Here is a 57,671-nt window from a genome sequence, read left to right as displayed (position 1 = left end):
TAGAGCAAAAAATATGATGGTTTTCTCGCAAATCACTTACCAATGCTGTAGCTTCTTCTATGGTTCCATTTAAATATACCGGAGTAACTGGTGAGTTTGTATTACCTATATCAAAGCCTGCATCAGTTAATCCATTTTGTAAAGCTTCTGTGATTTGCCATAATTTCTCTCTTAATTCTGGTCGGGTTCGCATCAACTCAAGTCGCTTTAAAGCTCCAAAAACCATAGGCATGGGTAGTGCTTTTGCAAAAATTTGAGACCGCATATTGTATTTGAAGAACATAATTGCTTCTTTGGTACTTGCGATAAATGCACCTATTCCAGCAAATGACTTTGCAAAGGTGCCAAAGTAAAAATCAATGCCATCTTGAATTCCTTGCTCTTCACCTGTTCCAGAACCTGTTTTACCCATGCAGCCAATGCCGTGTGCATCATCTACCAATAATGAAAAGCTATATTTTTCTTTTAAAGCAACAATTTCTCTAAGTTTCCCTTGGTCACCACGCATACCAAAAACTCCTTCGGTAATCAATAAGATTGCGCCTTTGGTTTTTTTTGTTATTTTTTGAGCACGGAGTAATTGTTTTTCACAATCTTCGATATCATTATGCTTAAAAACATAACGTTGTCCCATATGTAATCTTGCCCCGTCAAGAATACAAGCATGAGACTCGGCATCGTAAACAACAACATCATTTCTGTCCACCAAGCTATCAATTATAGATAGCATTCCTTGATAACCATAGTTTAATAGAAAAGCATCTTCTTTACATACATAATCTGCAATTTCGACTTCAAACTTTTCGTGGAGCTTTGTATTGCCGCTCATCATTCTCGCTCCCATAGGATATGCAAGGCCGTACCGTCTTGTTCCTTCACTATCAGCCTCTCTAACTTCTGGATGATTTGCTAATCCTAGGTAATTATTTAGGCTCCATACTAATTTCTCTTTCCCATTGAAAATCATTTTATTGCTGATCTCCCCTTCAAGTCTTGGATAGGAATAATACCCATGGGCATAGTGTGCGTGGTCACCCAATGGGCCTAGGCGTGTTTGTAGTTTATCAAGTATATTCATAAATTATCTTTAAAAATTAATTGTAATGCTGTTGCCTTTTTTAAATTTTAAGTAGTTTGGTAATAAGTGTTTTAGATCTTTTATTGCAATAATCTCATCTTCGTTTTTATAATTAGATATCTTATTTAGAAAACTTAAAAAGTATTGAAGATAAATTTTATCGATCAAAATATTATGAATAGTAACATTGGTAAACACAAAGATTTTTAATTTTTCAACACCTAGTGATACTATTGATTCTATTTTAATAAAGTCCAAATTTTAATTCATAGCAATCAAAATTTCTTCTCCAAAAAATTCAGTTTTCCATTATAGGCTGTAAATTCTAAATCAAATCCTTCTATATTATCAACCCCCATACTCCAATACGTCACAAGGAGAGTTCCAACAGGTGTTTTTTTTAATTGATTTTCTACATATTCTGAATATGTAAAATATAATTTTTCGTCTATAACGATTTTGTTGTCTATTAAAAGTGAATTATCTAGGTTTTCATAAAATGGATTATAAAAATAAAAGGCATCGTAATCTGAAAAAGCAATTTCTGTAATATTGGAGTGAAAGAATTCTACATTATTAAGATTATGCGTTTTTGCTATTCTTTGAGATAACTTTACAAGCCCTTCTCGTTGCTCAACACCATAAAAATGACCTTTTGTTGAAGCAGCTCCTATCAAACAAAACTTTCCTGCCCCAGAGCCAATATCCAAAACTTTGCAGTTTGGTTTAGCCACTAAATAATCGGCAGCTAATTTGGCTACTTCCACAGGTGTCCAATGGAATTCAGAGAGCTTTTTAATACGCAAAGGATAAAGTGTATTAAAAAAATCGTCTTCAACGTCAATATTTAATTGTAAATTTTTAAAAATCATTGTGTGAATTATGAATAATCTTGAAAAGTTAATAAGGAAGCAGTATCTATTTTTGCTATTAAAATAGCTTGCCAATATTTGTATGGAGCAGTATTTACATACGCAGTATGGCTATGTTAGAGTCTATTTTTCTATAGTTTTGCAATCAAAAATTGCTATTAAATGAAAAGTGTTATTGGTTCCATAATCTATTCCTCAAATAGATCCTTATTTTATTAGCTTCCTTTAATGGTTAGTTTGATCAAATCGATTACATCTATTTCCTTTTGATCAAAATCTGATATTCCTAAACAAAAGTCATACAGGCCTACTTACTGCTTCCATAAATTTTTTTAGGAATCATTATTATTTTGGTTTATTTTTTTCAATAAAAAAAACTACTAGAAAGTAATGCAAAACGTGAATTTAAGACTGAAAGCCACTAATAACATCATTCTTCTAACAAATCGTAATACCATTCTTTTGCGCTTTTTATAGCTTGCTCTAATGATTCCCCTTCTATATATTTTCCTGTGATCATTAAAGATTCTACAATTTCGAATACTTTTTCTTTAATAATCGGATCCAGGGAGTCTAATTCTTTTGTTAAGTGTTTATACATCTAAAGCTCTATTTAGGATACATTTATTCTTAATAAATTTATTTAATTTTAAATTAAAATCTTTTCAGGTTTACAATTCTTCTTTTAAAAGAAATTGAGCCCTTTCCATAGCTAATTTGATATTGTCTGTAATATTATGCTTACCAAGCAAAGAATATACATTTGCTTTTAAAAGTTCTTTCTTCACCTTTCGGTTTGCGCCAGATATTATTATTTGTGTTCTTTTTCCCTTGAATTGTAGACAAATTTCTTTTAACCTGTTTACTCCTGTAGCATCTATAAATGGAACATTTCTCATTCTTAAAATGAGCACTTCGGTTTTGAAATTTAAATCGGTAACTACTTCCTGAAATTTTTGGGAAGCTCCAAAAAACAATGGACCATTAATCTCATACATTAAAATTCCTTTTGGAATTTCTGGAATTTCTTCTTCAAATAATTGATCCTTATAGTCCTCATTGGATTTTAACAATTGTGCAGTATTTTCAATGGTCGTTTCTTCACTCATTCGTTTCATAAATATGAAGCTGGAAAGGATCATTCCAATTTCAATGGCCAGTATCAAATCAAAGAATACTGTGAGAAAAAAAGTGGTAAGTAGAACAACCACATCCATTCTATTGCTTTTCATAAGGGAAAAAAAATGATGCCATTCTCCCATATGCCAGGCCACCACCACTAAAATTCCGGCTAAACAGGACAGCGGAATCAGTTTGGCTATAGGAGCAAATAAAAGCATGATCAATAATAGAACTACGGCGTGAATAATTCCTGAAATTGGGGTTCTACCTCCATTTTTAATGTTTGTTGCTGTCCTTGCAATTGCACCTGTTGCAGGAATACCACCAAATAATCCAGAAAAAATATTTGCCGTTCCCTGGGCTATCAACTCCATATTTGAACGGTGGCGGCCCCCGGTCATACCGTCGGCCACCACAGCCGAAAGCAATGATTCAATACTTCCCAGAAGGGCAATAGCAATCGCAGGTTGAATTAATTGTTGAATTATGGAGAAATTAATGGTAGGTATTTCAGGAAGAGAAATACTGTTAGGAATTTCTCCAAACCTACTTTCTATTGTTTCTAAAGGTAAATTGAAATAATATACTGCGGCCGTACTTATTACTATGGCAACAATAGATCCTGGAATTTTTGAGCTAATTTTGCTAAAATTTAATGAAATAAGTACCGTTATTATCGCGATGCTGAATGCCTGCCAGTTTACCTGCAAAAAATTACTTCCATAGGCTTTCCATTTTTCAATAAAATCTGGTGGAACTTCTCCCATATTCAACCCAAAGAAATCTTTCATTTGTGATGAAAAGATAATAATTGCAATTCCGCTGGTGAATCCCACAATAAGAGGGTAGGGAATAAACTTCAAGTAATTTCCCATCCGGGCTAAACCAAGACCAATAATTAAAAAACCAGCCATAAAGGTTGCAATGGTTAAACCCCCAATTCCGTGTTCCTGAACAATTCCATAAATAATTATAATAAATGCACCTGTAGGACCTCCAATTTGTACGCGGCTACCACTAAGTAAAGAAATAGTGATACCTGCAATTACCGCTGTTATTAATCCCTTTTCAGGTGATACCCCAGATGCAATGGCAAAAGCAATGGCCAGAGGTAATGCTACAATACCAACAATGATTCCTGCTAAAATATCTTTGGATAGCTGTTTTCTTGTAATACCTTCTTTAAGTAGCGTAAAAAGCTTTGGGGTAAATTCTGTTTTCATTTTATACTACAATTAGTATTATAAGTTCTTTAAAATTTTTAAAGGATTTCATTTATTGTTTTGGATTGTACAAATGCTGATCAAAATCTACATTCATGTTTATTAAAATTGCCCTGGTAAAACGCATTAAAGGAATTTGAAATAGAAAACATAAAATGACGATCCCTGGATATAGAATAGTGAAAAACATAGAGAGATTCTTTAAGGAAAATCCTAGAAATATTAGTGGAATAAAAACAATGAGCACTATTGGATAACTTATCCATAAAGCAGCGGTGTAATAACCCGGTTCTATTCTATAGCTTTGGCTACAACTAGGACATTTTTTAGGCATATCGAGCATTTGTTTAAAAACGATCCAACCCTTATTTATAAACAAATCTCCTTCCTGGCAGCGAGGGCATTTTAGGTTTAGAATACTATATAGCTTAGTGCCTTTCTTCATAATTTTATTAATAAAATCTACCGCTTAGGGAGAAATATTGCAACTGCTAAAATGCAGGAGGTGCTGGGTTTTTTACAATAAATTAAATTTTATCTTTTAGACTTATGATTCAATTTATTCACAAAACATTCATTTTTTAAATTACATGTTTTTTATAATTGCCTTTCCAAATTGTGAGCATTTAATTAGTGTTGCCCCTTCCATTAATCTCGCAAAATCATAGGTAACAGTCTTTTGGGCAATGGCGCCCTCAACTCCTTTCAAAATTAAATTGGCGGCTTCAAACCAGCCCATATATTCCAACATCATTACCCCTGAAAGAATTTCCGAAGAAGGGTTTACTTTATCCTGACCTGTATATTTGGGAGCTGTTCCATGGGTAGCTTCAAATATGGCAATACCTGTATTATAATTAATATTGGCACCCGGAGCAATACCAATCCCTCCAACAAGAGCCGCTAAAGCATCTGAGATATAATCCCCATTAAGATTTAGCGTTGCTATAACATCATATTGTGATGGCCTTAAAATAATTTGTTGCAGAAAAGCATCGGCAAGAACATCTTTAATTATTAATTGATGATTATTTTTTTTTATCACCAACCAGGGGCCACCATTATATTCTGTTGCACCAAATTCTTCTTTTGCTAACTCATATCCCCAATCTTTAAATTTCCCTTCAGTGAATTTCATAATATTTCCCTTATGAACTATAGTTACAGAATCTCTTTTATGCTCAATAGCATAATCGATTGCTGCTCTCATCAACCTTTTCGTTCCTTCTTCGGAGACTGGTTTTACTCCTAATGAAACAGTATCAGGAAATCGTATACTCTTCACACCCATCTCTTCTATAAGAAACTTTTTTACTTTATCCACTTCCGGCGTACCACTTAACCATTCGATCCCAACATAAATATCCTCAGTATTTTCACGAAATATCACCATATCTACCAGCTCAGGACTCTTAACAGGTGAGGGTACTCCCTTATAATATTTTACGGGTCTAACACAGGCAAAAAGATCAAGTTCTTGTCTTAGAGCTACGTTAAGAGACCTTATCCCTCCACCTACAGGTGTGGTTAATGGGCCTTTAAGGGCCACTAGGTGTTCCCTAATATTTTCCAAGGTTTTTGTTGGTAACCATTCTCCTTCTTTTGAAAAGGCTTTCTCACCTGCATAAACTTGTTTCCAAAAGATTTTTCTTTCCCCTCCGTAAGCTATTTCAATAGCCGTATCAATTACTTCTTTAGTTGCTTTCCAAATATCCGGGCCAACGCCGTCGCCTTCTATATAGGGAATTATTGGAAACGCAGGGACTTTTAACTTTTTATTTTTGAAGACGATTTTTTCTCTAATCATATTTTATACTCTTAATTTCCTTAAGTTATTTTTTTTCTTATTTATAAATCGATGCAAAATCAATTAGAATTCCATTTAAATTTCGCATTGCAAAAGCTTACAACATAATCTGCATAGTCTATAAGGATAGCCCTGTTTCATCAATTTTTTTTAAGATTGTTTCTATCGTCCTTTGCCAATTACTTTTTCTATTTGAAATATCTTTAAGCATTTTCACATAATAGCTTCGGTATACCTCATCTTCAAGAAGCGTATGGATATCTACATTTGTAAACCCAAGACGTTTTAATTTTTCGATCGCCAAATTGTTTAATTTATTTTCTCTGTATGAATTGCTCATAAGAATCTATCATATTATAGATTGTAATTCCGTCTTTAATTTTAAAGGATAGGACTTTTAATGCTAGGCCCACCTTTCAGAATTTCGACATTTGCAAATTCAGAATATTTCTTAAAGTTGTCTTTAAACATCGATGCCAGATTTTCTGCTATTGCATCATATCTATATTTGTCAATCCATGTATTTCTTGGGTCTAAAATTTCTGTGGGTACATTTGGACAAGAAGTTGGAATGGCAAGGCCAAAAAAATTATCCTCATTAAATTCCACCCCCTCTAGATGTCCCTCTAGTACAGAACTTATCATAGCCCGGGTATATTTCAAATTAATTCTTTCTCCAACAATATATTCTCCACCAGACCATCCTGTATTAATTAGCCAAACTTTTACATTATGCTTTTTAATCTTATCACCCAATATTTCAGCATATTGAGTAGGGTGAAGCGGTAAAAATGGTTCGCCAAAACAGGCAGAAAAAGTGGCTTGGGGTTCATTTACACCTGCTTCTGTTCCAGCTACTTTTGCGGTATAACCTGAAATGAAATGATACATGGCCTGACCTGGGGTTAATTTTGAAATGGGGGGTAAAATTCCAAAAGCATCACAGGTAAGAAAGAATATATTTTTGGGTAAACTTCCAACTGATGGTTCTACTGCATTTTCAATGAAGTGCAGAGGATAAGCTGCCCTCGTGTTTTCTGTAATACTTGTATTGGTATAATCAACTTTATTTGTTCCTGGATAAAACTTTATATTCTCAAGTAAGGTCCCCTTTTTTATTGCATTGAATATTTGGGGTTCTTTTTCTTTGGTTAAGTTTACACATTTTGCATAACACCCTCCTTCAAAATTAAAAATTTTGGTTTCGTCCCACCCGTGTTCATCATCTCCAATAAGTTCTCTGTCCGGATCTGCAGAAAGCGTAGTTTTTCCGGTACCGGAAAGTCCAAAAAATATGGCTGTATCATTTTTAGCACCAATATTAGCAGAACAGTGCATAGGGAGAACTTTTCTCTCTTTTGGTAGAATAAAATTTAAAATTGTAAAAACACTTTTTTTAATTTCCCCTGTATAAGCACTTCCGCCAATTAGGATTTTTTTACGTTTAAAGTTAATAATTGTAAAATTGGACTGTCGGGTTCCATCTATTTCAGGATTGGCATAAAACCCAGATGCAACTATTATTTCCCAATGTGGTACAAAATTTTCAAGTTCTACTTTTGTAGGCCTTAGAAAAAGATTATTAGCAAAAAGGTTTTGCCAAGGAGTTTCCGTAATTATTTTGACATTTAATCTGTATTCACTTGATGCACACACATAGGAATCCCGGATATAAACATCTTTATTTTCCAAATAAGAAATGACCTTTTTATAAAGATTCTCAAAAATTTCAGGCTGGAGAGGTTGGTTAACTTCACCCCACCAAATCGAATCTTTAGTTATCTCGTCTTCAACAATAAATTTATCCTTTGGAGAACGACCAGTATAGGTGCCTGTATTAACGGCTAAGGCTCCAGTATCTGTCAACATTCCTTGATTTAATTGGATAGTCTTTTCTATTAAATCATCGGTGGGTAGGTTCCAGAATATATTTTTATCTCTAAGAGATTTTAAATCATCGCTTTTTATAGGTTTTTCTGAAATGCTCATATTATATTTTTTTTACAGGACAAAAGTAGGGCTAGGTACATTCTTAATTCTTGATACAGATTTGTATAAAAATTGATATTGATCAAGTTTTATATAGATAGCGGAGATCCTTTATTTATCTTTGGTAAGTATAAAATTTATTAAAAATGTCAGAAAGTATAGGTTTTCCTATAGATGATTATCATTTTAAAAGTCATTCTATTTTTGAAGAATTGCCAAAGGAGGACCAGGATTTTGTAAAGACGGTAATGCTACTGAAAAAGTATCGGAAAGGTGAAATGATTTTTATTGAAGGATCTTATCCCTCCGGAATATTTTATTTGATTGAAGGAAAAATAAAAAAGTATAAAGTAGACAAAGATGGCCGGGAACATATTATTTATATATGTAACCAGGGAGAACTTTTAGGCTATCCTGCATTGTTAAGTGAAGAAACATTTTCAGATTCAGCAATGGCTTTAGAAAATATTACCGTTGGATTTATTCCAGGAAAAAAATTTCTAGAATTGCTTGAAAAATCTACGGTACTTTCCAGTAAACTTTTGAAAAATTTGAGCCATGAATTTGCTGTACTTGAAAACAATATCCTCTCTATAGCCCATAAAACAGTGAGAGAAAGACTCGCGCTTACATTACTTATTTTAAGAGATAAATTTAAAGCAGGCGATAAGCCCAATGAAATTGTAGAAATAACCCTCACCCGGGAGGATTTAGCAAATATTCTTGGAACCGCAGTGGAAACGCTGGTTCGCTTTTTAAGGGAGTTCAAAGACGATGATATAATTGAAACCAAGGGCAGGACTATTCGCATTTTGAAAGCCCACAAACTAGTTGAAATTGCAAATCTTTAATAAGAGTTTAATTATCCAAAAGTAATATTAGAATTATTTCGAAAGTGAAATGAATTTCAAAAAGGCTGAATTATAAAGGAATCATATTGGGGTTCCCAATTTTTAAATTTATAGGTCTCAATGATGTTGATTAATTTGTCCACAATATACTAGAACCTCACGGGAACAGCTTTGGCATAAGTCTAAAATACAATTTTACCTAGATCTCTTCAATTACGAATATGCGATGTTAACATTAGTTTATTTTGCATAATCATTGTATTTTTCAATTATATAAAGAATGTTTTTTTGACTTCCTTTCATAGAATTAAATTCTTCTAGGATAATTGGATTATCTTCAATTAATGGTCTTATTCTATTGAGCCCATTCTCTCTGGCATTCAATCCACCAAAATCAGTTGATTTGATTTCTGAATCATCTTTTGAAGTGAAAAAGAGAACACCATCTACCAATTGATAAACATTGATTCTACCATTAATAATTCTTTTCAAAAACCATTTGTCATATATTGTTGCTATGAAGCAGTCACCATCTACGCCATCCATAGATCTAATTATTTTTACTTCACTAGGATTGATCAAATCATTATTTCCATTTTCATCCTTAATTTTATATCTTATTTCTGATGTGTTTAAATAATTTATAGCTCTTGTTATCTTTCCATAAATGGTATCGTTCCTATTTGTGACTATATATTCTTTTTCCTGAGCTATAGTTGTTGTGATAATTAAGAAAAAGAGTGCTGTAAAAATTTTTAGTGATCTCAATAAGTTTTCTTGTTTGTGAATGATTTTTTGCCAACTTGAAGCCATAAGATCATGATTTAGGGTATTTTCCAATTGTATCTACATCTTTTTTATAAGCGTTTCTTTTAGCCAGTTAAAAGCTGCTTCCTGATCATAGTGAGTTTCTGGACGTAATAGACCTTCCGTATCTCCTGTAAAGCTTAAATCTTTTTCTTTAGCCTCTATATTCTGAAGAAATTCCTTTTGTGAAGGAGCTTTTCCTACTGAAAACTATATATGCATGGAAGCATTTTATAATTTCATCTATGTCCAGTTCTATATTCCTTCTGGAATAATCAAGATCGAAGAGATATCTTCCTTTACTTCGCTGATATAATGCCCTAAGCTTAGTTCCCAAAAGTTCATTTATACTGTAGGTGGTAATAGCTGTTTTCCCGCTGAACCATGGATTATTAATCTCAAAAGGAAATTCTACCCAGTCCAGCACATTAAAATGTTCCTTACAGTTAATTTCCAGTTTAAGCCTGCGAGGTTCCTCCTCATATTCTGAAGTAAAACGATATAAAGCCTTTGCTCAATGCCCTCTTACCTGGATGCGCCTATCTTCTTCAAAAAAAGTGACCACCTCCCCTATCCGCTTCATAATAGGTTTAATGGGCCCTTCTTTAATTTGTACCAGATCTATATCTTCGGAAAAACTTGGCGCAGAATGCAGATATAATTTATGTAAAGCTGTAACACCTCTAAAAGCCAGGTTTTCACGAAGGAAATCGTCAGAAAAAATTTCCACCAATGCCCTGATAATCAAAAGCATCGGGACAAGCTCACGAGTTATAAATTGGTAAACCCTTTAGAAATTTAAGGCAAGTCTCGGGGAATTAAACCCTCAATGAGGGATTAGATCCTGTTCTACCTGTGCGAATTCTTTCCATGGTGCAGTTTTCTGCCATTGAGCTAAATTAGGTTTTGGAATCATAAATCACTTTCTAATTGTAGGTTAATATCCACTTTCCATCTGTTATCCACTGCTCCAGGCCTTTGTTTAGTGCTAGGCTGCAAAAGTACGGGATGATATTTATTTCTGTTCAGCTTTTCAAAAATGAGATCAGCTAATAAACTTTCTGGCTCTACTTCTGAAATCAAATATCCCAAACGCTGCGAAGTGGCTTTGTGGTCATACCAGTCAAGTAAATCCTCAAGGTCATTTTGGGTAACTTCTTCCAATAATTCCTCTACAGTGGAAAGCATTCGGTTGATGCCACCCAACTTATTCTGATAACGCACAAGATCTGCGAGAGTGAGTGCGGGACTAGAAATATAATAAATCCCGGCATCTGATTTTTGAGTTAAAACATTATTTTTAGGCCAAACCGAACTTGTTAAAAATCGAATGTCGATTGCGGATTTTTGAATATCCAATAACTTAGGCGCCTGAGTCATTACATAATCCCGCTGTGACTGCTGATGACTGGCGCCATATACTTTGGCAGCGCTATAAAATCCTAAGTAATAATTACGGCCTAAATAATCAAACAGTTTATGTAAATAAAGGTTAATGGGCAACTTACCAAAACTGGAATATCTTGGAGTGAGTATTAGGTAGTAACCCTGACGGAGATTTATTACTTCGTTCTTTTCAATTAAACGGTCAAGTTCTCTTACAAGTGCAGTTTTACCTTTTCCGGTTTGGTTTAAAAGTTCATTGAGTGAAAAGGAATATTCCTCTACACCTAATAGCTTGTGAATATATTCGGACACTGACATTTTAGTATTTATTCGATAAATATACCGAAAAAAGGTATATAACTAAAATAAATACTATTATTTAGAATTTTTAATTCCATTGGTTCGCTGTAAAGTCTGGTTACTCTGTCATTTTCATACGTAACTGTTTAGAATTATGTAGCCCTTATTCAGGACCAGTCCCTATTGCTTACAACGGCGGTTCACAATAAGAGAAGTAGCGAGTAGGAATGTAGATTTTGAATTCACGAACAACAAAACCAATATTGAATTCTTGAGAAATAGCAAATGTATCTGAGTTTTGACATTCGCTTATATTAAAAAAATCATTGTACGAAAGACTATTTTTAGAAAGTATCCTTAAACAACAATTTATAAAAAAATGGCTGTGTATATTCACACAGCCATTTCTCAAACTAATCAGGGTTTTATTATTAAAATTATCGTTTACCAATTACTAACTGATACACACAAGGAATTACAACCAAATTTAAAATAGTAGCTGATAACAAACCACCCAAAATTACAACAGCCATTGGGCTTTGTATTTCACTTCCGGGTTCGTCTCCTTTTAAGGCTAAAGGTATCAATGCTAATCCTGTTGTAAAAGCTGTCATAAGAATAGGATTCAATCTATCTAATGCTCCTGTTTTTATTAATTGAAAGCCTTTCATACCTTCTTTTCTCAAATCCTCATATCGAGACACCAATAAGATACCGTTACGAGTGGCTATTCCAAACAAACTGATAAAACCAATAGTAGCTGCAATACTTATAATGCCTGAGGTGAAATACACAATTAAGATTCCCCCAATTAATGCTAAAGGCAGATTGATTAATACTACAAATGCCAATTTCACATCTTTAAATTCATAATACAGTAACAGAAAAATAATAGCTATGGCAATGATTGCGGTTACCAAAAGCAATTTCGACGCTTTTGATTCGCTTTCAAACTGACCGCCATATTGCACACGGTAACCTTCTGGCATTTTCACATTCGTGGCAACAACTTCCTTTATTTCGTTTACTGCACCACGTAAATCTCTACCTTGAACGTTGGCAGCTACAACGATTTTGCGTTGTACATCTTCGCGATTAATGGTATTTGGACTGCTTACCGAAGCAATCGTTGCCAATTCGCCCAAAGTGGTTTGACCCCCATTAGGCAGACTAATTAAGGTGTTTCCTATATTTTCTATGTCATCCCTAAAGGATTTTTCGTAGCGTACTACCAAATCAAAATACTTCTGTCCTTCATAAATCTCGCCAGCTTCTTCACCTGCAAAGGCAATATCTACTTGTTCCATTAAATTACCTACCGTCATTCCATAAGCCGAAAGAATTTGGCGTTTTGGTTGGATGCGTATTTGCGGCACTTCAACTTGTTGATCAACTGCTACATCTACTAAACCATCGATTTCTTTGATATTTTGTTCCACGCTTTTCCCAACTTCAAAAAGCTGCTGCAAATCTGAACCAAATATTTTAATGGCAATATTGGCTCGCGTACCTGAGAGCATATGGTCTATACGATGTGCAATAGGCTGTCCCAATGTTATATTGACACCTGGGGCAATACTCAATTTATTTCGAACTTCCTCAAAAAACTCTTCTTTGGTCTTGTCCTTCAAAATAAAGGGAACGTCAATTTCAGAAGCATTTACACCTTGCGCGTGTTCGTCTAATTCAGCTCTTCCTTGTCTTCGTGTTACAACTTCTACTTCGGGTAAGTCCATTAAAATGGTCTCTATTAATTTCCCCGTTTTATTGCTTTCTTCTAACGACATTCCGGGTGGGCCAACGACACTAATTACCATAGAGCCTTCATTAAATTCGGGTAAAAAACTTCTTCCCAATTGTGTTAATACCAACATACTACAGATGAAAGCAATAACTGTTACACCAATAATAGTTTTAGGTATTTTAGTGGCACGTTCCAAGAGATTGCCATAGTGTTTTTGCAACCAACGTTCCACTTTTGTACCATCTGCCTGCTTTTTCAAAAGCTTTTCATTATCTAGTAAATAGGAACATAAAATTGGTGTGACAGTTACTGCAACAATCAATGATGTTAAAACTGAAGTTACAAATGCAATTCCAAGAGGTTGTAACAAACGTCCTTCCATGCCACTCAAAAAGAATAATGGAATAAATGATACGATAATAATCAAGGTTGCAATAATGATAGAACTTCTTATTTCTACGGAAGCATCACGAACGACTGTTAAGGTAGATTCACGTTCTTCTTTTGGTTTTCTAATGTTTTCCCGCAAGCGTTTATATACATTTTCCACATCAATAATAGCATCATCTACCAAAGCTCCAATTGCAATTGCCATTCCCCCTAAACTCATTGTATTAATAGTATAACCCAACCATTTGAGAATGATGATAGACACTAACAATGAAATTGGAATCGCTAATAATGAAATAAGAGTCGTTCGCCAATTCATCAAAAAGATAAACAGGATGATCATTACAAAGAATGCGCCTTCCATCAAGGTTTGATTCAAATTGCTAATTGATGCATCAATAAAGTCGGACTGTCTAAAAATTTGACTTTTGATGTTGACGCCTTTAGGCAAGGTTTTTTGTAAATCGGCAATGGCTTCATCCAATCGGTCTGTCAGTTCCAAGGTATTTACATCGGGTTGTTTCGAAATGGTCAAAATAACTGCTGGTTTTGCATTTAAAGAACCGTCGCCAATTTTATCGGCAGCACCAATTTGTACAGTTGCGACATCTTTTATTTTGACGGTTTGCCCATTCACTTCTTTTAAAACAGCTTCTTGCAAATCTTCCAAAGCATAAGCTCTACCGCTACCTTTTATGATGTATTGATTCCCATATTGATTGATAACGCCTCCAGGTGCATTGGTGTTAGCTTCCTTAACGTGCTCTACCAATTCAGAAAGGCTTACGTTGTAATACTTCATCTTTTCAGGATTGGCAAAGACCTGGTATTGTTTATAATCACCTCCAATTACCACTACATTGGCGATACCACCAATGGCTTTTAAACGTGGTCTAATTGACCAATCTGATAAGGTTCTTAACTCCATTGGAGACAGACTATCGGATGTTACTCCTAAGAGCATTATTTCTCCCATAATAGATGAAATAGGCGCCATCGTGGGTGCACCTATACCTTCTGGAAGGTTTTCACGAACCATCGGAATCCGTTCACTTACGATTTGACGTGCTCGATAAATGTCGGTTCCCCATTCAAATTCTACCCAAACAATGGAGACTCCTGCTGCCGATGAGGAACGGATTCTTCTCACATTAGGCGAACCGTTTAGAGCGGTTTCCAATTGATAGGTAACTAATTTTTCTACTTCTTCAGATTCCATTCCGTGAGCTTCAGTAAGAATGGTTACCGTTGGTGCTGTAAGGTCTGGGAATACATCTACGTTCATTGTTTGGGTATAGTAAATACCCAACACGCTCAACGCAACCGCTCCCAACAGAATGAGTAGTCTGTTATGAAGTGAAATTGATAATATTTTGTTTAACACTTGTTCTAAGTTTTAATTGTGAATTATTAATGCTGAATTTTATTTCAAACTACCTTGTGAGGTCTTTACTATGGAAGTCAAAATACGGATCAGTTCTTCAGATTTTTCTAGTAAACCTGAAACATCAATTTTTACGATCTGACTTTTCTCTATAAGTTTTAGCCAATACAAAGTTTCTCTTGCTTCCTTGGCTGAAATTGACATTTTAGAAATAAAATCTTTTTTACTTATTGCAGCACTGGCTTCTTCGACATTGGCGCCAATACTGGTACCACTCCGCAAAAGCTGTTTTGACAGGACATATTCTTTTTGATTTAGCATTTGCTTGTATAATTCAATGATTTGCAGTGCAAAATCAAATGACTTTACATGGATTATATTCTCTTTAGTCCCCATCACGATACTTTTTAATTAAAAATTCATAATTCATCAATGTTCATGACCGTGAGCAGGTGTAGAACCCGACATTGAAGCCATTTTAACTTGGTATGCACCAGTTATCACAACCACTTCACCTACTTCTAGACCTTGTAGTATTTCTACATTTTCTCCATTTCTTTTTCCGATTTTCACAGGTCGTCTTTCAAAACTTTCACCTGAAAGTTGAACAATAACCGAATAACTCCCATAGTCTTCCAATAAGGCATTAACAGGAATCATTGTGTTTTGGGTAGCACTTCCCATCGCTATTTGAACTGGCGTTAAGCTTCCTTCTGGCATATCGATCTCTACATTTACTTGAGCAAAAACTGAAATCAATGGATTTTCCCGCTCTACATCTTTGCCAATAGATAGTATTGAGCCTTCGGCATCTGATACGTTTGCCCATTCCCCCTCTTTAGTTTGATACCAAATACCTTGTACATTCTCCATTGTAAGTCCATAATTAGGTGCTAATTGTGTTTTTAGTACTTTGGATTGGTGTGTACCAATAGATAATAATCCTTTGCCTTGTTCTACATAATCGCCATTGGAAACCGTAATTGATTTGATAAAACCGTCGAAAGGTGCACGGATTTGTTTGCTTCCGCCTGAAACTCCTGATGCTAAAGATTGATAATTGGATTTAGCTATTAAAAAATTGCTTTCCACTTTTTCAAATTCAGCTTTTGGGACAATTTTAGATTCGTACAATTCCTTTTTACGTTCGTATTCAGATTTTGCCTGTTCAAAATTGGCACGTGCATTGGCAATTTCATTACTCAAATTATTAGATGCCAGGCCTTGACTGTTTAAACTCATTAAGAGTTGACCTTGTTTTACAGCTGTACCTTCCGTGAGATTCTTTACTTTGAAATCCACCACGCCATTAGATTTTGCTGCCAAGGATTTTACAGAACCTGGTGATGGCATCCAAACGCCAGAAGTATTGATGACATCGTAAATTTTACCCGAAACTACAGGTGCGGTTTGAAAATCGATTTTCCAAGCTTGCTCTTTTAAGAACGAAATGCTCCCATCTTCTTCTGCAGCACCTAATGCTTTTATAGCATCGTCGGCATTGGCATAAACAATTACATCATCAATCGTAATTTTATCTGAATATTCAGGTGTTTTCAATTCAAAAACAAGTTGGTAAGTCCCTGCTTCTTTAGGTTGAATTGTAGGCGAAAATATCCCTGGTGAGGATGGTGCATCAACAGTATTCCGTAATCCTTTATCGCCTTTTATCAGACTAACCGTAACCGAACCTTCACGCACGGGTTGGTGCTTATCCAATACCGTAAAGTGGGCTGCAAATCTGCTAGAATTACCAACAATTAATGCAGGAAATTCTATAAATAATTCAGTTTTCTCTGTCCAAATGGTATGGTCCAATCGTGGAATATCTTCTCCAAGATGACTACCATCTTCATTATGTGTGTGTGCGTCTTCTGTCTTGTTATTACAAGCCAGTGCCAAAAAGGCGAGCACTATTAGTATATATTTCATGTGTAAATATTTATTGTTTTTCAATCGGTCACATTTAACATCCATAAAATCATTACTTCATGCGATAATGGTTTTAGTCATGGATGCTTCATCTTTTATATTTTTTTTAGTGGTCCTGGTGATCAGCGCCATCATCGTGTTTGTGAGTTTCAGTTTTCATCTCCATAGAATCTTTTCCTACTTGAAATTCTTCCTGTTCCACAGCTTCTTCATCCATATGACCACCATCTGCATCGTGCTCATGACCGTGTTCTTCTGTAGTTTCTTTCTTTGTATCTCTACAGGAGGTTAGTGTGACAGTTGAAACTATAGCTATTGCGAATATTATTTTTGAAATTTTCATAATTGTATATTTTAAAATTTATAATTGATGTTTTAATAATTGTGCTTGAAGCAGTTGTAATTCCCTTTCCATTTTCAGCATTTTGTCGGATGCATTTCGGTAAAACTGAAGCTCCACATAATAATCCATAAACGAATATTCGCCCAACATATAGGCTTTTAAAAGCAATTGCTCACTATTTAAATTGCCCATTGCGGATTGATACTCATTGTATTTTTCGAGCATCAACTCGTATCGATTATAGATTTCCTGAAATTGTGCGTAAAGCGAGGTAGTGATTACTTCGGTATTAAATTGCTGATATTCATAATTTGCTTCGGCAGCTTTTACTTTGTTCTTGCTATTCCAAAGCGGAATAGAAATACCACCATAAAATCCAGAATTATTGTTACCACTAAAACCTTGATAATTATAGCCAAGGGCTAAATTTGGCAATACTTTGTTTTTCTCCAATTTTACTTTTTGAATTGAAGCAGCTTCAATAGCCTTCAATTCCTGCAATCGAGGTTCATTCGACAATTTTTCTTGCCAAAGATTTTCTATTGTACGAATTTCAAAAGACAAAACTAATTGTGAGGAAATGCCGTCAATAGGATTTCCACCATTCAATGTTTTTAGTTTGGACATTAAAATTTGAATGTCGCTTTCAATCTGCTCAACTACGAATTGCTCTTGAATCCAAGCAATTTTTGCTTTATTTAAATCTAAAATGCCTACTTGCTCTTTATTATAGAGCTCCTGAATTTGGTCGAAAACCTGCTTGCTTTGGATTTGTCTTTCGGATTCAATAGCTTTTTGCTTTTTTAAGAAAGCGAGTTCTATTAAAAGTTCCTTGGCATTGAGCAATACTTCCTGTTTTCTTTTTTGATACCCGGATTCTAGCAGTTGTGATTTAGAGTCATTCCATTTACCCCGTGCAGCATATACCGAAGGAAATTCAAAAGACTGAGATATTTGATATTCGGTATAATTTCCAGTTGCATTATCGCCAAAAGGCAAATAAAAGCCAGAAAGCTGTGGGTCGGGCAAATTGTTAGTGCTCTTGTGTTCGAATTGTTGGCTTTCAATATACGATTGATAGCCCTTTAACTCTATATTATTCTGCTCTATCTCATTAAGCAGTTTCTCTATATTTTTATTTTGTGAGAAACCATTAATAAAGAACAGGCATCCGCAAATTGCGAATACGATGTGTTTATTCATTGCTTGAAATTTTAGGTTTAATCTTAATTTATATATGGAATAATACCGTAGATGTAAAATATTCCTAAATGATTAACCTAAAGTTGGTGGGCCTCGCGAATCGAGGGAAGAGCGATATTGGTCAAAATAGATATTGGGTGGAATATACACCCTAGCCTTTTCAGCATCAACATAATTTAAAGAAATGCTATATTGATTTATCGAAATAGGAGCATTTATATGCTTTTTAACGTTTAATTGCTTGACACTACTTTCGTGTGTCACTAATATCTCATTAGAAACAACTGAATGTATGTGAACCTCCAAAAACAAATTTAAAAGTCCATTTTTAGAATTTTCCTTTTCAGGAACTTCTTGATTATGACTATGACTTTCGTGATGTGCAACAATTTTATGCGAGTGCTCAACTTCGTGCTGATGATGGCTATGAGGTAGAACCTGATGCAAAAACAATAGGCAAAATATGCCTAAAAAGAAAAGTGCTTTTATGTGATTGTATTTCTGCATCAGTTACAAATGTAATTATTTAAAATTGGTTTTCGAATTTCATTTTTTTCAATAGAAGCTATTTCCGTGTGCAAAGTCAATAAAAAGCTCTTTTATTTTTTTTTGAGTTGGCGTTTTGGGTTGGGAAAAATAAATGTGTTGTTTGTGGGGAGTACTTTTTTTGGTTAGGATTTTAATTGAAGTTGGTTTTATTTTCTTCTTGGGCCTTGGAATACTCCCTATTTGCTGTTAACCAATGTCGGACGTTCGTATTTTATATCTGTGATTTATTCCTTTTTCACTCCTGTTTGGTCTAAAGCTTTCCTCAGACCTTTGGCTAATTTTTCTGCTTGCCCTACTCCCCAATAATGAAGGAAGAAAATTCTTGGATCTTCGTGTACCATATGATTATGAAGGGCAACTACTTCAATGTCATTTTCAATTAAAGCCTCGATTACTGGTGCCACTTCATCAGCAGTCATCGTAAAATCTCCTGCAACGACTGCATTTTCAGGGGTGCCCTGCCAACTTGCCCAAGTGTTAAATCCTAAAAATGAACTTACCTGTGCACCGTGTTCTTTTAGCATCACATCAGGTCTTCCAATAGTAAATTTATAGACTCCGTTATTCATAGTTCCACTAAAACCTAAAATGCTATCAAGCAATTTTGTGTTAAGAGTGTTTACTACTGTTGATATTTTTGCGCTTGACGGATTTACTCCCCTTATTTCCGTGACCTTATCTAAAATGGCTTTGACGCTTTTAGCTAATTTTTTTTCACTACCCATACCACCAATATGCATATACATTACATCAGGTTCATTCCTTACAAAATGATTGTGAATCGCAGTAATCGTTAATCCTTGTTTGATTACTTCTTGCTGTACTGGCTTTAAATCTTTTTCTGTAACAACAATATCGCCCATAATCATAGGTTCCCCAGATGTTGGTGCAAATGCTACCCAACTACCTAATCCCATAGGGGGAATAATTTTAAATCCATCGACCATTACATTTAGGTCATTTTGCGGAACGGTAATTTTAAATTGTCCATTTTCCACTTTTCCTTCCATCCCCAGTTCCGATTTTAACACCTCAATATCAATCGCCTTTAATTCATTGTTGTTTTTCAGAGGTTTTTCGGTCGATTCCTTTAAACTATCTTTCTTTGTAGTTTGGTCGCAACCAAAAGTTATTATGGAGATTGCTATCATTAAATAAATCACTTCTTTTTTCATAATTCAGTTTCTTGTTGAAATTTCAGTTCTTTTTATATAACTCCCAACGGACTTAGTTAAAACATTTAGCGAGAGTAGGAACACGTCCCGCTAGCCATCGGGATTGTCGAATATGGCGATTGTTAATGGGGCTCTAAAATATCACTTTATAGTCGATTGCCCGCTATGTGCGATAACCGAGTTTGTTGGTAGCATTTATTTTAGTTCAGTTGCATATTTAAAAATAGCCGGTAATCCACCTGTATGCCAAAACAATACATTAGAATTAGCAGGGATTCTTTTTTCTTTAAGGAAATCTAACATTCCATAAAAAGCTCTTCCTGTATAAACAGGATCTAATAGAATACCTTCATTTTTTGCTAATTCATGTATGGCACTAATTTCATTGTTCGTGACAACACCATAGCCATCTTTATCAAAATCTCTATTTATTTGAATATCTGAAAGTTGAATGTTTTTGTTGATATTTAATTTTTGTATTCCTTCTTTTATAATATTAAAAACAACCTCTTCCAGAGAAAGACCATTTGTTTCATCTTTATCAATACTGATTGGTATTAACTCCGAATTTAATTCATAGATTTCTTTTCCAAGGATAAGTCCAGCTTGCATACCACCAGAACTAGACGCAAAAAAGATATAATCGATTTTTAATTTTTGTTCAATCAATTGCTCCTTTAGTTCCTTAACAGCATTAACGAACCCTAAAGCACCTGTAAAATTTGAACCTCCGTATGGGATTATAAAACATTTGTTTCCTTCATTTTCAAGCTTATTTTTTATTATTTCGCTGTCCTCTCCTTTTCGGTTCTTACCCGTAAAATGTATGTTAGCTCCTAGAATTGACGAAAGCAATAAGTTTCCATCATAAACTTCTGGTTTTTCGCCTCCTAAAAGCAAATGACATTTTAGTCCGGCTATAGAGCAAGCTGCTGCAGTTTGTCTACAATGATTTGATTGTTGTGCTCCTGCTGTAATAATTGTATCGCAACCTTCATCAAGAGCTTGTTTAATAAGATATTCTAATTTTCTGGTTTTATTTCCACCAGAGGCTAGTCCAGTATTATCATCTCTTTTAATGAAAATAGTATAATCAGGATATTTTTTTGATAAATTTTTTAATTCTTGAAGTGGAGTAGGAAAAAACCCTAAATTAAATTTATTATCAATCATATTGTCATTTTGAGAGTATTGCTAATAGTCTTGGTCAAGGCAAGTAGCGTGGAATAAGGACGCGTCCCGATAGATTCTGTGTTAACTAACAAAAGGTTTTCTCTTTTATTTTATTATTTTTGTTACTCAAGACGGCTATAAGCTAGTCTGTAAAAGGATACTTTCTGCATTTGCATCTAGTGTCCTTTTTTGTTGATGATCATTGTCAAACCTAGTTTTATTCTTATCTACTACAAATATAAGTTCTAACATTTTTCTCTGAACAGCTATCAGTGCTTTCATTTTAATCCCGCTTTTGGCAACTATTCTCGCATATAGATCTCTATGAGATTTATTATACTTAACGGATGATAGAGAAGGTAGATGTAATGATTTTCTAAGATGCCTATTTCCTTTTTTCGATATCCGCGGTTTACCCTTTACAGATGTACCTGATTGTTTTTCCCTAACATCTAGACCCGCATAACCAGTCAACTGTTTTTTATTTCTTATTAGCTCGAACCCATTAGTCTCAGCTAATACTATGACCGCCGTCAGCTCTCCCACGCCAGGTATAGTGCATATATTCTTTACTCTCTCCATAATATCAGGATAATCCTTTAGCAACGTTGCTATATCCATTTTGATTTCTTTCTCTTGTCCGTTGAGAAATTTGATTCTCTCTGCAATGCGTTTTAGACTTCTTTCGTTTGGCACAGCTTCTGCTTTTTCTGCGTGTAGCTGATTTTTGACCATTGATCTCTGATCTACTATTTGATCACGCTCTCGGGTTAATTGCTTGAGCTGTCTATAAGCCTCTTTTGGACGATTCCAGTTATCTAGCTTACGTTCAAGACCGAACCTCATTATAGCTTGAGATGCTGTCTTATCAGTAATAGTGTTTATGTCCAATGTCCTAAAAAAATTACTAATCTTATTAGGCAATACAATACTTAAATCAAAACCACTTTCATCAAGGGCATAGGCGAGTTTTTCATGATAAACTCCGGTAGCTTCCATGACATATCTAACGCTATTTGCATTATTACTGTTGCTAGCTACCCAATCGATAAAATATTTTATACCATTTTCAGTATTTTTAAACACTTTGTATGATATGATTTCAATGTCCAAATTCTCATAGAGCCTTCCTAGAGATACAACTAATTCCTTTTGAGCTACATCAATACCTGCAACTTCCTTTAAAACTTTTTTCACGTGTTCAAATTTTTTAAATTAAAAGTGAAAAATCTCTGTTCGTCTTTTCTCCTGGTTGGATATTCTGGATACCGTTAAGGTTCCTTACATTCTGTTCAAACTCTACGAGATATAAAAGGATAAGGTCCTATCTATCGGTCGATATATCTTATGATTATCTAGCCATCGGTTGACTCTTACCCTCTTTCACTTATATCTGTAAAACTAGAAATTTATTCCAAATGCAAACATAGGAGCCATCGGGATTGTTGGCTTTGTTCTTTTTTACTTGGTCTCTAAAATAACATTTTTCACTCAATTGCCAGCTATTTGTGCTTAACCGATCTTACCCACTGGCTTTCTCCGTCTTGTTTTTTTTGTCAGCCTTGGAAATGACATACTTTTTTGAAATTTTTGGTGGCGTTGTAGCTGCCGCGAACTATGAAGTAATTACGAACACAAAAAAAAATATTAAAGCCGTGAGTAATTGCAAATGTGTATGGCTTTTAGCGTTGGATTTTTAACAGCAATTCTTATTTTCTTGAATTGGTGGACAAGGTATGGTTCCATAAGAGCAATAAACACAACAATCTCCTTCGTTTGGTTTCATAACCGTTTTACAATTCTCACACTCGTAAAAGAATTGGCAAGCGTTTGTTGGCATATCTTCTACTTTTTTATGTCCGCAGTTTGGACAGGTGATTTCTGAATTTAATATAGTTTCCATTTAATTTTTTTTTAAAGCATATGTGGTATGTCTGAAGCCAATGTTGGATATGAGAAAATCATTGTTCTAATATCATGAACCTTCATCTTTGTTTTTATGGCCATCGCAAAGAGATTTATTGTTTCTTCTGTATGCGGTCCTATTAGATGCGCTCCTAAAACTGTTTGAGTTTCTTCGTCAATTATAGTTTTGTATGCGTATTCGGCTACGTTCAATCGTTTGGCATTAAACCAAGCGCCAACCTCTTTATAATTTACCCGAATATTGTAATCCAACTCTCTTGCTCTAGATTCGGTATAACCTACAGAAGCCATAGTAGGCAATGTGAAAACCACCGTTGGCATTGGCGGATAACTTATTTTTTTATGATTGCCTTTGATGATATTTGACGCAACTGTATGACCTTCTAAAACTGCAACTGGGGTTAGCGGCAAACCTTCTGAATCTGCTGCATCTCCCGCAGCATATATAATTGGGTTTGATGTGTTTTGCAGGTATTCGTTCACTGAAACACCTTTTTTTGTAAAAGCTATGTCCGCTTTTTCTAAATCAAAATCAAATATTGCAGGTGGTCTACCGGCAGAATTAAAAACAGCTTCGGCTTCAAAATATTCTGTTTTCTCCGCAGTTTCACCTTTCACTCGATACTTGTTATCCGCTTTTTCAATGGCCGTTACCTCTGTATTAAGAATGAGTTTTACACCTAATTCTTTTGTTGCAGAAACAAGGTGTTTTACAATATCTTGTTCAAAATTTTCCAAGGGATTATTTCCGCGATGTACAATAGTTACATCTGCTCCACATCTGGCTGCAATATGTGCGAATTCAAACGCAATATATCCACCACCGATGAATAATAAAGATTTGGGTAATACTTCTAAATTCAAGAAATCAGTACTGGATTTGGCAAAATGACCACCTTCAAATTCTAAAACCCTTGGCTTTGAACCCGATGCGATAACAATTTTTTTGGCCTTTATCTTCTCATTTCCTAACTGTAATGTGTTTTGTGAAAGAAATTTTGCTGAACTATGAAAGGTGTCAATTCCGTTTTTTTTATACCCTTTTTCGATTTTTGGTGGCATTTCATCCACAAAGGATTGTTTAAAGGCCATTATGTCTTTCCAATTGACTTTGGGTATCGTATCGATACCGACACCTTTAAGCCTTTTAGCAAATTCTCGAACTTCAGTAGCACCAATAATTACTTTTTTTGGGTCGCAACCTCTCAATGCACAAGTACCACCGTAAGGTAATTCGTCTGTAATCCCAACTATTAGTCCTTTTGAGGCACATTTATTGGCAATGGTCATTCCTGCCATTCCTGAACCAATTATAAAAACATCGTATTCTTTCATTTTACTTGATTTCTTTTTTGTCGGTTACTTTATAGCCTGTGGAATTTATGACTTTCTCAATTTCCATTTCATTGGATTTGGTTCTGTCAAATTCTATGATTGCGTTTCCATTTTCGTAGGAAGCTTTTGAGCTTACAATTCCTTTGAGTTTATTTACTTCGTGGTTAATGTGTTCTTCACAACCCGCACAAGTAATTCCCGAAATTTTAAACTTAACCGTTTTTGTTGTTTGTAGATTGTTTATTGTTCCAGTTTTTTCGCTTTTTGAAGTAGCACAACATTGTGCATTAACCTGAAATGACGTTAATGATAAAGCTAGAACAGTTATTACTAATAGATTTTTCATAATATATTTTTTTAAGTTTATTTATTGATTATTGATATTGAATTACCCCCATAATTCGAAACATATAATTTGTTTCCAACAGGCATTACACCAATTGGTTTTTTGCCTGTTTTATAGGTAACAGATTGCTTTTCTAAAGTGGATGCATCATATACACTTAACTCTCCTAAATCAAAACTTACAACATATAACAATTTTTCATCCTTAGACAACACTGCTTCTTCAGGAGTGACTACATTGTTGATTTCGTTTACAATTTCTCCTTTTTCAGTATCAATAATATGAATTTTGTTTTTTAAAAAGTTACTAATGTATAATAGTGAATGGTCTTTGTTACTGTGTATGAGTTCTGGTTTTCCACCCGTTTTAAGAATAGATTGTTGTCCTGTTTCTATATCAATAACAGAAATACTTCCATCTTCCGTATTGGTAACAAATAGCTTCGAATCATTACCCGAGATGCCAATTCCATCCGGTCCTTTTCCTGTAGGGAATGTTTTTAATATATTGAGAGTATTAGCATCTAGCTGCAACACTTTATTATCATCTATGCTTATAGTATAGATTAAATTCCCTTTTTTATTTGCAGTAATTCCACCAATATGTGTGTCAAATAGTTTCTCCTTTAGAATAGTATGATTGTTGAAATCGATGATTGCAACTTGTTTATCATAGCCACTCACAGCAACCAAATTGCTTTCGGCTAAATATACAAATCCCCAAGGATACCTTATGCCATCTATATTTTTTAGTACTTTATCTGTTCGGGTATCAATAACCGAAATTAAGGTATCTTCCACATTTGCAACATATAAGAAAGACTTATCAGGTGTTAAAAATAAGGCATCTGGGCCTTTACCAACCTTTATGCTTGGATAATTGGTTTTATTCTCGATAGTGTTATTTTCAACACTAGTAGTTTCAATTTCTTTTTTATTTTCCTTACAAGAAACCAATAAAGCAGCCAATAAATAAATGAATATTTTTTTTTTCACAATTAGAGTTTTTAATTATTTATGACCTTATATCCAGTGGAATTAATAGCCTTTTCAATATCTTCTTTAGAAGTTTTTGAATTGTCAAATTTTACTTCTGCACTCTCGTTTTCATAGGAGGCTTTCACATTTACGATACCTTCCAATTCATTCACAGTATGCTTTACGTGTTCTTCACAAGACGTACAGGTCATCCCTTTAACATTAAAGTTTACTGTTTGAATATCTGATTGACTCACAATCACAATATCCTTTTTATTATCTGGATAAAAGATTTTTGAATAGTAGGGGAAAGCCAACATGAAAACTGAAAATATTGTAACTATACCAAGAAATATTTTTGATTTAAAAAAAGAAGGTTTTTCGTCTTCGTCACAAGCGCAGTCTATCTCTTCTTGAGTTTTTGGTTTTAATTTTTGATACCAAGCAAATCCAAGAACTAAAAGTGTCAGTCCAATTAAATAAGGTCTAAATGGCTCAATCAACGAGAATGTTGAAGCAATCCCACTTGTTCCTGCAATTAGAGCCAAAACAGGTGTAATACAGCATAAAGAAGCTGTAATTGCAGTTAACAAACCTGTTCCTATTAATTTGTTTTCACTTTTCATTTGTTAAAATTATATTGTTTTTTATCGGTCAAATGTAATTCGCCATTTTGTGTTTGAGTAAGCATCAAAAATCAATATGGCTCATTTCATGTCGTTGCTAAAATTTTGTTTCCATCAAGTATCTCAAAAAACGGATTCAGTAATGTTGAATACTCAGTCGTTAATGAATAAAAAATCGTTTGGGCTTCCCTTTCTGTTTTTAATAGATTTCTATCTTTCATTTTTCTCAAGTGTTGAGAAATAGCAGAAATGTTCATTCCAAGAATATCGCTTAAATCACAAACGCAAAGTCTTTTTTCCTCAAAAATTAGGTAAAGTATTTTGAGTCTTACGCTGTTTCCAACTAAAGAAAGTCCATTTGCCAAATGATCAAACGATTCACTTAATTCCGAAACAGTGTATTTACAACGATTTATTTGTGTAATATCTGCTTGTTGTCTTATGCACGAATTATTTTCCATAACACAAACTTACACATATTTCTTATTTAAGCAAATACTTAAATAAAAATACTTTAAAGTGTTGGGAAATTTTTGCTCATCCTCCGAGCCTGCCTGCCGGCAAAACAGGAGTGGGAGCTACAGGCGCGAAGTCATAAGATTTGGAGCAGCGGGGTTAATCTAATTTTTTTCACCAGGATGATAGGTTTTTTCTGCGCGTTTTTCAACATCTTCTCTATAAAACGCTACATCTTTAAATTTTCCATCAGCATAAGGCTGTGCTTGATCATCAAAGTGAGGTGAATTTGGATCACTACTTTGTCCTCCAGCTAACATCGATTTTGCCTTAACCTTATCACCAAACTCTACAACAGCGACAAAGCTATTCCCAGAGGTTCCATATTGTTGTCTAGTGTCTTCGCCAAATCGAGTGCCAAAAGATGCTAATGCTCCCCAAGACCCTGAAGCCATACCTACAGCAAGGCTTGGTTTTGAGTCATCAAATTCTTGATTAATTTCACCGTCGTTTCTTTGGTAGCGATTGAATTCTCCCCAAGTCGTTTCCCAGGATCCAAAATCTTCGGTCAATTTTTCTATGGCTGTTTGAAATACTTCCAAGCGTTCCTCTGGTGTTGAGGTCTTACTCATATAATCAAAACTTCCTAATTGGGTGATTCGTTTATTTCCTGTCATTGTTGGGATTTTACCTGAGCTATAATAGGCATTCAAATAAAATTGTGCTAAAGTCATTTCAACAGATGTTGCAGACACTCTAAAATCCCAATTCTTTAAAAGTTCGATAGCTGCTTTAGCTTCTTGTGTTTCAATGGTAGAAGTTTCTGAAGCGTCTACTAAACCACTAATTAACATCTCTGCCCCCGGTAAGTAGGTGTCGTAAGCCAATTCAATTAATCCATCTAAGGTCAGATTCTCTGCCTTTTTCAATAAAGCAATGGCGTGAATGCCTCTGAAGTTTTCTGGATAAGAACTCATATAATTAGGATAGTTTTCTTTTTTTGGACTATTTTCAGCAGCACTTGAAAATGGTGTGGAATTGCAATTTTGAATCCAACCATTTGGTGGATTTTTCACCATTATATTATCTTTTAATTCATGAAGTCCATGCCAATCGGTTTCTGGGTTACTACCATCAACAGGTTTTGTATAATCAAACTTTTCATTCCTTTTTGGAATAAAATTCCCATGGTAATAGGCAATTGTACCATCGGCATCTGCGTATACCGTATTATTGGAAGAGTTGGTACGAATATCCATCATTTTATAAAACTCATCATGATTAGATTTCTTGGTTCTTGTAAAGGATTGTTCCAAGGCTTTTATCGGACTCCACATTAAAGCGGTAGAAACCCATTTATCGTCATAGGCATGTGTTATAGGACCATGATGTGTACGATACATCATGAATGTTTTGTCTTTTAAACCATCATTACTATTGTAGTTCAAAGTAACTTCCACAGAATCTACAGGACGCAACTCTTCACCATATTTATAGAATGTTTTACCATCTTTCTTAACGATGGTTTCCTCAAACTCGTCTATAATATCTGTACCCGTTGAGGTATGCATCCAACCTGTTTTTTCATTAAATCCTTGGTAGACAAAAAACTGTCCCCAAGTAACTGCACCATAAGCGTTAAGCCCTTCTTCGCTAATCACATGAACTTCACCTCGAAAAAAGAATGACGTGTGCGGATTAATGAGAAGCATGGCATCACCAGATTTTGTTATGTCACCAGAAATAGCAAATCCGTTGGATCCTCTTGGCTCATCATCTTTTAATCTAATTAGACCCTCATTAACACCCACTCTAGTATCGCTGTCTTTTTCATAAAAATCTTTTATTTTTCTAGTAGAAACCCTTTCAATATCCCCACCAATGGAACCTTCGCTAAAATACATTGGCATCCAGGGCTCAAAATGTTTCAAGAGTTTTGGTTTTACTTCGGGATGTGTTTTAAGATAGTAGTTAACCCCATCAGCAAAAGCGATACAAAGCGCTTGTAACCATTTAGGACTATTCGTGTAATTTTCAATAGCTTCTTCTTTCGTCATATAAAGATTAGCGCGTAAATCACTATATAAAGATGTTTCTCCTTCAACTTCAGCAAGTCTTCCCATTGCCCAAATATAATTGCGTTCTACACGATTAAAATCATCTTCGCATTGTGCGTATAATAAGCCAAACACAGCATCAGCATCTGTTTTTCCATAAATATGAGGCACCCCAAAATCATCTCTAATAATTTCAGTATTGGCAGCATGTTGCTCCCAACGCTGATTTTCCGTAAGTACCTTATCTTTTGGTTCCTGGGTCGAACACCCCATACATAGTATCGCTAAAAGAATAAAAATCTTGTTCATAATTTTTTTGTTTTAAGATTGCTCATAACTCATTATAAAATTTTTATCCCATTCTCATCAAGGATCACAGTATTATTTAATTAAACTGCATTAAATCTATTCTCATTTTTTAGCTCAAACTTTCCCTTCCACCACCTCAATTTATTCATGTTCTCTTAGTGTTTTAGAATTCTTGAATCATCTAAGAAAATTTCCACTTATCTATGCACCTTCTACTATGGCAATCTCATCCTCCGTCAACACTGAGTTAATGCTAGGCCTTACCGGCCACACGAACGCTTAGTTATTGTAAGCCGTTATTCTAATTCTATCTCAAAAAAGCAGACATTTGCATTATGATAATGTGAGGGTAATTGAGATGTGTTTTTTAATTTTTTTATACCCAAATAATTAAATCCACAATGATTGTAATGATTGATTAATTTATCATTTTTCCCACAGGTATCCATTCTAATGAATTTTTTATTTTGCTTTCGGGCATGATTTTTAGACCAATCAACAATTTCTTTTACAAAGTTTTTTCCTCTAAATTCAGGGTTTGTGGCTATCCGATGAATGTAGATGGAAGAATTATTTTCTCTATCCTCCCAAATTTGGGCATCGCTATAAGTTATCGCCCAAATACAGGCGATTTTATTTTCAATTAATATTTTAAATTGTCGATTTTCAAGAACTTCAGTAGTTATGAATTCTTTATCAAATTCAGGCCATTGGTTTTCTGGAAATTTTATTTTTTGAAAATCGGTAGCTAATTTATACAACCTGAAGATTTCCGGGATATCATTTAAATTACTGTTAGTTATTATCATAATTAGCTCATTTCACTTGGTTTTTTATGGCATTACAACTCCTTATATATTATTTATCCTATCCCATTCGCATCAAGGATAACAGTATGATTGTTAATTAAATTCCATTTAATTCTTTCTAATTTCGCTCCTCAAACTTTCACTCCATAAAAGTTTTGATTTGCAAGTAGCGTACAGTAAGGACGCTTACTTATTGGCATTGTTGTTTATTATCTAGTTTCTAAAATATCGCTTTTATTTCATTTCTAAGCTATTTACTGGGAACCTAAATTAAATGCTGACTTAATTTTCGAATTTTACACTTCTATTAAAGCTGCCGTTTGGTAAGTTATTTCAGAGGGATTGGCAATTCATATTGACGACTTTCATCTTTTGCGCTAATTTCGAACAGAATAATATTTAAAGTTGAGTTATCTCTTTTTTTGTGGGCTTCAATTGTAAAGTCAAATTTACCCCATTCAGGAGCGCCAGCATCTGTAATCTCGTAACCTTTTTTCAACTCGTTATGACCGTCTTCTATTACCCAATTAAAATTTGCTTAAAAAATTTGAGCTTCTCCTTGAATATGGAATTTGTTGGATGCAATTTTTTCAACTCTTACTTTGCGAAATCGTTGATTTGAATATTCCTTCCTAATTTCTTTGTTGGGTTTTATAGACTTATCACTTTGAGTTGTATCGCCGGAAATAACGACATCAGTTAAGACCGTTGCAAGGAATAAATTGTTGAAAATCGGAGTATAAAAACAATTTAATCACTTGATATTTAATTGTTTAAGTCTTATTTTTAATGTATGAAATTACAGAAACAACCCACATTAGCAGATACAATTTGTGATTTGCGATCAAGAAAGATAAAAACAACATTTTTTAATCAAATAAATGCGCTGATCGATTGGGACACAATCGAAAAACTAATAGATGCCGATTATTCCAAAGGAAAAAGTGCTGTAGGCAAACCTTCCTATAACGGCCTGTTGTTATTTAAAATGTGTCTTTTGCAAAGTTGGTACGGATTGAGCGATTATGAAGTAGAAGATCGATTGAACGATAGTATCTCATTCAGTTATTTTTGTGGAATGCACATAGATGAAGTTGCACCCGACCATAGTACCTTAAGCAGATTTAGAACCGCACTAACCAAAACCAAGACCTTTGAGAAGCTCTTCGGTTCCATCAATGACCAGCTTGAGGCTCACAAGATCATTGTCAAAAAAGGAATTATAGTGGATGCCAGTGTCATAGACACGCCACTTCGACCAAAAGGAAAGACCAATCACAAGGTAACCGAAGATCGCTCGGACCAAGAGGTAGCAGTAAAAAAAGAGTATGCCGAGAGTGTAGATAAAGATGGTACCTGGCTAAAGAAAAGAGGGAAATATCATTTTGGGTTTAAAAAACATCACGTTACAGATCAAGAAGGACTTGTCTTGGGAGTATTGACCACCACGGCAAGTAAAAACGAGATAGCCAATTTAGAAGAAGTGCTGGAAACAGTGAACGTAGATTTGCCAAAAGATATTCCATTAAAAGCCGACAAAGGCTATCAATCGAAGAAAAACATGGAGCTGTTGAAAAAAAGGAATCTGAAAAATCATATTCTAAAAAAGGCAAAAAAGAATAAACCATTGACCTATTGGGAGAAGAAGTTCAATAAATTGATCGGTAAAACAAGGTTCAAGGTAGAGCGGACATTTGGCGGGATAAAAAGATGGTTCAGCGGAGGATTGGCAAGATACCGGGGAATGGAAAAAATGCATACCCAAAACCTGATGGAGGCCATGTGCTATAATTTGTATCGAAGTCCAGGGATAATTGCGTCTAATGGTAAAAACTAAGAGAAAAACAGTAAGAAAATGAATTCTAAAGACAAAAAAACGAAGTAAAAACCACAGTTCTTGATAAAAAACAATCGGAAATCCATCTAAAAAATGGATTGCAGTAATTTATTGAATTTTGCAACGGTCTTCAGTTACTTTTAATTCTTCATCTTTTCCGTGCTGATTATAACAGGAAAAAAGAAGCAATAGTATCAAACACATTATAAATTTCATCGAAATAGGTCTTCGTTTACGTAAATACTTTCTTTTTTATAGATCATGTTAAATTAATCAGCTTGCACCTAATGGCCTTAGTGAATGTAGGAAATGAGGTGTCTGGACGGCAATCTTGTCGACTTTGTTATTTGTTACTATGTCTCTAAAACATTACTTTTCATTGGATAACCCGATATTTGAGATAACCAATGTTAGGCTACGTAAAGTCTACTGTCAACTTCTTTTATAAACTTTTCTCCCAGTTCCAAAAGTGTATTTACAAAGTTAACAATCTGTTCTATTTCTCTTTTATTCCTACTTCTATCCCCATCGAAATTTATATCCATTTCATGTATGATTTTATTCCGTTCTAAAAAAATACTCTGAAGTCCAATGAAATCAGTTACTATTGAATTTGAAGGAACATCAAAAAAAGAAGCAACTTTTAAAATTTGATCTTTAGATTGCAAACTGTTGCTTGTAAGATGATATTCAAGCCTTTTTTTTAATTCTTCACGGGGATTCGCTGATGTAAGAAGTTTTGCCATTAATTTTGAATCTATTCTTAAATCATCTGATTTTTTGTCTTGAATTTCTTTTTCAACAAAGCTTTCAAACATATTATTTGCTCCCTCATTCACTTCTATTAAATTTGAAAGTGAATCTTTTATTGCTTGCTTAATTAAGGAATCCAAACCTCCAGTTGCGAAGACAAACATTGCCCTTAATAGATCTTCTTTTTCTTCCACATTTTCAATTTCGTGATGAATTGATAATAAAGAATTTAGCGTGAGTGCACATTCATTTATAATCAAATGGCTTTTTTCTAATTCTTTAGATTTAGGCTTAAAAGTTAATTCGAATATTTCTGGCATAATTATGATAAATGAAGTTCTTCTGGTTTAAAGTCTTTAGTAGATGAAGGTCTTGGTGAATAACCCGCAAATCCAGGATAACCAGGGTAACCAGGATAACCAGGATAGCCTGGATAACCAGGATAACCACGATATGGAAAATAACTTCTTTGATAAAAACGATTATTTGGGAAAATAGAGCCCAAATATTTGCCGTTTTTAGTTACAGCATGTTCATCTTCCCATGGAAACCATCCAATCCATAATGCTTTCGTATTGTATAAATATTTGTCTATTTGGAAGGCAATCCATTGACCACTGGAATTATATAAATATTTTATGTTTGCCATTTTCTTCTTAATGTTGATTAAGGGTCTTGTTAAACGTAAGTAGCGAGGAATTTGAAAGCTTTCTTATCGGCTAATTCGTTTTGTTACTTGGTCTCTAAAATATAACTTTTTGAATAAACAGCCGCTATTTCCGCTTAACCGACTTAGGTTTAAATGTAAATTGATTGGGTAATATTCATTTTTAAGTCTTCCTGTAATTCCTTTGAATCTACGTGCCTAAATAATAAAATTTTGCTTCTCATCAATTCTTGAATATCATTTTTACCCCGAATATTCAAAAGGTTTATAAGTAACTTTGATTTTGAACTCTGGTTATGATAAATTACTATTATATTTTTAATGTGTGATTTGAGTCTATTTACGAAATCAAATACTTCATTTATATAATCTTCATCAGATTTATCTAGAGAGTGTCCATAAAAGAAGAACATGAAATTAGAACTTCGATCTTCATGTAATTCTTTAATGAATAGGTAATCAGTATCATTATTTAATTTTTGGAAGTATTTAGTAAATGGTAAGAAGAACTTTTTATCAATTTTGTGAGGTGGTATTTCATTGATACCAATTACAATTTTATTCAATTTGGAATTAATTCTTCCATGTAAAAAGCTTGTTTTTCTCTGCGGATTAAATAGTTTCTCAAAGGTTGGTGTATAGTTAAAAGTATAATGATGACTTATCCACATATATAATTCCTCATTGATTTTTCCTTTAAACGTATCGTAAAATGGAAAAACGAACACTTCAAAATAAAGATTAAAAATCTTTTTGAATTGAATTAGCTCTTGATATAAAACTTTAGTAATTTTTTCAATATCTAAATCTGTATAAACATTATATCTTTTAATTAAAAATTCCGGGTTAAAAGTTACACTATAAGATTTGTCAAAACTTAAAATTGAAAATTTTCCTAGTACTTCAATTAATTCAATATTATTATGGAACCTATCTTTTTTCCATGTTAAGCTATCAACATTTAATGGGCCTTTACCAAAAATATTTGCTTTTATATAATTTAAGGAAGTGAAAAATATTTCAAGTACATATTCAATTCTGTTTTCAAAATCAATCCAACTATCTATTCTATATTCATTCTTAAAGAAATCAAACCAAACGTTATTATCCAATTCGTTGATCAGTTTTTTTATTTCTTCATGGTCTAAATTGAATTTTTCAAAATTGGATAATGTTTTATCATAACTAAGGCTATTACTGTAAACCGCATCGAAATCTATTTTTCCTGATTTTATATAATTTAAGATATTAATGAAATCGTTATAAGAGGTAGGTAGACCAAAATTTAAATCAAATCCGTTTCCTGTAATTAAAATTTTAGGCATTTCTTTTTAAATTTTTCAAGACTCGTTCTCATTCTTAACAAGAATAGTACTACGATTATAAATAAACTTGCATTTAATTCTTTCCCGTTCTGCACCTCAAACTTTCTCCTCTTTCCCGTCCTTTTTGAACGCAAGTAACGTGGAGTAGGGACAAATCTTTGTTGGCTTACTTATGTTATTTGGTTTCTAAAAACATCCCTTTTCAATGGATGTTAAATATCTTTATTATTACTCTTTTTCTAAGACTTTTTTCTTTTCTACATCATATTCCTCTTGAGTTAAAACCCCCGTATCAAGTAATTTCTTTAGTTTTTCAAGTTGATCATATTTATCTGGATTAGATTGTGAAACATCTTTTTCATCATTACAGATTTCGATTTCGCAAGTTACTATTGCATTTTCGATGTCAATAGTATAATTGGTAATATTTCCCCCTCCAACAGTAAAATAGACCCCTTTAAATCTTTTAGAATCATATTTTTTAATTTTTTTGAGAGTAACTATTAAACCAGAATTCGCTGCACCTAATCTATTTTGATCCGCATTGTAATTTGCATTATTTGTAGCACCAGCTATTGCTCCCCATCCTCCCATATTTACATATACAAATCTACCATTAGTATCAGAACCTCGTCCGAGTTTAAAGTCATCTCCCACTTTGTATGTTATTCCATTTGATGCAGTGAATTCATCTAATTTTTCAACGTTTTGGGCTTGCAAAAAATTTAAAGTCAGAAGAACAATTGTCAAATAAGTAATTTTTTTCATGTTCATAGTTTTTAATTAATAATTTAAAGTGGTTAAAATGTTCGGTAAAAGTATTGGCTAACGTAAGTAGAGCTGTGTAGGTACAAGCTCTTATCGGTTTAGTTGCTTGGTTATTAATCTCTAAAATATCGCTTTTTAAATGAATGCAAGTTATTTTTATTTAAACCGAGGTTTGCAACTAGCTTTTATAATTTCCAATTTAATACATTGTCTAAAGGATGACTTATTTGGTTATTCGAAAATATTTTAGTTTCGTTTATAAGCGATTTTTCTAATATATCAGTAATTTTTGATATATAGTCGTTTAAACTTTTAGTACCTCGTATGATATATGCCACTTGGAGGTAATCAGGAAGAGTTTTTTCAGAAATATCTTTCAAGGTCAAAACTGAAAGTTTTATTTTATTGTCTTTTATCCCCTCTTCTAAACCTTTATCGAGTATTGCAGAATGACCGTATCCAATCTCAAACGGAACCCATTCCGATCTGTATGTTTTTTCTGAAACTACAACTAACATATGTGTGCTTTCTCGAATACCTTTTTTAATACTTTCCGTAATTAATTCTGGATTACCTTGAGCTGCTGCTTGTTGTAAATCTTCATCCAATTCATCTAAATAGTAATCAATCTCTGCTTCTTTTAAATACTCCGCAATTTTTCTACATTCGTTTTTGTCCTCTTTTTTGTGACTAAGAAACACACAAGGCCTTTCTTTGACATTATTTGATTCTATCAACCAAAATAATTTATCTAAGGTTTCCGCTTTATTTAATCCTTTAACCATTATTTCCTTTTTTGAGCAATCCAAAGTGTATGTTCTCTGGAAATGGCATTTTCTGAATCTAATACAAATTCCGCTAAATCATTATCTGAATTAACATTGCCTAATGAAGCTTGTATGAAATTTAATTCTTGTGCAGCTGTTGTATAAGCTTGTTTTAATTCTTGGTGCTGTTTTAATTGCAGCCAACTTAAGGCTGAAGCGGATATAGTTGTAAAAAAACCAACTAAATTCCAATTAGAGTCTGGGAATTTTATTAAAAAAGCAATACTCAAAATTGCAATGAGTTGTGAAATAATTATAACTAAAAACCAATTACTGTATTTTTTCTTATTAAACTCAGCTTTTGATGCATACCAATCCTTTTGATCATTTATTCTATTTTGAATATAAAAATCCTTTCTTTCTAATGTATTTAAATTTCTAACTTCCCACATTTTGTCAGTTATTACCGGAAGTACTACAGTTCTAGCATTTAATGAATCATTTAAATCTTTAAATTCATTGCTAAACTCTTTAAGTCGCGATATAAATATCTCTTTTACTTCTTCCTTTTTGAGAAATACTTCAAAACTTTCAGCACAAGTTATGAATCTCCAAGTCAATGTTTTACAAGATTCTGCCAGAGCTCTACCTTGATACCAAACATCTTCAAATTTTTTAGTCCTAATTACCAAAGTTAATGTGAAACTGACTAAGAGTAAAACTCCAGAAATGACATAAACCCAAAGCTTGGGTTCGGTGTCTTGATAATTATATATTGCCAATGCCGAAGCAGTTATCATAGATATTAAATCATAAGCAATTATATTTTTGTAATTTTTTTGAGCATGCATTGAAGCAGCATCAGAAGCTTGATATAAACCAGGAAAGTCTTTTTCATCCATTTTTAATCATTTAATCCAAGTGATGCATAAACAGGATCATTATAAGTTCTTCCACCTATAGAACTGTTTGTCGTTCTTTTTTTAAACTCAGAAGGGAAGTTGTCTAATGCATATTTAATTATTCTCATTTTGAATGGAATATGAACAACATAAGTGTCTCTTATAATTGGTGGACAAGTATTATTATTTTGTTTTCTATCTCCATTTAAATTAACAGCTATTATCGGAATATTCAAATTTTGAGCAATTTCTAATTCCCACCTAACATATTTATATAAATTTTTAGTTGAATCGCCAATTAATACAATCACTTGACTGGCATTTTGAAATCTTTTTCGAAGTTTTGATTTGATATAATCTTCATTACTCGCAGTAGAAGTCAGAGGGTATTCGTCGTGAGCATTTTCAAAGTCAAAATCTATATTTTTTAAAGATTTCCATCCTTTCATTCTTGCAAATGCCCACTTGTCATTGTCTCCGTCAAAAATTATGTACGTTTTATTTTTATGTCCCATTTTAATTATTTCTTTTTTAGCTTACACTTAACTAGTTATATAATACTTATTCAAAATCCTAATCCCATTCTCCTCAAGAATAACAGTATGATTGTTAATCAGATAGCATTTAATTCTTTCTCAATTTATACATCAAACTTTTACTTGCAACATTACCTGAAAAAATTCACTCATCTATGCACTTTCTACTATGTCAATCTCCTCCTCTGTCAATCCATAAAGCTTGTAAACCAACTGGTCAATTTCTGCTTCTAAGGAAGAGGTGTCTGCTGCGGGATTTTCTTTTTTCATTTGAAGAATAATCTCCACAAATTGGATTATATCTAAAATATGGTTCTGTTTTTTAGGTATTAGAAATTTTTCAATTGTTGTTTTCTTAAAAACGTAGGCACCACCTGCCGTTTTTTCTCCTATTATTGAAAAGTAAAATTGATATAATTTTGAATTAAACAACGCAAGAATATATTTTAAAGGAATGGTATCCGAAGTAAGTAAAAATGAGGCACTTGTTAATAGTTTTTGATCTTGATCGAAAGCAAAATCCCACCCACCAGAAATTAAACCCCAAACGATTTTTTCCTTTTCAAATAATTCAAAGTAACTAGCGGCACATCTTTGCAATGCATACCATTCATACCGTATTCCGGTTTCAGATTTGTTTCTATTTTCTAATTTGTGTTTGAACGATACCAAATGGTTATACTCTTCGGCATGAGAAGATTTAAACTCATTTTCTGCAACTTGACTTGCTCCCTGAATACTATTATCATTGTGAATAGGAAAATGCCAAGGAACAAAGAGCAGCTTTAAATTGTTATTCGAAAGTTTATACCGGTTGATGTCTTTCCCTCTTAGAAACTGCTTTGCGATACCAGAATTATAAATAGAAGAATCTTCCGAAATTATGAAAGCATTGTCATATCCAGTAGTAATTCCTCTTCTGATTTGCAAAGTATTATCGGCGCTTAATGGGTTTCCCCGTTGATTCAGCTTTCGAACCAAATTTTGTTCATCAAGTTTGGAGAAAAGCCAAAAATTATTCGAAAGTAATTTTGCATCAAGGACTAATCTTTTTTCTTCATATCTCAAATTAAATTTTTCTTGATCTATGGACTCTTGTTTAAATTCCAGATATCTAAAAGTCTTTGATGGAACCTTTTTATCTATTCTTATTATAACACTTGAAACTAGTGCTTCATCAAAAATTGGAACCAATTCAAAATTTATCATTTCATCTACGTCGAAAGACATTAAAAATCTTCGTAACGGTTTGCCGTATTCTGTGTTGAAAAATTTATTTGTCGAAATAAACGCAAACTGGCCCTTATCTTTTAAAAGTCTAAAGGCTCGTTCAAAAAAGAAAACACTTAAATCTGCTGTACCGGAATAAACTGAATATAATTCTCGAAATAACACTGTCGCACCTTGAGATTTTCGCTGCTGTATATACGGCGGATTCCCAATTACCACATCAAAGCCCACATAATCCCCTTCCTCATTCAGCACCTCCGGAAATTCAAATCGCCATTCAAAAGCGTTTTCATAGATCTTATTGTCTTTGATCTCTTGTATTTCAGTTTCCAGTTTTTTGCTGTCCTTAGAAAGCTTTTCCAGCTTTTTGTTCCAAGTGGCTTTTTCCCGTTTAGACATTTCAAACATCTGGGTCTGGTTGGTCAAAAGAAACAATTCGCCTTTTACTTTTTGTAGCCTTTTAACCTTAGGATCGTTGGAGGAGATCTCGCTCCTAAAGTCGTTTTTAATGTCGTGAATGATCTTCTCCATCTCCCGCTTCTGCTCCTTATTTTCGGCATTACGGTAAGTATCTACAGCCAAACGATAGCTGTCTATGTTCCATTTACTCTCCTTAAGCGCCTTGCTTAAGTCGGCATCCAGATCAAAGCGGCTTATAAGCGAATTTCCACATTTGATGTTGATATCGATATTCGGCAACGTCTCCAGTTCCCCCTCCCGGCCTCCCCCGAAGGGAGAGGTGTCGTTTTCCCACTTATAATAAGTATTTTTCAAAAGTTCTATCCACAATCGCAGCCTACAGATCTTAACTGAGTTCGGGTTGATATCTACCCCAAAAAGGCAATTCTCAATGATCTGTTGCTTCTCGTGGAAAAGTGCTTCTTGTATGCGCTGGCTTTCCTTTGCAGAGGGATTGTATTCAAATAGTTCCCCCTCCTCATCTGTCACAATAAGTTCATCGTTCACCACTTCCACCTGATATTCTTTCAGCCTTCTGCCGCTGCGGTCCTGCAGAATATTCAAATCGTTTTTAATAGCGATTATCTCATTAAGAGCAGATACCAAGAAATGTCCCGAACCAACCGCCGGATCACAAATTTTGAGACTGTTAATAATTGTATTGGCTTCCTTACGGTCTTCTATACGATCATATAGTTCCTCCAGATCTTTACATTCCCAGCTTTTGGTTTCATTAAATTTTTGAACTACCGCTTTCCTGATAGTCTCCCGGCACATATACATCGTAATAAAACCGGGAGTAAAGAAAGAACCGTCTTTATAACCATTGATCTTTTCAAAAATAAGACCGAGCACAGAGGCATTTATAAGTGTCTTGTTATCTTCCTGTATGCTCTCCCCTCCTTCACTGCTAAAATCGTAGGAGTTAAGGAACTCAAACAAATATTCGAGCGCATTGAGCTCGCCGCTGCGCTTTTTACCTTTTTTATCCTTTAGCACAGTAGCGCTATAAATAGGCAACACTTTATCATCACGGAGGTTGCTGATAAAAAGGGTAGCATGTTCAATATCTGTAGGTTCAAACAGGGAACTATTAAGATATGGCACCTTTTCAAAAAGCGCTTTTACATCTTCATTTCGTTCAGAATGTTTTTGCGCCAGGACTTGAAAGAACAAACTATTAAGATCATCGTAATTTTGAATCCTGTCTAGGCTCAAAAATTCGTAGGTGGTATCCCCTTTCTGGTAAGTGAGCAATTGCGCTTCCAGCAGCTTAAGAAATAGGATCCTGTTGAGCCAGGTGATGCTCAATTCTAATCCCACATTAAACAGTCGTTCCTGTTGAGTATCTCCAAAATGAGAAGGATTTGGCAACTGACCAATCTTATCCATACTTTCCAGTTGGATGATGGCATTTTCTAAAAAAGAGCCTGTGTTTCGATTGCCTTGCTTTTGTCGCTCTATGAGCTTCTTGCCTCCTTGTTTGGTTTCGGTAAGGCCTATAATATGAAGTAACTCGCCGTAAAAGCGTTTATCTAGACTATTGCTGTCATTTGTGAACGGCAGCTTCAGTAAATGTTCTGGCGATAGCAGTTTGAAAAGTGCTATTAGTTTGTTGTCATCTTTCGGATTGTTATTCCGAAGGGGTCTTTCATAGTTCCGGATGTCGAAATGGGTGAATTCCACCTCTTGCTGCATTTCAGCAATAAAAGGTTCTGCTATTTCCTTATAGAAGAAATCGGTGGTTTTCCCTGCCAGCCTTCCGGCTTCAAAATCTATAAACTGACTTACAAGCCGTTTGTTTTGAGCGAAGGACTTTTCAAAAATATTGGCATCAAAAATATACCACTCATTTATATTGGTTGCAATTAGATATTTCACCTCCAGATTTTTCTGCGTGATACGCTCCCTGAGATAATACAAAACTAGTTCCTGAAAGGCTTTAACGTTCACCTTCTCTTTACTAAGCATCTCTGCCCTGTTCGTAGGTTTCTTAGCTTCAATAATTACCCCAACTGTACTTCCGGCTTTGTTTCCGTTATGGATCACCAGGTCATTACGACCTTTGGTATTTATAAAATGATTGGGTTCATAATACGTTTTCTTCAGAAAATCTATGACCAGGTTCTTGTGGAATTCCTCGCTTTCGGTATCATTGGTCCTGTCCAGTAACTGAATAAGATTTTCCTTGAACTGCTCGATCTGCGATCTGTTCGGCTTTACCTTTAAAAAAGCTTTGTTGAGTGCCTTGCGCGGCTTAAGTATGTTTGTATTCCCTGAATTGATTGACTGTTCTGTCTGCATGCAGAAATGGGGGTTATTATTAAAAATAAACAGCGCGTAGGGACGCCATTATCAAATGCCTTGTTAATGAGTTCTTAAAAGTAGGTAAATTTTTGAATTTATAGTTGCAGATGCTGAGAAAGAACAAAGTTTTCCGAAAAAAACAGCAGCATTATGGTAACCCGTAAATGCTAATCGTCAAATAAACTTTCCACATGAAACTTCAGAAAAATTGGCCGTCAAAATATTAACATATCTTCTCAATGAGCATACAGTAAGACCTTACAAATCCTGAGATTGCTTACCACTTAAATATCACGCCTAAAAAAGTGGCAGCATAAATTACTAATTATTTTCCCGTGTCCTTTTTTTGGAAACAAATTTTACAGGCACAATATTATTGTAGAAATCTTGCTGAATTCCACCCAAATAAGTAAATAATTGTATGGAAAACATAAAAAGTTTCAAATAAAAAAAAGACCAAAAAATGATGTCCTTTTTTATTTAAGAGGTATAAAATACATTCGATAAATATAATTGTTTACAGCAATTACAGGAGTTAAGAGTTGTCACACCTTAATTGATTAATCTGTTTTAATTTGAGCCATTAAAATCTTAGTCCCATTATTAATTAGGAATTATTTAGATATACCTGGTAAGCATGAAAAAGCACAAAAAGCCAAAAAAAAATAAGGCTATGAAGATTTATAAGGCGATTATTAAGTCCTTTATAATTTTTGAAGTGGCGGAATACGAATTGGATATATTGGAAAATGGAGAAAAGCATAAGACTTTAGGAAAATGGGGATCTAATATGCTATCCGTTTCCCTAACACTTTTTTTAACATGGCTTACCAGTGAATTTGCAAATGAGTTTCTGCGTTTAATTTTTCTTTTGTTGTGGTTCACAGGAATTTTCCTCGGGATAGTTTTAATATTAATTTCGAGGCGAGATAAAAAATCCAGTAAAACAATTTTGAATCAAATTCGTCAGAGGCATATCGCAAATAAAAACGTGAGATTTTAATGAAAATTAAGTCGTTACAAGGAAGTAAGATATAATTTGATTATTGGATTTTTACTCACTAATTGCTTATCATTAATTCTATTCGCTATCATTTGGTTATGTTTTATAATTAACCATCAAATTAGAACCTTAAAAAGGTAATTTCTCCCCCATTCCACTCTCTGTAACCTTCCACATATTTTCTTCTTTAACAAGTTTAAAGGTCTCTGGTTTTTCCTCGTAAATGGTGGTGAATTGCACCCAAGCATTGTTTCCATTAATGCTGTCTCGAATCAACTTAAAATTTGACTCTTTAACATTATTCTCCTGTGTAAACAGCTCTTGCACACTAAGGAAAGATTCATAACTTTCAGAGGTAGTGTATTTCTTTAATTCTGAATTTTGCTTTTGGTAAAAACTCTCTACTACCATTTCAGCAGTTTCAGCAGGGCTCATTTGAGATTCCCCACAGGAAATAAAAGTGATCAGAATCAAAATAAAAATTGAATTTCTCATAATAATTTTAATTAGGCTTATTGATATAGCGCTGCTTAACTTTTAGTTTTAAATCACGTTCGCCATTTTTTTCGTTGAGATCTAGCACAACCACTTTATCATCTGTAATGGAAAATTTTGGCATCACATAAATGAATCTGGCAGATTGACCTTCCTTAATTATCTTTGGCATTTGGTATTTCAGGGATGGCTCTTGAACCAATTTCTGCATAGATTTCTTTTTTCCATTCTTCCTGGTTTGAATCTATAACGCCCCATCCGGCGGTGCTGGTAGAATTAGGGTTTTTAGGTAATTGGGAGGCAGAAATTTGGTTAAGTAATTCGAATAACATTAATAAACTGGCAATATCTATTTTAAATTCTACTCGGAAAAGTTTAGATTTTAGATAAGGCGATATACGTGCTGAGTATATCAGAATATTTTTGAGTAAAAATGTAAATTTGTTTGAATATAATGAGTGGTAAGCCATTAAAAAAAACCTTCTTTAAAATTGGCATAAATATGATAATAACTAACAGTAATTTAAATGATACCCCGGAAATCTTCAGGCTGTATAAATTAGCTACTGATTTTCAAAAAATAAAATTTCCAGAAAACCAATGGCCTGAATTTGACAAAGAATATATAACTGCTGAAGTTGTAGAAAACAGACAATTTAAATTATTAATTGAAAATAAAATAGCTTGTGTTTGGGCGATAACTTATAGTGATGCCCAAATTTGGGAGAATAGTGAAAATGATACTTCTATCTACATTCATAGGATAGCCACAAACCCTGAATTTAGGGGGAACAACTTTGTAAAGGCAATTGTTGATTAGTCTAAACATTATGCAAGTAGGCAAAATAATCAGTTCATTAGAATGTATATCTGTGGCAAAAATGAGAGATTAATCAATCATTACAAAAATTGCGGGTTTAATTATTTGGGAATAAAAAAATTAAAAAACACATCTCAATTACCATCACATTATCATAATGCAGAAGTGTGCTTTTTTGAGATAGAATTAGAATAAGACTTATAATACCATAAAATTAATTGCTGGGTATATTCATACTTACGAAAAACCTTTCGGATATACTATTCAATTGGTATTTGCTAAATTAGGTGCTTAAAATCTTATACAAAACGTTGTGCAAAAAGCTAAGGCAAATATATAGAATTGTAAGCCATCAAAATAGAAACATATAATATGAAATACAGTATAAAAAACAGGTTTAAAATCTATTACTTACCTATGCTTTTTTTGAGTATTATATTCTGTCTTAATTTTACATTTTTTGGAAACCAACTTTGCCAGTAATTCCTTTTATCATATATACTTCAGGATATCTCAGTATTTTCTTATTGGCTGTTTCCTTACTTATAGGTCCTTTAAATTTAATTTTAAGACGTAAAAACCCAATATCAACTTATATTAGAAGAGATATTGGGATTTTTGGAGGAGTATTGGGAATAATACATTCGGTGGTTGGTTTGTTTATGCGCTTCACAGGTAAACCTTGGCTCTATTTTGTAAAGGAAGTTGGAGATGATTTTATAATTCGTTATGGCAATTTTGGATTGGCAAACTATATTGGATTATTTGGAGCTCTCATTCTCATTTTACTGCTCATTATTTCAAATGACTATTTTTTAGGTAAATTAAAGGCCGTAAAATGGGAGAACTTGCAGCGTTTCACTTACCTGATGTTTCTTTTGGTGATTGCGCACTCAATATTTATAGATTAAACGCAAACAAAGAGGATCTAATCATTTTATTTTACCTACCAATGTTCTTTATCGTATTAGCATTTCAACTAATTGGAATTTGGTTTAAAACGAGCAAGCGCATTTGATTTGATATTTATGACACCCATAATGTAATATTAGATCTCCAAAGATAAACAGATCGATATGACGATTTAATTAATACTTAATAAGCAAGTCGCTGCTAGAAAGCGATTTTTGGTATATTTGGCTTTTACTTGGCTGAAAAAATATCACTTATCTTCCGCCCTACTTTTAATCTACGAACACCTTTGCAATAATTTTTAGAAATGAGCGACAATCAAAATAACCCATTTTGGGAATCAGAATTAACCACGATTTTAGTTGTTTCAGATATATCCAATTCAAAATCATTTTATATGAAAGTGTTGGGTGCTAAAATATTTCGCGAATATGAGGGCGATTCCTTAGTTCTGGAATTTTTAGGAAATTGGATATTATTAGTAACGCCCGGAGGCCCAACCGAAGATAAACCTAATACAAATTTTGTAGCGCCTAAAGAAATTAATTCAGTTAGTCATTCTTATACAATTAGGGTTAAGGATTGTCGAAAGTCCTATGAATTATTAAAGAAAAAAGGAGCTGAATTTATAACACCTCCATTGGATCAGGGAGCGGAAACAAGATGTTTTTTTAGAGATCCTGACGGTCATTTATTTGAAATAAGTGAACATCGTTCATCCGAATGATCAAACTATTTTCGCCACCGGCTACCAGTGAATTGCGGGCATTTGAGTGAAAGGTTGTATTTTAGAGACCAAGTAAAAATCAACAAAGCCTACAAGTTCGCGTCCCTAATCCACGCTATTTACGAACCAAGACAGCTAGAGGTTATATTGACTCGTCCGGAATAAAGGCTACATAATTCTAAACAGTTATGTACAAAAATGACAGAGTAACCAGACGTTCCAGCGAACCATTCAAATTAAAAATTTTATCAGAACTTAGCACTGGAAAATATACTAAGTATGAACTGGGTAAACTCTATGGGATTGCTCCCTCGACCATCAATGAATGGATCAGGAAGTATGAGCGTAAAGACCTAATGAACACAAGGGTTATGATAGAAACAAAAGATGAAAAATATGATAGACAAAGAAATGGACGTGGCAGATTTTGCACAACGTCAAAAGCACATTGTATTGGATGGTATCGTTGAAATCCCAGTTGATATAGCCTATACAGATATAGGTGAGGGTGAACCTGTCATTCTATTGCATGGAATTCCTACTTGGTCTTATCTATATAATAATGTCATAAATTTGTTTGCACAAGAATATAGAGTGATTGCACCCGACTTTTTAGGTCACGGTTATTCAGATAAGCGAGATCTTTTTGACCGTTCCATCGAGATACAGGCTAAAATGGTTCTACGCCTTATGGAAGCTTTAAAACTCGAAAAAGCCCACGTCATTGGTCACGATACGGGTGGTGGTGTTTCATTGATTTTAGCCATTAAGCATCCCAATATTATTGATAAGTTGGTACTTTCTAATATCGTAGTATATGACTCTTGGCCAATAGATGATATGTTGGTTTTGGGAAATCCTGCATGGTCAAAAAAATCAATAGATGAAATTGCAAATTTTCTACTTGAAGGCTATCAGATGGGGTTGAGCAAGCCATATCAACTCACTAAAACTTTTAAAGAAGGTATCAGAGCCCCTTATATGACAGAGGAAGGAAAGATCAGCCTCATTCGAAATGCTTCTTCGCTTAATACCAACCACACCATAAGTCTCATGCCTCGACATAAAGATATACGAGCGCAGACTTTATTGCTATGGGGGGTAGACGACCCTTGGCAAACCATTACGGATGGAAGACGACTACATACTGAGATACCCAACTCTAAACTTATTGAATTGGAAAAGACCTCGCATTGGCTTCAGCAAGACTCACCAGAACTATATGCAAGCAATATACTTGATTTTTTGCGTAACTCTAAGTGATGAATTTTCATAGTGTCATTGGTTCTATTGGAGTTGCATTGTTGCTTCTCGCATATGTGCTTGTGCAATTGAAGAAGGTGGAGTCATATCACTTGTCTTATGCCATCCTCAATTTTCTTAGAGCTACATTGGCAATGTGGTCTTCATGCCGTATCGATTTTATGCCTTTTGTAGTCCATGAAGGTACATGGGTACTGATTTCTTTACAAATGATAATAAAAAATAAAAACAAAAATTAAAAATTTCAACCCCGATCAACCTATTAAATTTTTAAGCCATACAACCTTTCTTTATCAGCAAAGGCCGATTAACTGTTCTTCGTAACTGGACAAATAGGAGCAAATGATGATGGAACTTTCCCTGATGCTTTTGAAGCACAGTTACAAAATATATTCATGCATTTGGATAGAATTTTAAAAGAAGCAAAGGCAGATTGGAATAATGTGGTACAATTGCGCACATTTCACACAGGGGACTTAAAGGCGCAATTTCCTAAAATTATGGAATTGAAAGACAAATATATGCCGGAGCACCAACATGTTTGGACAGCGATTGGTGTAACGCAACTAATCTTTAAACCAAGAAAAACAGAGATAGATATGATAGCTTTAATCAAATAAGCAAAAAATAAAAACCTCCAACATCGGTTACCAGCAAATAGTGGGCATTCTAGTGAAAAATGATATTTTAAAGACTAAGTAACAAACAACTAAGCCGACAAGAACTCGTCCCTACTCCACCCTACTTGGCAAGACCGTTGCCATCAATTACTCCAAGAAGATTAAAGTTCATAAGTTTTATGAATATGATAAAAAAACAAGTGTTCAATTGGAATAAATTATGAAAAATTGAGATATTCGAGGATAAGAAACCTATTAGAGTGTTTTATCTAAGTCTTACCATTTATACTCTTTTAGACATTACAAATGCTAAAGTATAATTGGAATCGGGAGAAACTAGTCAATTGTTTATAGCTTGTCCGATGTTATTGCTGTTTATATTTTGAATGATTAAAAAGGGTTAAGGTGGCTGTTAATATTCGTTAAGCAGATAGATTAAGTTTAAATTTTGCTATAATTTTAAATTAGACAAAAATTAATTAACCCATAAAATACCGTACAGCGGAAAACGATATGAAAGCAAAAGATAAAAACATCGAAAAGAAAGATAATTTAAAATACAATCCAGAAATTACCGAGCACGATAATGACGTTCTTAACCAAGACAACATCCACGGGGATGGAGGCGACGACCAACAATTGAAAGACAGAAAAAGAAAAGTAGATTTTGCTGGTGCAGATCTAGATGTACCTGGACGTAATCAAGCAAAAAAAGGAAACGGACCCGAGGGTTTTAATGACGAGGAAAACAAACTCTTTAGTCAAGGCGGTGACTCTAAAGATAACTTAGAACGAGACGACGCTAAGAATCAAAAAAAGAAATAATAGTATTAGAGAATTATTTATTATTAATTACCAAATCAGTAATAAAACCAATTTTTTTTCCAATTGGAAAGTCTTATTGGAAGTAAAAATGTGAAATAGAACTAGACCAATTGAGCTAACAAAAAACAAGGCTTATTAAATTAAAAAGAAGTTAGATATTCTTATAGCTCAAAATGGTTCCTAAAGAAATAATATCCGAATGTAAATATCTAAGAAAATAAATTCCTGATAAATTATCATTCGATTATGTCGCAAAAGAAGTATCCATTGGTTATCGCAAAATAGCGGGCATTCCAATGAAAAGTGATATTTTAAACGTCAAGTAAATTTTCAAATAATTATAAATGAAAAATTTTAAAAATAAAGTTGCAATCATTGTAGGTGGAACCAGCGGAATAGGTAAATCTACCGCAGAGCAATTACTAAAAGAAGGTGTTATAGTTCACATTATTGGCCGAAGTACAGATAAAATAGAAGACCTTCCAAATCTTTTTAAACATAGAACAGATATTACCGATGGTGGTCAGCTTGATAATTTGATTAGCGAAATCAATGAATTTCAAACTATTGACTATTTGGTAAATGCTTCCGGAATTTTTGGGCCAAAGCCTTTTCTTGAGCATACAAAGGAAGATTACGATTCATATCTTGATTTAAATAGAGGATTCTTCTTTTTAACTCAAGCCATTGCAAAGAAAATGAAAGAAACTAAGGGAGGCTCAATTGTAAATATAGGTTCAATGTGGGCAAAACAAGCTATAAAAGCAACACCATCTTCTGCATATGCAATGCAAAAAGCGGGATTGCATTCATTGACAAAGCATTTGGCAATGGAATTGGCTGACTATAACATAAGAGTAAATGCTGTATCACCAGCAGTAGTCAACACGCCTGTTTATCACAGTGTGTTTGGTGGAGAGGAAGAGGCGGAGAAAGCTCTCGAAGGCTTTAATGATTTTCATCCCATTGGACGAATTGGCACGCCAAAAGATATATCAAATAGCATTGTATTTCTTTTATCTGACGATGCATCTTGGATAACTGGAGCTATTTGGGATACAGACGGCGGAGTTATGGCTGGGAGAAATTAAATGCAAATAACTAAGCCTTTGTGTAGCCGGTAAGGCCAACATGAACGAAATGTTGACTTATCTGGCTGATTGACGATGCCACTTGACCAGTAAAAAAGTGCTTCATCAAGTTCTCTCTCAGGACCGCCGATTTCTAGATTTTGACAATTCTAGGTTATTTGCAACACTTTCATCTTCTTTACTCCCACAATGTTAATCCTACTCATAATATAATGGCGGCAGCGCCTTTAAATTCCTAGCTCAAGACCAACTCCTGAAAGTTAATCACCATAATGTGATTTGCATGATCTCCTTTACCCTTCGGGCCCAGAGACAAATTCTCAAAATTTTCTTTTGCCTTTCCATCCAAAACCAATGATGGATGAGTATAAAAATTTTATAAAACTCTCATCTCAAGTACCGTTTTGTTGCTTCTCATTTTGCCTAAATCGTATCCAGAAGCAAAGTAGGACACACAACTTTGCACAACAAGGAATTGAGATAATATTCAAAATACATCATCTTTTTTGATACAAAATTCTTATCAAGAGAATGATTTATTACTAGATTTTTCCATTCATGTTTAGTTATTTTTAATAGGCTATAAAATTGTACATAAACAACTAGTTCCGTAGCTAGAATTAATCATTTTACTTATCCTACTTCTTCCTCTTATTCTAGAAGCAGTAAAATCTCAAACCTATTTTGACCTTGATTAGTAAAAATTCATGGTAGGAGTTATTGAACACCTTATATGCTTGTTTTTACACCTCTAAAGGAGCGTATAGAGCCAAATTAAAGTAAATATCCATCTTTAATTTCAACATCTCTGATTCGTATCTTATTCCTCAGCCTACCAAAAAAAGCCTTATTTTAGTCACAAATCTTTTGAATAACCGAGGTTATTCCAAAGATTGACGTAAGCCTTCATTATTATGACCAACCTTTAACAAATAATAAAACCCCTAAAATAACCCAAAAGAAACTTTTGACTGAAGAAAAATTATTTAAAACCAATAATTCTAATAAAATGAAAAAACGTACTATTTTAATTTCATTTGTACTTGCTTATTTCCTCGTAGTTAATTTTAACCTATATGCACAAGACAAAATCCTTCAAGAACTTGAAGAAATTGCCATTGTTGATCAAAAGATAATGATGCCAATGCGCGATGGTATTCGCTTAGCAACTGATGTATATCGTCCAAAAACTGATGAAAAAGTGCCTGTTATTTTTTCTCGCACACCTTATAACTTTAATTCTTGGGGAGATGGAGAACAAAAAACTAGAACGGCAGAAAAAGCTTTAGAAGCAGTTAAAAGAGGTTATGCTTATGTAGTCCAAAATGAACGTGGAAGATATTTTTCAGAAGGAGAATGGGATATTTTAGGAGTGCCATTAACCGATGGTTATGATGCATTTACTTGGATGAAAAATCAGTCTTGGTCTAATGGTAAAATAGGAACTCTAGGTTGTTCTTCTACTGCAGAATGGCAAATGGCTGTTGCAGCTTTAGATCATCCTTCTCATTCGGCAATGGTTCCTCAAGCCTATGGCGCTGGTGTGGGTAGAGTTGGCAAAATTAACGAACAAGGTAATTGGTATCGTGGCGGAGTTGAACAAATGTTATTCTTTTCTTGGTTATATGGTGTAGAGCATGATAAATTTAAACCCCGAATTCCAGCAGGAGCTACTCAAGAAGATTTAATTAGAATTTCCAGATTTTACGATTTAGCACCCGAAAATCCGCCAATAGATATGGCTGAAGCACTTAAACATTTACCTATTCAGGATATACTAAAAAATATAGATGGTAAAAATGAGATTTTTGATAAAATGATACGCCGTAAACCAAATGATAAAGCTTGGTTTAATGGAGGAATTTACCATGATAATATGGAAATTGGTGTTCCAAGTTTTTGGTTTGCTTCATGGTATGATGTATCTATTACTCCAAATCTAGCCTTATTTAACCACGTTAGAAATAATTCTAAAGATGCAATCATAAGAGATAATCAATACTTAGTAATTTCTCCAACCTTACATTGTGGTTATACTCGAGCAACCGAAAACACTATCGTTGGTGAACGCAGCGTTGGAGATGCAAGACTTAACTACGATGAGCAAATTTATGCTTGGTTCGATTATTGGCTTAAAGGGGAACAAAACAATTTTAAAGAGAAAACACCAAGAGTGCAATATTATACAATGGGAATTAACAAGTGGCAAGCATCTGAAACTTGGCCGCCAGAAAAAGCGGAATTAACAACCTATTATTTAAACAGTTCTGGTAAAGCCAATAGCCTTTTGGGAGATGGAAAATTAACGACATCTAAAGCAAATTCAGATAAGCCAGATGGTTTCACTTATGACCCAATGAAACCAGTGCCTTCTTATGGAGGTAATGTGTGCTGCACAGGGAATGCAATTCAAGGAGGTGCTTTCGATCAGCAACAAATGGAAACCAGAAATGATATTTTGGTTTACACCACAGATATTTTAGAAGAAGGCGTAGAAATTTCAGGATTTATTGAATCCACTTTATATGTGTCTTCAGATGCAAAAGATACCGATTTTACCATTAAACTTATAGATGTATATCCTGATGGAAAAGCTTATAATTTGGATGAAACCATACAGCGTGTAAGATATCGTGAAGGTTATGAAAAAGAAGTGTTTATGGAGAAAGATAAGGTCTATAAAGTAGATTTAACTCCAATGTCTACCAGTAATTTCTTTAAAAAAGGACATAGTATACGTATTGAAATATCTAGTAGTAATTTCCCTCGTTTTGCTCGTAATCTAAATACTGGAGGTAATAATTATGATGAAAAAGAAAGTGTAATCGCTCATAATAAGGTGCATCATTCTTCAAAATATACATCACAAATAAGGCTACCAATGATTTCTAACTAAGCTTTGCATAAAAATCATTCTTAACAAAATGAGATGAAAATTAGCCCAAGATTTCATGAAATTCATTATCATGAAGATTGATAAAAAAATTATTAAGCGTTCGTGTGGCCCATAAGGACTAACATGAATGCTTAGTTTTTATAAGCTTTGATTTTTTTATCTCGTTCTATACTCTCCAAACCTTCGATTAAGTAAAAGAAAATCTAAATTTTTGGATTTTAAAAATGGAAGAGAGATCAGGGATGAATTACATTTTTAGAAAACTCCTTGTTCTTATTTTTTAAAAGCAATAGCATCAATTTCAACACCTTGACCTCCAGGTAACTCTTTAACTGCAACTGTGGATCGAGCAGGATATTGACCTTCAGAGAAATAACTTTGATATACTTTATTTACAGCTTCAAAGTCACTCATATTTATCAAGAAAATCGTTACTTTAACAATCTCATCCATTGAATAACCACTTCCTTCAACTACATTTTTCAGATTATCCATAACCACTATGGCTTGTCCTTTTATTTCTCCTAAAAATCTTTCTCCCGTCACAGGATCTTTTGTTCCTTGTCCTGAAACAAAAAGCTGTTTAATATTATCTTCCTGCACTTCCACTGCAGGGAAGTACGGACCTGAAGTCACACTGTTTTTTGGCTTATGATGAATTATTTTCATTTGTTTTACGATTTAAATTATAAAATCTTTGAGATTGCACTTTCTATTTTATCTAACTTAATTTCTTGCACATTTGCTTTTTGATATTGCAAAACTTCAGAGTCCTTTAAGCCTGAACCTGTTAGAATCATTACAACAAAGGCATCTTTTTCAATTTTACCAGCTTGTTTCAATTTTTTGATAGCAAAAAGGCTTGTCGCTGATGCTGGTTCAACGAAATAACCTGATTCTGCAAGTCTTTTTTGAGACTCAATGATTTCTTCCTCCGTAACATCCTCAGCCAACCAACCATATTTACTAACTTTATCAATTATTTCATCTCCTCCCATCGGGTTCCCTGAAGTTATCGCCTCTGCAATGGTATGAAAGTTTGAAAAGGGAATAACTTGCTTTTTGCCTTGTTTAATAGCACTAACGATGGGGCTATTATTATGAGCTTGAACAACAATCATCTTTGGAAGTTTTGTGATAATCCCAGCTTCTTTTAATTCTCGATACCCTTTGAAAATACCACGAATATGACCGCAAGCTGATGTAGGAACGGCAATATAATCTGGCACTCTTCTTTGCATTTGTTCAAACAGCTCGAAAGATGCCATTTTATAGCCTTCTACGCGTATTGGACCATTCCCTGAGACAATCCTTAAATTCAATTTTTTAGCTAAACTTAAAACCTTTTTTTTTATTTCAGAATAATCAGGAGCGATAATCTTCACCACAATTGCTCCATGAATCCCCATTGCCATTATTTTCTCCTTTGGCGTAAAATCTGGAACAAAAACAATTACCTTTATTCCTGACTTGGCTCCAAAAGCAGATATTGAAGCCCCCATATTTCCTGTGGAAATAGTGGCAGTTACAGATTCTTTCATTTCTTTCGCCATAGCGATGCAAGCTAAAGAACCTCGATCCTTAAAGCTCCATGTAGGATTCTGTGTTTCATTTTTAAGATAGAGGTTGTTCAAATCAACAAAGTCGAGGAGTTTTTTATCAGCTTTCATCAATGATGTATTTCCTTCCCCCAAAGAAATCGATTCATCAATTTTTGAGAAAGGCAAGAAATCAGCATAGCGCTCCCATAAATACTTTCCGTCCCTGATTTTTGCTTTTTCAATCCCTTCAATTTTAACCTCCAATGATTCTCCGTTATCTGCAAATTCTTCGATTCTTTCGAAAGGATAATCTTGATTTGTAATTGTTGAGAATAATTTAATTTTGTTTGTCATGAGAATGTTTAAAAATTTTATAAAATGCCCGCTATTTTGTGGAGCAACGGAGCAAAAAACACCTTATTTTCCCCTTTTCTAATTGAAAAATTTAGATTTTCTCCCTTATTATATGCGCCAGGAGTTATATTACCAAAAGATAAAAAAAATATTGCGTATATCACCTTTTAAAATCATCCTTCAATTAAAGAATGCAGCCAACAGCGGTTCCTATAGCAAACAGGGCATTTAATTAAAAAGTGATTTTTTAGACATCAAGGACAGTACAACTAAGTCGACAATCCCAATAATAAACGGGAAGAATCCCAACTCCACGCCATTTGCGTTAAGCCCTATTTTATAAAACATGTATTTGTATAACAATGTCAGAGTAATTAGACTTTTGTATATATTGGTCTATCCAATGGTCTGATTGTAAAAACAGAAAAATTTATGAGATATTTTTTATTTCTTTTTAGCTCAAGCTTTTATGGTCAAGTTTTACCTCATAAGATTCATTCCTCCCAAAGAAAAACAGCTGTATTCGCGAACGGGACAAATAATAGACAGCAAGGAGTTGGCCAAAACCTTTGGTCTAAATACATTTCGAGTCCAATAAATTCAACGGACATTAAGACAGTTACCTATCAAAGCAGAATGCCCCTGTTAGCGGTCTTAAATTTTACGCTACTTGGATTTATTAAAAGTCAATTTTAACCTATTTTTACCCTATGAATATTTCCCTGAAAAATCAAAGAATCCTTGTTACAGGAGCTTCCAGAGGAATTGGCAGAGCCATTGCAAAGCAACTCTCCGAATCTGGTGCTGAGGTAATCATCCACTACAATTCTAACAAGTTAGAGGCCGATAAACTGAAAAATGAGCTTCAAAATCTAAGTTTTACAGAGTCATGTGATCTTTCCGATTCTTCTCAGGTGAGAGGCTTCATTCCCCGACTTGTTCAGAAGTATGGTCCGATATCCGCGCTGGTAAACAATGCCGGAATTTCCCCAATTGCAGAGGATTCATTGCCTACGGATGAATGGTTAAAAATTTGGGAACAAACCTTCGCTGTAAACTCAACGGCTGTCGGGATTTTATGCAAAGAATTTATCGATCAGGCCAAACCTCAGCAGAATGGTCGAATCGTAAACATATCCTCGCGAGCAGCTTTTCGTGGTGATACCACAGATTATATAGCCTATGCCTCTTCCAAAGGGGCAATTGTAAGTCTCACCCGATCTATTGCCAGACATTACGGAAAGCAAGGAATCAAAGCATTTTTGATCGCTCCCGGCTTTACCCGGACCGACATGGCCAATGCTATCCTGGAAGAATACGGTGAGGACTTCGCCTTAAAAGACATTGCGCTGAATGAACTTACAACGCCGGAAGATCTCGCACCCATGGTCACCCTGCTTTGTTCTGGATTGGCAGATCATGCCACCGGAACATCGATTGATATGAATGCCGGATCATACGTTAGGTAAAAGCTTCAGGCAGGATAAACTCATTTCTTTCCCGATAATTAATGCAACAAACTTGTATTAGGATTTAATAAACGATAGATCTAAAATTGTCTATATTTATTCAATTGTACCAATAGATCCATCAGATTACAACAATATTTTTACTTCGAATTTGGGCATAACAAATAAAGTAAACATTACAAACACAACTAAAGCCACGAACATGGATATTAAAATCACCAAAACAGAAAACTCCAGACTAAAGGATATAGACTTCAACAATATTCCGTTTGGCAAGTATACTTCAGACCATATGTTTATGATGGATTATGCCGATGGAGAGTGGAGTGATTTCAGAATTGTTCCCTATCAAAGTTTACAGCTCGACCCACAATCTAAAGCCCTGCAATATTGCCAATGCATTTTTGAAGGCATGAAGGCTACCTTTGGTGCAGATGGCATTCCAAAATTGCTGCGCCCCGATTTAAATATTGAACGGTTTAATCTTTCAGCGGAGCGTATGTGTATGCCTGCGGTGCCGGACGAACTGTTTTTATCAGCCTTAAAAGCAATAACCCATTTAGAAATAAACTGGATTCCTAAAGCCGAAGGAAGTGCGTTGTACCTGCGCCCTACAATGGTAGCCACTGAAAGTTCGTTGGGCGTAACTCCTTCAAGTAATTACACGTTTTATATTTATACTGCTCCTGCTCAGCCCTATTTTACAACACCCATAAAATTAATTACAGAACAAACTTTGATAAGAGCTGTACCTGGAGGTACAGGCGAAGCCAAAACTGGAGGCAATTATGCGGGATCCCTTAAGGCTAGTCAGTTAGCAAAACAAAAGGGTTACGATCAGGTTATCTGGCTGGAAAGCCCTAAATTTAAAAAGATACAGGAAGCAGGTATGATGAATTTATTTTTTGTTATTGGTAACACCGTAGTGACACCAGCACTTAGCGGTGCAATTTTAAAAGGCACCACTCGTACTTATTTTCTTGATATTCTTAAAGAGAAAAATAAAAAGGTAGAGGTACGGGATATTTATATTGATGAAATTATAGAAGCATATCAACAGGGAAATCTAACTGAAGCTTTTGGTTCGGGCACGGCAGCGGTGGTATCGCATATTTCAGAAATTACACATGGCGATGTATGTATGACTTTGCCTAACGCTGAAGAAGCTGAAGTCAGCAATATGTTACATAAGGAAATAAATGGGCTAAGGGCAGGAACCATTGAAGACAAACGCAACTGGTTAGTGCCGGTTTATTAAACATTTAAATAATTAAATAATAGTTATGAAAAAAATTAATTGGAGTGATATCCCGGTAGAACAAGTAAATCCAAAAATGAAAAGACAATTCATTCATGGAGAAAAGGTTATGATTGCTAAGATGGAATTTGAGGATGGATTTACTGTCCCCTGGCATTCACACGACAATGAACAAATAACCGAAGTGCAGGAAGGCGTACTTCGCTTTTGGTTCGATGATGATGAAGATAATTCTTTTGACATATTGGCTGGCGAAGCAATTATTATTCCGGGTAATCGCAGGCACAAAGCTTTAATGATTGGCAAGGTTATAGAAACCGATACCTTTGCGCCACCACGGCAAGACTGGATTGATGGCTCAGATAATTATTTAAGGAAGTAATTGGTAAAATGATTACAGAAATATAAATTTTTAATATGGATTTAGGAATACAAAACAGGGTTGCGTTAATCCTTGCATCAAGCAAAGGCTTAGGTAAAGCCGTTGCAATTGAATTGGCAAAAGAAGGTGCAAAAGTTATTATATGTGGAACAGATGCGTCCGCATTGGCAGCAACCAAAGCCGATATTGAAGCAATTGCTCCTAATAATGTGGCATCGTTTGTTTGTGATATTACAGATGAAGCCCAACGTAAAAACCTGGTGGAACAAAGTGTAAAAGCTTTCGGTAATATTGA

Annotated in this window: 55 protein-coding genes and 3 pseudogenes (2 of these 58 cut by a window edge); 16 read left to right on the top strand and 42 right to left on the bottom strand. The window is 34.3% G+C overall.

Going from position 1 to position 57,671, the window contains the following annotated elements:
• From H033_RS0112000 to pckA, 8 genes are all read right to left on the bottom strand, one after another.
• Nucleotides 1-1,078 carry the 5' portion of an aminotransferase class I/II-fold pyridoxal phosphate-dependent enzyme gene (locus tag H033_RS0112000; protein WP_026838530.1) on the bottom strand. 164 nt of this gene lie to the left of the window's left edge, so only the first 1,078 of its 1,242 coding nucleotides appear in the window; its start codon is at nucleotides 1,076-1,078; its stop codon lies off the left edge, out of view.
• Nucleotides 1,079-1,353: 275 nt separating this feature from the next.
• Nucleotides 1,354-1,950: a methyltransferase domain-containing protein gene (locus H033_RS0111990; protein WP_026838528.1), complete on the bottom strand. Its 597-nt coding sequence runs from the start codon at nucleotides 1,948-1,950 to the stop codon at nucleotides 1,354-1,356.
• A 430-nt stretch (nucleotides 1,951-2,380) separates the two neighbouring features.
• Nucleotides 2,381-2,551, bottom strand: a complete 171-nt coding sequence (locus H033_RS21630) for a hypothetical protein (RefSeq protein WP_155827806.1) — start codon at nucleotides 2,549-2,551, stop codon at nucleotides 2,381-2,383.
• Nucleotides 2,552-2,621: 70 nt separating this feature from the next.
• Nucleotides 2,622-4,295, bottom strand: a complete 1,674-nt coding sequence (locus H033_RS0111980) for a SulP family inorganic anion transporter (RefSeq protein WP_026838527.1) — start codon at nucleotides 4,293-4,295, stop codon at nucleotides 2,622-2,624.
• Between the two features lie 52 nt (nucleotides 4,296-4,347).
• Entirely contained in the window at nucleotides 4,348-4,740 is a 393-nt protein-coding gene (locus H033_RS20160; protein WP_051227905.1) for a DUF983 domain-containing protein, read from the bottom strand.
• 141 nt (nucleotides 4,741-4,881) lie between these two features.
• Nucleotides 4,882-6,102, bottom strand: coding sequence for an NADP-dependent isocitrate dehydrogenase (gene icd, locus H033_RS0111970; RefSeq protein WP_026838526.1), 1,221 nt, complete (start codon nucleotides 6,100-6,102; stop codon nucleotides 4,882-4,884).
• 118 nt (nucleotides 6,103-6,220) lie between these two features.
• Nucleotides 6,221-6,442 (bottom strand): hypothetical protein, encoded by a 222-nt coding sequence (locus H033_RS0111965; RefSeq protein WP_026838525.1) that lies wholly within the window; start codon nucleotides 6,440-6,442, stop codon nucleotides 6,221-6,223.
• A gap of 41 nt (nucleotides 6,443-6,483) precedes the next feature.
• On the bottom strand, nucleotides 6,484-8,091 hold the full coding sequence (pckA, locus tag H033_RS0111960) for a phosphoenolpyruvate carboxykinase (ATP) (protein ID WP_026838524.1): 1,608 nt from the start codon (nucleotides 8,089-8,091) through the stop codon (nucleotides 6,484-6,486).
• A 146-nt stretch (nucleotides 8,092-8,237) separates the two neighbouring features.
• Here pckA and H033_RS0111955 point away from each other — a divergent pair, with 146 nt between their 5' ends.
• The gene (locus tag H033_RS0111955) at nucleotides 8,238-8,942 is read left to right on the top strand and encodes a Crp/Fnr family transcriptional regulator (protein ID WP_026838523.1); all 705 of its coding nucleotides are present in this window, start codon (nucleotides 8,238-8,240) and stop codon (nucleotides 8,940-8,942) included.
• Nucleotides 8,943-9,182: 240 nt separating this feature from the next.
• Here H033_RS0111955 and H033_RS0111950 read toward each other — a convergent pair whose 3' ends face one another.
• From H033_RS0111950 to H033_RS21345, 21 genes and pseudogenes are all read right to left on the bottom strand, one after another.
• Nucleotides 9,183-9,782 carry a hypothetical protein gene (locus H033_RS0111950; RefSeq protein ID WP_155827804.1) on the bottom strand — a complete coding sequence of 200 codons (600 nt, stop codon included), beginning with the start codon at nucleotides 9,780-9,782 and terminating at the stop codon, nucleotides 9,183-9,185.
• Nucleotides 9,783-9,903: 121 nt separating this feature from the next.
• Nucleotides 9,904-10,479, bottom strand: a pseudogene (locus H033_RS20155) (nucleotidyl transferase AbiEii/AbiGii toxin family protein).
• Between the two features lie 182 nt (nucleotides 10,480-10,661).
• Entirely contained in the window at nucleotides 10,662-11,453 is a 792-nt protein-coding gene (locus tag H033_RS0111930) for a type IV toxin-antitoxin system AbiEi family antitoxin (RefSeq protein ID WP_026838519.1), read from the bottom strand.
• Between the two features lie 419 nt (nucleotides 11,454-11,872).
• Entirely contained in the window at nucleotides 11,873-14,953 is a 3,081-nt protein-coding gene (locus H033_RS0111925; protein ID WP_026838518.1) for an efflux RND transporter permease subunit, read from the bottom strand.
• A 39-nt stretch (nucleotides 14,954-14,992) separates the two neighbouring features.
• Nucleotides 14,993-15,349: a four helix bundle protein gene (locus H033_RS0111920; RefSeq protein WP_026838517.1), complete on the bottom strand. Its 357-nt coding sequence runs from the start codon at nucleotides 15,347-15,349 to the stop codon at nucleotides 14,993-14,995.
• A 33-nt stretch (nucleotides 15,350-15,382) separates the two neighbouring features.
• Entirely contained in the window at nucleotides 15,383-16,885 is a 1,503-nt protein-coding gene (locus H033_RS0111915) for an efflux RND transporter periplasmic adaptor subunit (protein ID WP_026838516.1), read from the bottom strand.
• A 106-nt stretch (nucleotides 16,886-16,991) separates the two neighbouring features.
• Nucleotides 16,992-17,228 carry a hypothetical protein gene (locus H033_RS0111910; RefSeq protein ID WP_026838515.1) on the bottom strand — a complete coding sequence of 79 codons (237 nt, stop codon included), beginning with the start codon at nucleotides 17,226-17,228 and terminating at the stop codon, nucleotides 16,992-16,994.
• Between the two features lie 18 nt (nucleotides 17,229-17,246).
• Complete coding sequence (locus H033_RS0111905) at nucleotides 17,247-18,431, bottom strand: TolC family protein (RefSeq protein ID WP_026838514.1); 1,185 nt, start codon at nucleotides 18,429-18,431, stop codon at nucleotides 17,247-17,249.
• Between the two features lie 72 nt (nucleotides 18,432-18,503).
• Nucleotides 18,504-18,938, bottom strand: coding sequence for a hypothetical protein (locus H033_RS0111900; RefSeq protein WP_026838513.1), 435 nt, complete (start codon nucleotides 18,936-18,938; stop codon nucleotides 18,504-18,506).
• Nucleotides 18,939-19,204: 266 nt separating this feature from the next.
• Nucleotides 19,205-20,155, bottom strand: coding sequence for a DUF1259 domain-containing protein (locus H033_RS0111895; protein WP_026838512.1), 951 nt, complete (start codon nucleotides 20,153-20,155; stop codon nucleotides 19,205-19,207).
• Between the two features lie 195 nt (nucleotides 20,156-20,350).
• Complete coding sequence (locus H033_RS0111890; RefSeq protein ID WP_026838511.1) at nucleotides 20,351-21,328, bottom strand: D-cysteine desulfhydrase family protein; 978 nt, start codon at nucleotides 21,326-21,328, stop codon at nucleotides 20,351-20,353.
• A gap of 135 nt (nucleotides 21,329-21,463) precedes the next feature.
• A complete protein-coding gene (locus H033_RS0111885) occupies nucleotides 21,464-22,525 on the bottom strand; it encodes an IS110 family transposase (protein WP_026838465.1) in 1,062 nt (353 codons plus the stop codon).
• Nucleotides 22,526-23,024: 499 nt separating this feature from the next.
• Nucleotides 23,025-23,231 (bottom strand): GDCCVxC domain-containing (seleno)protein, encoded by a 207-nt coding sequence (locus H033_RS0111875; RefSeq protein WP_026838510.1) that lies wholly within the window; start codon nucleotides 23,229-23,231, stop codon nucleotides 23,025-23,027.
• A gap of 11 nt (nucleotides 23,232-23,242) precedes the next feature.
• On the bottom strand, nucleotides 23,243-24,589 hold the full coding sequence (locus H033_RS0111870; RefSeq protein ID WP_026838509.1) for a dihydrolipoyl dehydrogenase family protein: 1,347 nt from the start codon (nucleotides 24,587-24,589) through the stop codon (nucleotides 23,243-23,245).
• 1 nt (nucleotide 24,590) lies between these two features.
• Nucleotides 24,591-24,812, bottom strand: a pseudogene (locus tag H033_RS22510) (heavy-metal-associated domain-containing protein); the annotation flags it as partial.
• Nucleotides 24,813-24,952: 140 nt separating this feature from the next.
• On the bottom strand, nucleotides 24,953-25,930 hold the full coding sequence (locus H033_RS0111860; RefSeq protein ID WP_196809440.1) for a YncE family protein: 978 nt from the start codon (nucleotides 25,928-25,930) through the stop codon (nucleotides 24,953-24,955).
• 11 nt (nucleotides 25,931-25,941) lie between these two features.
• A complete protein-coding gene (gene merTP, locus H033_RS0111855) occupies nucleotides 25,942-26,538 on the bottom strand; it encodes a mercuric transport protein MerTP (RefSeq protein ID WP_026838507.1) in 597 nt (198 codons plus the stop codon).
• An 86-nt stretch (nucleotides 26,539-26,624) separates the two neighbouring features.
• Nucleotides 26,625-26,999 (bottom strand): ArsR/SmtB family transcription factor, encoded by a 375-nt coding sequence (locus tag H033_RS0111850; protein ID WP_026838506.1) that lies wholly within the window; start codon nucleotides 26,997-26,999, stop codon nucleotides 26,625-26,627.
• Between the two features lie 159 nt (nucleotides 27,000-27,158).
• A complete protein-coding gene (locus H033_RS0111845; RefSeq protein WP_026838505.1) occupies nucleotides 27,159-29,360 on the bottom strand; it encodes an acylase in 2,202 nt (733 codons plus the stop codon).
• A 296-nt stretch (nucleotides 29,361-29,656) separates the two neighbouring features.
• Nucleotides 29,657-30,121, bottom strand: a complete 465-nt coding sequence (locus H033_RS0111840) for a GNAT family N-acetyltransferase (RefSeq protein ID WP_316928639.1) — start codon at nucleotides 30,119-30,121, stop codon at nucleotides 29,657-29,659.
• Nucleotides 30,122-30,497: 376 nt separating this feature from the next.
• Nucleotides 30,498-30,695 (bottom strand): annotated as a pseudogene (locus H033_RS21345) (Gmad2 immunoglobulin-like domain-containing protein); the annotation flags it as partial.
• 267 nt (nucleotides 30,696-30,962) lie between these two features.
• Here H033_RS21345 and H033_RS0111830 point away from each other — a divergent pair.
• Nucleotides 30,963-32,006, top strand: a complete 1,044-nt coding sequence (locus H033_RS0111830; protein WP_026838503.1) for an IS5 family transposase — start codon at nucleotides 30,963-30,965, stop codon at nucleotides 32,004-32,006.
• A 410-nt stretch (nucleotides 32,007-32,416) separates the two neighbouring features.
• Here H033_RS0111830 and H033_RS0111825 read toward each other — a convergent pair whose 3' ends face one another.
• From H033_RS0111825 to H033_RS0111790, 8 genes are all read right to left on the bottom strand, one after another.
• Nucleotides 32,417-33,079 carry a hypothetical protein gene (locus H033_RS0111825; RefSeq protein ID WP_026838502.1) on the bottom strand — a complete coding sequence of 221 codons (663 nt, stop codon included), beginning with the start codon at nucleotides 33,077-33,079 and terminating at the stop codon, nucleotides 32,417-32,419.
• Between the two features lie 2 nt (nucleotides 33,080-33,081).
• The gene (locus H033_RS0111820; RefSeq protein WP_026838501.1) at nucleotides 33,082-33,408 is read right to left on the bottom strand and encodes a hypothetical protein; all 327 of its coding nucleotides are present in this window, start codon (nucleotides 33,406-33,408) and stop codon (nucleotides 33,082-33,084) included.
• Nucleotides 33,409-33,557: 149 nt separating this feature from the next.
• Nucleotides 33,558-34,751, bottom strand: coding sequence for an AbiH family protein (locus H033_RS0111815; RefSeq protein ID WP_026838500.1), 1,194 nt, complete (start codon nucleotides 34,749-34,751; stop codon nucleotides 33,558-33,560).
• A gap of 228 nt (nucleotides 34,752-34,979) precedes the next feature.
• A complete protein-coding gene (locus tag H033_RS0111810) occupies nucleotides 34,980-35,519 on the bottom strand; it encodes an SHOCT domain-containing protein (protein WP_026838499.1) in 540 nt (179 codons plus the stop codon).
• A gap of 185 nt (nucleotides 35,520-35,704) precedes the next feature.
• Entirely contained in the window at nucleotides 35,705-36,304 is a 600-nt protein-coding gene (locus tag H033_RS20140; protein WP_034886198.1) for a toll/interleukin-1 receptor domain-containing protein, read from the bottom strand.
• Nucleotides 36,304-37,188 (bottom strand): DUF4231 domain-containing protein, encoded by an 885-nt coding sequence (locus H033_RS0111800; RefSeq protein WP_026838498.1) that lies wholly within the window; start codon nucleotides 37,186-37,188, stop codon nucleotides 36,304-36,306. Before H033_RS0111800 ends, H033_RS20140 begins: the two co-directional genes overlap by 1 nt.
• 2 nt (nucleotides 37,189-37,190) lie before the next feature.
• The gene (locus H033_RS0111795; protein ID WP_034886197.1) at nucleotides 37,191-37,703 is read right to left on the bottom strand and encodes a TIR domain-containing protein; all 513 of its coding nucleotides are present in this window, start codon (nucleotides 37,701-37,703) and stop codon (nucleotides 37,191-37,193) included.
• Nucleotides 37,704-37,877: 174 nt separating this feature from the next.
• Nucleotides 37,878-41,717, bottom strand: coding sequence for a class I SAM-dependent DNA methyltransferase (locus tag H033_RS0111790; RefSeq protein WP_051227903.1), 3,840 nt, complete (start codon nucleotides 41,715-41,717; stop codon nucleotides 37,878-37,880).
• Between the two features lie 640 nt (nucleotides 41,718-42,357).
• Here H033_RS0111790 and H033_RS0111780 point away from each other — a divergent pair.
• Nucleotides 42,358-42,723, top strand: a complete 366-nt coding sequence (locus tag H033_RS0111780) for a hypothetical protein (protein WP_026838495.1) — start codon at nucleotides 42,358-42,360, stop codon at nucleotides 42,721-42,723.
• A 129-nt stretch (nucleotides 42,724-42,852) separates the two neighbouring features.
• Here the strand turns inward: H033_RS0111780 and H033_RS0111775 are convergent, their stop codons facing one another.
• From H033_RS0111775 to H033_RS22105, 3 genes are read right to left on the bottom strand one after another with little or no spacing between them, the layout of a single operon-like run.
• Nucleotides 42,853-43,218, bottom strand: a complete 366-nt coding sequence (locus tag H033_RS0111775) for a hypothetical protein (RefSeq protein WP_026838494.1) — start codon at nucleotides 43,216-43,218, stop codon at nucleotides 42,853-42,855.
• Between the two features lie 7 nt (nucleotides 43,219-43,225).
• Nucleotides 43,226-43,429 (bottom strand): DUF4138 domain-containing protein, encoded by a 204-nt coding sequence (locus H033_RS21340; protein WP_081661843.1) that lies wholly within the window; start codon nucleotides 43,427-43,429, stop codon nucleotides 43,226-43,228.
• Nucleotides 43,374-43,550 carry a hypothetical protein gene (locus H033_RS22105; protein ID WP_231367639.1) on the bottom strand — a complete coding sequence of 59 codons (177 nt, stop codon included), beginning with the start codon at nucleotides 43,548-43,550 and terminating at the stop codon, nucleotides 43,374-43,376. Before H033_RS22105 ends, H033_RS21340 begins: the two co-directional genes overlap by 56 nt.
• Nucleotides 43,551-43,672: 122 nt before the next feature.
• Between H033_RS22105 and H033_RS22385 the strand changes: the two genes are divergently transcribed.
• The 9 genes from H033_RS22385 to H033_RS0111715 all read left to right on the top strand — a co-directional run bounded on the left by H033_RS22385 (nucleotide 43,673) and on the right by H033_RS0111715 (nucleotide 52,372).
• On the top strand, nucleotides 43,673-44,038 hold the full coding sequence (locus H033_RS22385; protein ID WP_316928638.1) for a hypothetical protein: 366 nt from the start codon (nucleotides 43,673-43,675) through the stop codon (nucleotides 44,036-44,038).
• Nucleotides 44,039-44,511: 473 nt separating this feature from the next.
• Complete coding sequence (locus H033_RS0111755; RefSeq protein WP_026838493.1) at nucleotides 44,512-44,949, top strand: ferric reductase-like transmembrane domain-containing protein; 438 nt, start codon at nucleotides 44,512-44,514, stop codon at nucleotides 44,947-44,949.
• Nucleotides 44,950-45,257: 308 nt separating this feature from the next.
• Nucleotides 45,258-45,677, top strand: a complete 420-nt coding sequence (locus H033_RS0111750; protein ID WP_026838492.1) for a VOC family protein — start codon at nucleotides 45,258-45,260, stop codon at nucleotides 45,675-45,677.
• A 396-nt stretch (nucleotides 45,678-46,073) separates the two neighbouring features.
• Nucleotides 46,074-46,940 carry an alpha/beta fold hydrolase gene (locus H033_RS0111745; RefSeq protein WP_026838491.1) on the top strand — a complete coding sequence of 289 codons (867 nt, stop codon included), beginning with the start codon at nucleotides 46,074-46,076 and terminating at the stop codon, nucleotides 46,938-46,940.
• Complete coding sequence (locus tag H033_RS22505) at nucleotides 46,940-47,179, top strand: CBU_0592 family membrane protein (protein ID WP_034886196.1); 240 nt, start codon at nucleotides 46,940-46,942, stop codon at nucleotides 47,177-47,179. The genes H033_RS0111745 and H033_RS22505 overlap by 1 nt, the downstream gene beginning before the upstream one ends.
• A gap of 72 nt (nucleotides 47,180-47,251) precedes the next feature.
• Nucleotides 47,252-47,560 carry a Rid family hydrolase gene (locus H033_RS20130; RefSeq protein ID WP_081661841.1) on the top strand — a complete coding sequence of 103 codons (309 nt, stop codon included), beginning with the start codon at nucleotides 47,252-47,254 and terminating at the stop codon, nucleotides 47,558-47,560.
• Nucleotides 47,561-48,073: 513 nt separating this feature from the next.
• The gene (locus H033_RS0111730; RefSeq protein ID WP_034886195.1) at nucleotides 48,074-48,385 is read left to right on the top strand and encodes a hypothetical protein; all 312 of its coding nucleotides are present in this window, start codon (nucleotides 48,074-48,076) and stop codon (nucleotides 48,383-48,385) included.
• Nucleotides 48,386-48,729: 344 nt separating this feature from the next.
• Nucleotides 48,730-49,476 carry an SDR family NAD(P)-dependent oxidoreductase gene (locus H033_RS0111725; protein WP_026838488.1) on the top strand — a complete coding sequence of 249 codons (747 nt, stop codon included), beginning with the start codon at nucleotides 48,730-48,732 and terminating at the stop codon, nucleotides 49,474-49,476.
• Between the two features lie 967 nt (nucleotides 49,477-50,443).
• Complete coding sequence (locus H033_RS0111715; RefSeq protein WP_231367607.1) at nucleotides 50,444-52,372, top strand: CocE/NonD family hydrolase; 1,929 nt, start codon at nucleotides 50,444-50,446, stop codon at nucleotides 52,370-52,372.
• A gap of 273 nt (nucleotides 52,373-52,645) precedes the next feature.
• Here the strand turns inward: H033_RS0111715 and H033_RS0111710 are convergent, their stop codons facing one another.
• Together H033_RS0111710 and thrC are read right to left on the bottom strand one after the other, a co-directional pair.
• Entirely contained in the window at nucleotides 52,646-53,041 is a 396-nt protein-coding gene (locus tag H033_RS0111710) for a RidA family protein (RefSeq protein WP_026838486.1), read from the bottom strand.
• 17 nt (nucleotides 53,042-53,058) lie between these two features.
• Nucleotides 53,059-54,267, bottom strand: coding sequence for a threonine synthase (thrC, locus tag H033_RS0111705; protein WP_051227899.1), 1,209 nt, complete (start codon nucleotides 54,265-54,267; stop codon nucleotides 53,059-53,061).
• 710 nt (nucleotides 54,268-54,977) lie between these two features.
• Between thrC and H033_RS0111695 the strand changes: the two genes are divergently transcribed.
• From H033_RS0111695 to H033_RS0111680, 4 genes are all read left to right on the top strand, one after another.
• A complete protein-coding gene (locus tag H033_RS0111695; protein ID WP_026838484.1) occupies nucleotides 54,978-55,736 on the top strand; it encodes an SDR family NAD(P)-dependent oxidoreductase in 759 nt (252 codons plus the stop codon).
• 202 nt (nucleotides 55,737-55,938) lie between these two features.
• Entirely contained in the window at nucleotides 55,939-56,994 is a 1,056-nt protein-coding gene (locus H033_RS0111690; RefSeq protein WP_034886194.1) for a branched-chain amino acid aminotransferase, read from the top strand.
• Between the two features lie 25 nt (nucleotides 56,995-57,019).
• Nucleotides 57,020-57,376 (top strand): cupin domain-containing protein, encoded by a 357-nt coding sequence (locus H033_RS0111685; RefSeq protein ID WP_026838482.1) that lies wholly within the window; start codon nucleotides 57,020-57,022, stop codon nucleotides 57,374-57,376.
• A 35-nt stretch (nucleotides 57,377-57,411) separates the two neighbouring features.
• A protein-coding gene (locus H033_RS0111680; protein ID WP_026838481.1) for an SDR family oxidoreductase crosses the window boundary here: on the top strand, nucleotides 57,412-57,671 show its beginning. Its footprint extends 502 nt past the window's final position; only the first 260 of its 762 coding nucleotides appear in the window; its start codon is at nucleotides 57,412-57,414; its stop codon lies off the right edge, out of view.

Source organism: Gillisia sp. JM1 (genome assembly GCF_000424645.1).
Lineage (GTDB): Bacteria > Bacteroidota > Bacteroidia > Flavobacteriales > Flavobacteriaceae > Gillisia.
Note: the sequence above shows the minus strand (reverse complement) of the source record. Positions and strands in the feature narration are given on the sequence as shown.

Bases quoted from the DNA above. Each gene is read 5' to 3' on its own strand.
- H033_RS0111990 (WP_026838528.1), bottom strand. From the start codon at position 1,950: ATGATTTTTAAAAATTTACAATTAAATATTGACGTTGAAGACGATTTT.
- H033_RS21630 (WP_155827806.1), bottom strand. From the start codon at position 2,551: ATGTATAAACACTTAACAAAAGAATTAGACTCCCTGGATCCGATTATT.
- H033_RS0111980 (WP_026838527.1), bottom strand. From the start codon at position 4,295: ATGAAAACAGAATTTACCCCAAAGCTTTTTACGCTACTTAAAGAAGGT.
- H033_RS20160 (WP_051227905.1), bottom strand. From the start codon at position 4,740: ATGAAGAAAGGCACTAAGCTATATAGTATTCTAAACCTAAAATGCCCT.
- icd (WP_026838526.1), bottom strand. From the start codon at position 6,102: ATGATTAGAGAAAAAATCGTCTTCAAAAATAAAAAGTTAAAAGTCCCT.
- H033_RS0111965 (WP_026838525.1), bottom strand. From the start codon at position 6,442: ATGAGCAATTCATACAGAGAAAATAAATTAAACAATTTGGCGATCGAA.
- pckA (WP_026838524.1), bottom strand. From the start codon at position 8,091: ATGAGCATTTCAGAAAAACCTATAAAAAGCGATGATTTAAAATCTCTT.
- H033_RS0111955 (WP_026838523.1), top strand. From the start codon at position 8,238: ATGTCAGAAAGTATAGGTTTTCCTATAGATGATTATCATTTTAAAAGT.
- H033_RS0111930 (WP_026838519.1), bottom strand. From the start codon at position 11,453: ATGTCAGTGTCCGAATATATTCACAAGCTATTAGGTGTAGAGGAATAT.
- H033_RS0111920 (WP_026838517.1), bottom strand. From the start codon at position 15,349: ATGGGGACTAAAGAGAATATAATCCATGTAAAGTCATTTGATTTTGCA.
- H033_RS0111915 (WP_026838516.1), bottom strand. From the start codon at position 16,885: ATGAAATATATACTAATAGTGCTCGCCTTTTTGGCACTGGCTTGTAAT.
- H033_RS0111910 (WP_026838515.1), bottom strand. From the start codon at position 17,228: ATGAAAATTTCAAAAATAATATTCGCAATAGCTATAGTTTCAACTGTC.
- H033_RS0111905 (WP_026838514.1), bottom strand. From the start codon at position 18,431: ATGAATAAACACATCGTATTCGCAATTTGCGGATGCCTGTTCTTTATT.
- H033_RS0111900 (WP_026838513.1), bottom strand. From the start codon at position 18,938: ATGCAGAAATACAATCACATAAAAGCACTTTTCTTTTTAGGCATATTT.
- H033_RS0111895 (WP_026838512.1), bottom strand. From the start codon at position 20,155: ATGAAAAAAGAAGTGATTTATTTAATGATAGCAATCTCCATAATAACT.
- H033_RS0111890 (WP_026838511.1), bottom strand. From the start codon at position 21,328: ATGATTGATAATAAATTTAATTTAGGGTTTTTTCCTACTCCACTTCAA.
- H033_RS0111875 (WP_026838510.1), bottom strand. From the start codon at position 23,231: ATGGAAACTATATTAAATTCAGAAATCACCTGTCCAAACTGCGGACAT.
- H033_RS0111870 (WP_026838509.1), bottom strand. From the start codon at position 24,589: ATGAAAGAATACGATGTTTTTATAATTGGTTCAGGAATGGCAGGAATG.
- merTP (WP_026838507.1), bottom strand. From the start codon at position 26,538: ATGAAAAGTGAAAACAAATTAATAGGAACAGGTTTGTTAACTGCAATT.
- H033_RS0111850 (WP_026838506.1), bottom strand. From the start codon at position 26,999: ATGGAAAATAATTCGTGCATAAGACAACAAGCAGATATTACACAAATA.
- H033_RS0111845 (WP_026838505.1), bottom strand. From the start codon at position 29,360: ATGAACAAGATTTTTATTCTTTTAGCGATACTATGTATGGGGTGTTCG.
- H033_RS0111830 (WP_026838503.1), top strand. From the start codon at position 30,963: ATGAAATTACAGAAACAACCCACATTAGCAGATACAATTTGTGATTTG.
- H033_RS0111825 (WP_026838502.1), bottom strand. From the start codon at position 33,079: ATGCCAGAAATATTCGAATTAACTTTTAAGCCTAAATCTAAAGAATTA.
- H033_RS0111820 (WP_026838501.1), bottom strand. From the start codon at position 33,408: ATGGCAAACATAAAATATTTATATAATTCCAGTGGTCAATGGATTGCC.
- H033_RS0111815 (WP_026838500.1), bottom strand. From the start codon at position 34,751: ATGCCTAAAATTTTAATTACAGGAAACGGATTTGATTTAAATTTTGGT.
- H033_RS0111810 (WP_026838499.1), bottom strand. From the start codon at position 35,519: ATGAAAAAAATTACTTATTTGACAATTGTTCTTCTGACTTTAAATTTT.
- H033_RS20140 (WP_034886198.1), bottom strand. From the start codon at position 36,304: ATGGTTAAAGGATTAAATAAAGCGGAAACCTTAGATAAATTATTTTGG.
- H033_RS0111800 (WP_026838498.1), bottom strand. From the start codon at position 37,188: ATGGATGAAAAAGACTTTCCTGGTTTATATCAAGCTTCTGATGCTGCT.
- H033_RS0111795 (WP_034886197.1), bottom strand. From the start codon at position 37,703: ATGGGACATAAAAATAAAACGTACATAATTTTTGACGGAGACAATGAC.
- H033_RS0111790 (WP_051227903.1), bottom strand. From the start codon at position 41,717: ATGCAGACAGAACAGTCAATCAATTCAGGGAATACAAACATACTTAAG.
- H033_RS0111780 (WP_026838495.1), top strand. From the start codon at position 42,358: ATGAAAAAGCACAAAAAGCCAAAAAAAAATAAGGCTATGAAGATTTAT.
- H033_RS0111775 (WP_026838494.1), bottom strand. From the start codon at position 43,218: ATGAGAAATTCAATTTTTATTTTGATTCTGATCACTTTTATTTCCTGT.
- H033_RS21340 (WP_081661843.1), bottom strand. From the start codon at position 43,429: ATGCAGAAATTGGTTCAAGAGCCATCCCTGAAATACCAAATGCCAAAG.
- H033_RS22105 (WP_231367639.1), bottom strand. From the start codon at position 43,550: ATGTTATTCGAATTACTTAACCAAATTTCTGCCTCCCAATTACCTAAA.
- H033_RS22385 (WP_316928638.1), top strand. From the start codon at position 43,673: ATGAGTGGTAAGCCATTAAAAAAAACCTTCTTTAAAATTGGCATAAAT.
- H033_RS0111750 (WP_026838492.1), top strand. From the start codon at position 45,258: ATGAGCGACAATCAAAATAACCCATTTTGGGAATCAGAATTAACCACG.
- H033_RS0111745 (WP_026838491.1), top strand. From the start codon at position 46,074: ATGATAGACAAAGAAATGGACGTGGCAGATTTTGCACAACGTCAAAAG.
- H033_RS22505 (WP_034886196.1), top strand. From the start codon at position 46,940: ATGAATTTTCATAGTGTCATTGGTTCTATTGGAGTTGCATTGTTGCTT.
- H033_RS0111730 (WP_034886195.1), top strand. From the start codon at position 48,074: ATGAAAGCAAAAGATAAAAACATCGAAAAGAAAGATAATTTAAAATAC.
- H033_RS0111725 (WP_026838488.1), top strand. From the start codon at position 48,730: ATGAAAAATTTTAAAAATAAAGTTGCAATCATTGTAGGTGGAACCAGC.
- H033_RS0111710 (WP_026838486.1), bottom strand. From the start codon at position 53,041: ATGAAAATAATTCATCATAAGCCAAAAAACAGTGTGACTTCAGGTCCG.
- thrC (WP_051227899.1), bottom strand. From the start codon at position 54,267: ATGACAAACAAAATTAAATTATTCTCAACAATTACAAATCAAGATTAT.
- H033_RS0111695 (WP_026838484.1), top strand. From the start codon at position 54,978: ATGAATATTTCCCTGAAAAATCAAAGAATCCTTGTTACAGGAGCTTCC.
- H033_RS0111690 (WP_034886194.1), top strand. From the start codon at position 55,939: ATGGATATTAAAATCACCAAAACAGAAAACTCCAGACTAAAGGATATA.
- H033_RS0111685 (WP_026838482.1), top strand. From the start codon at position 57,020: ATGAAAAAAATTAATTGGAGTGATATCCCGGTAGAACAAGTAAATCCA.